51 protein-coding genes (1 of these 51 running past the window's edge) are annotated in these 57,671 nt (G+C 34.5%); 7 read left to right on the forward strand and 44 right to left on the reverse strand.

Features of this window, described 5'->3' with window-relative positions:
- Nucleotides 1-79: 79 nt before the first annotated feature.
- The 12 genes from coaE to citZ form a co-directional block, all read right to left on the reverse strand.
- A complete protein-coding gene (coaE, locus tag CD29_RS13985; RefSeq protein ID WP_036188243.1) occupies nt 80-673 on the reverse strand; it encodes a dephospho-CoA kinase in 594 nt (197 codons plus the stop codon).
- 14 nt (nt 674-687) lie between these two features.
- A complete protein-coding gene (gene mutM / locus CD29_RS13990; RefSeq protein ID WP_036188104.1) occupies nt 688-1,560 on the reverse strand; it encodes a bifunctional DNA-formamidopyrimidine glycosylase/DNA-(apurinic or apyrimidinic site) lyase in 873 nt (290 codons plus the stop codon).
- Between the two features lie 159 nt (nt 1,561-1,719).
- A complete protein-coding gene (gene polA, locus CD29_RS13995; protein ID WP_036188106.1) occupies nt 1,720-4,347 on the reverse strand; it encodes a DNA polymerase I in 2,628 nt (875 codons plus the stop codon).
- 130 nt (nt 4,348-4,477) lie between these two features.
- Complete coding sequence (locus tag CD29_RS14000) at nt 4,478-4,915, reverse strand: DNA polymerase I (protein WP_235801845.1); 438 nt, start codon at nt 4,913-4,915, stop codon at nt 4,478-4,480.
- Nucleotides 4,916-5,221: 306 nt separating this feature from the next.
- Entirely contained in the window at nt 5,222-6,256 is a 1,035-nt protein-coding gene (gene hflC / locus CD29_RS14005; protein WP_036188109.1) for a protease modulator HflC, read from the reverse strand.
- Complete coding sequence (gene hflK / locus CD29_RS14010; RefSeq protein ID WP_197061771.1) at nt 6,256-7,212, reverse strand: FtsH protease activity modulator HflK; 957 nt, start codon at nt 7,210-7,212, stop codon at nt 6,256-6,258. Before hflK ends, hflC begins: the two co-directional genes overlap by 1 nt.
- Before the next feature lie 686 nt (nt 7,213-7,898).
- On the reverse strand, nt 7,899-9,350 hold the full coding sequence (pnpS, locus tag CD29_RS14015; protein ID WP_036188112.1) for a two-component system histidine kinase PnpS: 1,452 nt from the start codon (nt 9,348-9,350) through the stop codon (nt 7,899-7,901).
- Nucleotides 9,347-10,060: a response regulator transcription factor gene (locus CD29_RS14020; RefSeq protein ID WP_036188114.1), complete on the reverse strand. Its 714-nt coding sequence runs from the start codon at nt 10,058-10,060 to the stop codon at nt 9,347-9,349. Before CD29_RS14020 ends, pnpS begins: the two co-directional genes overlap by 4 nt.
- A gap of 47 nt (nt 10,061-10,107) precedes the next feature.
- On the reverse strand, nt 10,108-10,545 hold the full coding sequence (locus tag CD29_RS14025; protein ID WP_036188116.1) for a MaoC/PaaZ C-terminal domain-containing protein: 438 nt from the start codon (nt 10,543-10,545) through the stop codon (nt 10,108-10,110).
- Nucleotides 10,546-10,702: 157 nt separating this feature from the next.
- Nucleotides 10,703-11,641 carry a malate dehydrogenase gene (mdh, locus tag CD29_RS14030; RefSeq protein WP_036188119.1) on the reverse strand — a complete coding sequence of 313 codons (939 nt, stop codon included), beginning with the start codon at nt 11,639-11,641 and terminating at the stop codon, nt 10,703-10,705.
- 128 nt (nt 11,642-11,769) lie between these two features.
- Nucleotides 11,770-13,035, reverse strand: a complete 1,266-nt coding sequence (gene icd, locus CD29_RS14035) for an NADP-dependent isocitrate dehydrogenase (RefSeq protein WP_036188122.1) — start codon at nt 13,033-13,035, stop codon at nt 11,770-11,772.
- An 85-nt stretch (nt 13,036-13,120) separates the two neighbouring features.
- A complete protein-coding gene (gene citZ / locus CD29_RS14040; RefSeq protein ID WP_036188125.1) occupies nt 13,121-14,236 on the reverse strand; it encodes a citrate synthase in 1,116 nt (371 codons plus the stop codon).
- Between the two features lie 255 nt (nt 14,237-14,491).
- Here citZ and CD29_RS14045 point away from each other — a divergent pair, with 255 nt between their 5' ends.
- Nucleotides 14,492-15,451: an AI-2E family transporter gene (locus CD29_RS14045; RefSeq protein WP_052124181.1), complete on the forward strand. Its 960-nt coding sequence runs from the start codon at nt 14,492-14,494 to the stop codon at nt 15,449-15,451.
- Here CD29_RS14045 and CD29_RS14050 read toward each other — a convergent pair.
- The 8 genes from CD29_RS14050 to CD29_RS14085 all read right to left on the reverse strand — a co-directional run bounded on the left by CD29_RS14050 (nt 15,441) and on the right by CD29_RS14085 (nt 26,152).
- Nucleotides 15,441-15,830, reverse strand: coding sequence for an FxsA family protein (locus CD29_RS14050; protein ID WP_036188128.1), 390 nt, complete (start codon nt 15,828-15,830; stop codon nt 15,441-15,443). The two genes, CD29_RS14045 and CD29_RS14050, sit on opposite strands and share 11 nt — an antisense overlap.
- Before the next feature lie 157 nt (nt 15,831-15,987).
- Nucleotides 15,988-17,748: a pyruvate kinase gene (gene pyk / locus CD29_RS14055; RefSeq protein WP_036188131.1), complete on the reverse strand. Its 1,761-nt coding sequence runs from the start codon at nt 17,746-17,748 to the stop codon at nt 15,988-15,990.
- A gap of 349 nt (nt 17,749-18,097) precedes the next feature.
- Nucleotides 18,098-19,057 carry a 6-phosphofructokinase gene (gene pfkA, locus CD29_RS14060; protein WP_036188133.1) on the reverse strand — a complete coding sequence of 320 codons (960 nt, stop codon included), beginning with the start codon at nt 19,055-19,057 and terminating at the stop codon, nt 18,098-18,100.
- 349 nt (nt 19,058-19,406) lie between these two features.
- Nucleotides 19,407-20,363, reverse strand: coding sequence for an acetyl-CoA carboxylase carboxyl transferase subunit alpha (gene accA, locus CD29_RS14065; protein ID WP_036188136.1), 957 nt, complete (start codon nt 20,361-20,363; stop codon nt 19,407-19,409).
- On the reverse strand, nt 20,356-21,231 hold the full coding sequence (accD, locus tag CD29_RS14070; RefSeq protein ID WP_036188139.1) for an acetyl-CoA carboxylase, carboxyltransferase subunit beta: 876 nt from the start codon (nt 21,229-21,231) through the stop codon (nt 20,356-20,358). Before accD ends, accA begins: the two co-directional genes overlap by 8 nt.
- Before the next feature lie 14 nt (nt 21,232-21,245).
- Entirely contained in the window at nt 21,246-21,911 is a 666-nt protein-coding gene (locus tag CD29_RS14075; RefSeq protein WP_036188140.1) for a FadR/GntR family transcriptional regulator, read from the reverse strand.
- A 184-nt stretch (nt 21,912-22,095) separates the two neighbouring features.
- Nucleotides 22,096-25,188 carry a DNA polymerase III subunit alpha gene (gene dnaE, locus CD29_RS14080; protein WP_036188141.1) on the reverse strand — a complete coding sequence of 1,031 codons (3,093 nt, stop codon included), beginning with the start codon at nt 25,186-25,188 and terminating at the stop codon, nt 22,096-22,098.
- A 19-nt stretch (nt 25,189-25,207) separates the two neighbouring features.
- Nucleotides 25,208-26,152: a DHH family phosphoesterase gene (locus CD29_RS14085; protein WP_036188143.1), complete on the reverse strand. Its 945-nt coding sequence runs from the start codon at nt 26,150-26,152 to the stop codon at nt 25,208-25,210.
- Nucleotides 26,153-26,318: 166 nt separating this feature from the next.
- Between CD29_RS14085 and CD29_RS14090 the strand changes: the two genes are divergently transcribed.
- Entirely contained in the window at nt 26,319-26,627 is a 309-nt protein-coding gene (locus CD29_RS14090) for a YtpI family protein (RefSeq protein ID WP_036188145.1), read from the forward strand.
- A 300-nt stretch (nt 26,628-26,927) separates the two neighbouring features.
- Here the strand turns inward: CD29_RS14090 and CD29_RS14095 are convergent, their stop codons facing one another.
- Together CD29_RS14095 and CD29_RS14100 are read right to left on the reverse strand one after the other, a co-directional pair.
- Nucleotides 26,928-28,235, reverse strand: coding sequence for a DRTGG domain-containing protein (locus tag CD29_RS14095; protein ID WP_036188247.1), 1,308 nt, complete (start codon nt 28,233-28,235; stop codon nt 26,928-26,930).
- Between the two features lie 161 nt (nt 28,236-28,396).
- Complete coding sequence (locus tag CD29_RS14100) at nt 28,397-29,080, reverse strand: metal-dependent hydrolase (RefSeq protein ID WP_036188146.1); 684 nt, start codon at nt 29,078-29,080, stop codon at nt 28,397-28,399.
- Between the two features lie 121 nt (nt 29,081-29,201).
- On the opposite strand from CD29_RS14100, the gene CD29_RS14105 reads away from it, so the two are divergent.
- The gene (locus tag CD29_RS14105) at nt 29,202-30,287 is read left to right on the forward strand and encodes a M24 family metallopeptidase (RefSeq protein ID WP_036188147.1); all 1,086 of its coding nucleotides are present in this window, start codon (nt 29,202-29,204) and stop codon (nt 30,285-30,287) included.
- A gap of 76 nt (nt 30,288-30,363) precedes the next feature.
- Here CD29_RS14105 and CD29_RS14110 read toward each other — a convergent pair whose 3' ends face one another.
- From CD29_RS14110 to ald, 6 genes are all read right to left on the reverse strand, one after another.
- Nucleotides 30,364-31,077 carry an ABC transporter ATP-binding protein gene (locus tag CD29_RS14110; protein ID WP_036188150.1) on the reverse strand — a complete coding sequence of 238 codons (714 nt, stop codon included), beginning with the start codon at nt 31,075-31,077 and terminating at the stop codon, nt 30,364-30,366.
- The gene (locus CD29_RS14115) at nt 31,070-31,843 is read right to left on the reverse strand and encodes an ABC transporter ATP-binding protein (RefSeq protein WP_036188151.1); all 774 of its coding nucleotides are present in this window, start codon (nt 31,841-31,843) and stop codon (nt 31,070-31,072) included. Before CD29_RS14115 ends, CD29_RS14110 begins: the two co-directional genes overlap by 8 nt.
- Nucleotides 31,843-32,793: a branched-chain amino acid ABC transporter permease gene (locus CD29_RS14120; RefSeq protein ID WP_036188152.1), complete on the reverse strand. Its 951-nt coding sequence runs from the start codon at nt 32,791-32,793 to the stop codon at nt 31,843-31,845. The genes CD29_RS14115 and CD29_RS14120 overlap by 1 nt, the downstream gene beginning before the upstream one ends.
- A gap of 4 nt (nt 32,794-32,797) precedes the next feature.
- Nucleotides 32,798-33,682, reverse strand: coding sequence for a branched-chain amino acid ABC transporter permease (locus CD29_RS14125; protein ID WP_036188154.1), 885 nt, complete (start codon nt 33,680-33,682; stop codon nt 32,798-32,800).
- Between the two features lie 95 nt (nt 33,683-33,777).
- Complete coding sequence (locus CD29_RS14130; protein WP_036188250.1) at nt 33,778-34,935, reverse strand: ABC transporter substrate-binding protein; 1,158 nt, start codon at nt 34,933-34,935, stop codon at nt 33,778-33,780.
- Between the two features lie 288 nt (nt 34,936-35,223).
- Nucleotides 35,224-36,360: an alanine dehydrogenase gene (gene ald / locus CD29_RS14135; protein WP_036188156.1), complete on the reverse strand. Its 1,137-nt coding sequence runs from the start codon at nt 36,358-36,360 to the stop codon at nt 35,224-35,226.
- A gap of 257 nt (nt 36,361-36,617) precedes the next feature.
- Here ald and CD29_RS14140 point away from each other — a divergent pair, with 257 nt between their 5' ends.
- Nucleotides 36,618-37,070, forward strand: a complete 453-nt coding sequence (locus tag CD29_RS14140; RefSeq protein WP_036188157.1) for a universal stress protein — start codon at nt 36,618-36,620, stop codon at nt 37,068-37,070.
- Between the two features lie 123 nt (nt 37,071-37,193).
- Here CD29_RS14140 and CD29_RS14145 read toward each other — a convergent pair whose 3' ends face one another.
- From CD29_RS14145 to ezrA, 9 genes are all read right to left on the reverse strand, one after another.
- Nucleotides 37,194-38,123 (reverse strand): class I SAM-dependent methyltransferase, encoded by a 930-nt coding sequence (locus tag CD29_RS14145; RefSeq protein WP_036188159.1) that lies wholly within the window; start codon nt 38,121-38,123, stop codon nt 37,194-37,196.
- 111 nt (nt 38,124-38,234) lie between these two features.
- Entirely contained in the window at nt 38,235-38,744 is a 510-nt protein-coding gene (tpx, locus tag CD29_RS14150; protein ID WP_036188161.1) for a thiol peroxidase, read from the reverse strand.
- Between the two features lie 81 nt (nt 38,745-38,825).
- Complete coding sequence (locus tag CD29_RS14155; protein ID WP_081976276.1) at nt 38,826-39,383, reverse strand: RDD family protein; 558 nt, start codon at nt 39,381-39,383, stop codon at nt 38,826-38,828.
- Between the two features lie 12 nt (nt 39,384-39,395).
- On the reverse strand, nt 39,396-40,400 hold the full coding sequence (gene sppA, locus CD29_RS14160; protein ID WP_036188163.1) for a signal peptide peptidase SppA: 1,005 nt from the start codon (nt 40,398-40,400) through the stop codon (nt 39,396-39,398).
- Nucleotides 40,401-40,540: 140 nt separating this feature from the next.
- Nucleotides 40,541-42,124 carry an acyl-CoA synthetase MbcS gene (gene mbcS / locus CD29_RS14165; protein WP_036188166.1) on the reverse strand — a complete coding sequence of 528 codons (1,584 nt, stop codon included), beginning with the start codon at nt 42,122-42,124 and terminating at the stop codon, nt 40,541-40,543.
- Between the two features lie 269 nt (nt 42,125-42,393).
- Nucleotides 42,394-42,606, reverse strand: coding sequence for an alpha/beta-type small acid-soluble spore protein (locus CD29_RS14170; protein WP_036188169.1), 213 nt, complete (start codon nt 42,604-42,606; stop codon nt 42,394-42,396).
- Between the two features lie 144 nt (nt 42,607-42,750).
- Nucleotides 42,751-43,959: a tRNA uracil 4-sulfurtransferase ThiI gene (thiI, locus tag CD29_RS14175; protein WP_036188172.1), complete on the reverse strand. Its 1,209-nt coding sequence runs from the start codon at nt 43,957-43,959 to the stop codon at nt 42,751-42,753.
- A 2-nt stretch (nt 43,960-43,961) separates the two neighbouring features.
- Nucleotides 43,962-45,104 (reverse strand): cysteine desulfurase family protein, encoded by a 1,143-nt coding sequence (locus CD29_RS14180; RefSeq protein WP_036188175.1) that lies wholly within the window; start codon nt 45,102-45,104, stop codon nt 43,962-43,964.
- 204 nt (nt 45,105-45,308) lie between these two features.
- Nucleotides 45,309-47,012, reverse strand: coding sequence for a septation ring formation regulator EzrA (gene ezrA, locus CD29_RS14185; RefSeq protein WP_036188178.1), 1,704 nt, complete (start codon nt 47,010-47,012; stop codon nt 45,309-45,311).
- A 137-nt stretch (nt 47,013-47,149) separates the two neighbouring features.
- Between ezrA and hisJ the strand changes: the two genes are divergently transcribed.
- Together hisJ and CD29_RS14195 are read left to right on the forward strand one after the other, a co-directional pair.
- A complete protein-coding gene (hisJ, locus tag CD29_RS14190) occupies nt 47,150-47,941 on the forward strand; it encodes a histidinol-phosphatase HisJ (RefSeq protein ID WP_036188181.1) in 792 nt (263 codons plus the stop codon).
- Between the two features lie 12 nt (nt 47,942-47,953).
- The gene (locus tag CD29_RS14195; protein ID WP_036188183.1) at nt 47,954-48,433 is read left to right on the forward strand and encodes a GAF domain-containing protein; all 480 of its coding nucleotides are present in this window, start codon (nt 47,954-47,956) and stop codon (nt 48,431-48,433) included.
- A 52-nt stretch (nt 48,434-48,485) separates the two neighbouring features.
- Here CD29_RS14195 and CD29_RS14200 read toward each other — a convergent pair whose 3' ends face one another.
- Nucleotides 48,486-50,360, reverse strand: coding sequence for a sensor domain-containing diguanylate cyclase (locus CD29_RS14200; protein ID WP_036188186.1), 1,875 nt, complete (start codon nt 50,358-50,360; stop codon nt 48,486-48,488).
- Nucleotides 50,361-50,792: 432 nt separating this feature from the next.
- On the opposite strand from CD29_RS14200, the gene rpsD reads away from it, so the two are divergent.
- A complete protein-coding gene (gene rpsD, locus CD29_RS14205; protein ID WP_036188189.1) occupies nt 50,793-51,395 on the forward strand; it encodes a 30S ribosomal protein S4 in 603 nt (200 codons plus the stop codon).
- A gap of 92 nt (nt 51,396-51,487) precedes the next feature.
- On the opposite strand, the gene CD29_RS14210 is transcribed toward rpsD, so the two are convergent.
- From CD29_RS14210 to CD29_RS14235, 6 genes are all read right to left on the reverse strand, one after another.
- On the reverse strand, nt 51,488-51,898 hold the full coding sequence (locus CD29_RS14210) for a YugN family protein (protein ID WP_036188193.1): 411 nt from the start codon (nt 51,896-51,898) through the stop codon (nt 51,488-51,490).
- A gap of 109 nt (nt 51,899-52,007) precedes the next feature.
- On the reverse strand, nt 52,008-53,036 hold the full coding sequence (gene splB, locus CD29_RS14215) for a spore photoproduct lyase (RefSeq protein ID WP_036188194.1): 1,029 nt from the start codon (nt 53,034-53,036) through the stop codon (nt 52,008-52,010).
- Nucleotides 53,037-53,048: 12 nt separating this feature from the next.
- Nucleotides 53,049-53,282 carry a transcriptional regulator SplA domain-containing protein gene (locus CD29_RS14220; protein ID WP_036188197.1) on the reverse strand — a complete coding sequence of 78 codons (234 nt, stop codon included), beginning with the start codon at nt 53,280-53,282 and terminating at the stop codon, nt 53,049-53,051.
- A 248-nt stretch (nt 53,283-53,530) separates the two neighbouring features.
- The gene (locus CD29_RS14225; RefSeq protein WP_036188200.1) at nt 53,531-54,853 is read right to left on the reverse strand and encodes a hemolysin family protein; all 1,323 of its coding nucleotides are present in this window, start codon (nt 54,851-54,853) and stop codon (nt 53,531-53,533) included.
- A 348-nt stretch (nt 54,854-55,201) separates the two neighbouring features.
- The gene (locus CD29_RS14230; RefSeq protein ID WP_036188204.1) at nt 55,202-56,521 is read right to left on the reverse strand and encodes a gluconate:H+ symporter; all 1,320 of its coding nucleotides are present in this window, start codon (nt 56,519-56,521) and stop codon (nt 55,202-55,204) included.
- Nucleotides 56,522-56,607: 86 nt separating this feature from the next.
- A protein-coding gene (locus tag CD29_RS14235) for a four-carbon acid sugar kinase family protein (RefSeq protein WP_036188208.1) crosses the window boundary here: on the reverse strand, nt 56,608-57,671 show its 3' portion. The gene runs 367 nt beyond the window's last position; the window shows 1,064 of its 1,431 coding nt (coding positions 368-1,431); the start codon falls outside the window, past its right edge; the stop codon is at nt 56,608-56,610.

The following is a 57,671-nucleotide window of genomic DNA, read 5'->3' on the forward strand; positions in this document are numbered from 1 at the left end:
TTTATCCTGTGCTGTTATTGCACATGGTGCAACTGCCCGTCGCACACAATAAAAGGTCGGCATGTGCCGACCTTCATTTTCAAATAACATCCCAACTCCGTAAGATAGTTTCCAATTGCTCACGCGTTTCTTCCACAGTTCCGTTATTATCAATCACAGCATCTGCCCCTTTTTCTTTTTCAGATAAAGGGAGTTGCGAGCTTATACGAGCAAGCGCTTCTTCTTCGCTTAACCCGTTTCTTTCCATCAACCGTTGTAACTGAGTTTCTTCAGAAACAGTTACTACTAAAATTTTCTCCACATAATGTTGAAGTTTGCTCTCAAACAATAATGGGATATCCATAATAACTGTTTTGGCACCATTGGCTAAGTGCTCATCACGTTGTCGTAACATTTCTGCCCGAATGGCTGGATGAATTATGTCATTTAAAACTTTTCTTTTAGACACATCATGGAAAATGATTGAACCAACTTTAGCCCGATCCATCTCGCCAGTTTCAGTAATCACTTCATTCCCAAAAGCTTCAGCAATTTTAGTTAAAGTCGGTGTTCCTGGTTCTACAACAATACGCGCAACTAAATCTGCATCTACAATTGGTAGTCCATATTCTTTTAACATATTTGCTACTGTACTTTTGCCACTAGCAATACTTCCTGTTAAACCAATAATCATTACAAACACACCTTCTAATGTTGACATTGTGGGCAATAAACGGAAGTACGTCCGCCAATTACAAGAGATTTTGTATTAGAACCACATACCCCGCATTGTTTTTTCCCATACATTTTCAAACGATGCTGCATACCTCCAGCTTCACCGTTAATATTTCGATAGTCCGAGATGGTTGATCCACCGTTTTCAATACTTTCACGCAAAATGTCACGGATTGTTTCAAATAACTGTACTTTTCGTTCTTTGCTTATTCGATTTACTTTCCGCGCAGGATGAATACCCATCTTAAACAAGGCTTCTGTTGCATAGATGTTGCCACATCCTGAAATAACTTGTCCATCCATGATGACTTCTTTGATTGGCTTTTGATGATATTTAGGTAATGAACATTTTTCTAGAAAATATTCACAGGCTGACGTTTCAAAAGGCTCAGGTGCCATTTCAAGTAATGGTGGATGATCTTCCAAGTTTGTCAATAATCGCATCTCACCAAATCGTCTAATATCCGAAAAGACTAGTAATTCACCCGTATCCAAAGTAAAAACCGCATGTACATGCCTACGGAACTTTTCTTCATGAATTTCCTCTAATTTCGCTACCACGAACCATGCACCTGTCATTCCTAAATGGTTCACAAATTTGAACAGTTGATGATTCTTTTCAACGTCAAAAAAGATATATTTCGATCTTCGAGTCACTTTTTTTATAAGCATGTCCTGCATAGCTTCTTCAAAATAAGATGGCTCTAAATTCTTCACAATACATTGCTTTCCAGCTGCACAGGATTCGTAGACTGTATTAGAAAATTCCACTTTCTTTATCGTCTTTCCTTCAACAGCTGGTGCCAATTCACGGACGACACCTTCTACTTCTGGTAATTCAGGCATCTTTTCACTTCCTTATCCCGGTGTAACGTCCGTAAAACTTCCACCTTTAAACATAAGTCATAACAATGTTGTTTTAATGGAAGTTAAAGGACGCTAACACCCCGATTGGCTTAACTAACAATCATTAGGAAAAGGACTCCCAATGATTGAAGTTTCACCCTATTTCGCATCGTACCAAGTATCACCGTATGAATATTCTACTTTCAATGGTACTAGTAACTCGATTGCATTTTCCATCACTTCAGGAACAATTCGTTCTAAAATTTCAATTTCATCTTTTGGTGCCTCAAAGATTAATTCATCGTGTACTTGCAGTAACATCGTCGTTTTAAGTCCTTCAGCTTTTAACCTTGCGTCCATGTCAATCATCGCTTTTTTAATAATATCTGCAGCACTACCCTGAATTGGCGTGTTCATCGCAGTACGTTCTGCGAAGCTTCGTAAGTTAAAGTTAGAACTTGTAATATCAGGTAAATAACGACGACGATTTAAAATCGTTGTAACAAACCCATTTAATTTTGCTTCTTGCACAATAGAATCCATATATTCTTTTACGCCCGGGAAGCTCGTTAAATATTTATCGATAAATTCGCCAGCTTCTTTACGGGTAATATCAAGGTTTTGTGATAGTCCGTAGTCACTAATACCGTACACAATTCCGAAGTTAACCGCTTTTGCAGTACGACGCATATTAGATGTTACTTCATCTGCTGAAACATGGAATACATCCATTGCAGTTCGAGTATGAATGTCCATACCTTGTTTAAATGCATCAATTAAGCTTTCATCTTTCGAAAAATGAGCAAGCACACGTAGTTCAATTTGCGAGTAGTCAGCTGCAAACAGCACCCATCCTTTTTGAGATGGTGTAAAGGCTTGTCTGATGCGACGTCCTTCTTCTAAACGGATTGGGATATTTTGCAGGTTCGGATCTGTTGAACTAAGTCTTCCAGTTGCAGTTAATGCTTGTTGGTATCTTGTATGCACCTTACTGTCATCTTTGTGCACTTCTTTCATTAACCCTTCAATATATGTTGACTGTAATTTTGCAAGGGTACGGTAATCTAAGATGCTCGCTACGATTTGATGTTTTGATTTTAATTTTTCTAGCACATCAGCTGCAGTCGAGTAACCTGTTTTTGTTTTCTTCACAGCTGGTAGCTCAAGTTTCTCAAATAATATAACACCTAATTGTTTTGGTGAATTGATGTTGAACTTTTCACCTGCAAGTTCATAGATTTCGTTTTCAAGTTGAGTTATTTTTTGTGTTAGTTCCTCTCCCATTTTTTCTAGTGTTGAAAAGTCAACTTTGATTCCTTCGCTTTCCATACTCCCTAAAATAGTAGCAAGAGGTAATTCTAAATCGTAATACAGGTTGAATTGTTCGTTTTCTTTTAATTTTTCTTCAACAATAGGTTGTAATGACCAAATTGCAAATGCTTTGCGACTTACGTGTTCAGCAAGCACTTTTTCTTCTGGTATTGACCATTTTGCACCTTTGCCGTAGATTGTTTCATTTGCTTGAACATCTGTGAAATTAAATTCTCTCGCCAGTGTTGCAACGTCATCACCTGAAATGGAAGGATTAACGATGTATGATGCTAATAGTAAGTCGAATTCAACTCCGCGCAATTTGATTCCTAGACGATTTAACATTGCTTGTGCCGCTTTACTGTCAGACATATATTTCTTCTTTGTTTCATCTTCTAACCAGTTTTTTACGGCTTCATTTTGCTCCATTGCTTCAAATGGTACATAGAAAGTGATCGCGCCATCTGTAAAGGCTAGACCAAATAGACGACAAGAATGGTAATGTTCATTTTCTAATTCTAGATGTACAGCCATCGTGTCTTTTAATAGATCTGTTGTTACGTTAGTTACGATATTAAAATCAAGTGCGGCTGTTTCCTTTTCTTCAACTTGGAAGTTACTTTTTTCAATAAGGGATTTGAAGGATAATTCCTGCCATACGTCCAAAACTTGTTGTTCATCTGGACCTGGGTATTCTATATCTGCAAGTGTAATTTCAATCGGCGCTTCAGTGAAGATTGTTGCAAGCTTTTTTGACATTTTTGCTTGGTCTTCGTTAGCAACAAGCTTTTCCTTCATTTTCGAAGCTTTCATACCCTCAATATTTTCGTATAGATTTTCAACTGTTCCATATTCTTTTAACAGCTTAATCGCAGTTTTTTCTCCCACACCAGGCACACCAGGAATATTATCTGAAGTATCACCCATAAGGCCTTTCATATCGATGATTTGTTCAGGTGTTAGACCATACTTTTCTTCAATATGAGCTGGTGTATATTGTTCAATGTCCGTCATACCTTTTCTTGTAATATAAACTGTAACTTTTTCTGTCGCCAGTTGTGTTAAGTCTTTATCTCCAGATACAATGATAACTTCCATATCCTCGTTTGAAGCTTGTGTTGCAATAGTTCCGATAATATCATCTGCTTCATACATCGGTAACTCATAGCGTTTAATTTGATAAGCGTCAATTAATTTTCTTAAGTATGGAAATTGCTCTGATAATTCAGGTGGCGTTTTTTGGCGACCACCTTTATATTCGCCAAACGACTCGTGTCTGAATGTTGTTTTCCCTGCATCGAATGCAACAAGCATTTTCGTAGGTTTTTCCTCTTCTAATATTTTCTGAAGCATCGTAGTAAATCCATAAACAGCATTTGTATGAATACCGCTATCATTTGTAAGTAGAGGTAATGCAAAAAACGCACGATAAGCTAAACTATTTCCGTCTAGTAATAGTAATTTTTCTTTCGCCATTAGTAATCTCCTTTATGTCACGTATGTACCTATTCATTTATATTTTAACTTTAACGTGAAAACATATTTAATTCTATTATAAAACACGTATCCATCTTATTCGATGAATACGTGTTTATTAGATCATTATTTATTTTACAGGATGGTGATTTCTTTGTTTGAGTAGTGAAGGATAAAAGATTTCTTCATAAATAACTGTTGCTAAAAAGGCATTCATAAATGAGAAGACAATATATAATGGCATTCCACCAAGATCAGGTACCATTAACGAACGGAAAAATACTTCAACTAAACCAATTTGAACAAAGAAAAAGATCATACCAACCCCAACTTCCCAAATTGGTCGTTTATCCTCTCTTTTTTCAAATCTCAATACTTTTTTAAAGCTAGTTCGGACATCTTCAGAGATCATTAGTGATCCTACTAAACTAATAATGAAAAATATGGGAATATGTAATAATTCAATTTTTACCCATGAGAAAGATGTTGAACTTAATAAAGCCGTGACAGAACATGCCATTATAATTGCAACTAAACCATTTTGTATAAATTTATTGGCTGTTTTCAACATAATCCCCTCTTATCTAATAATTATTTGATAACTATTAAATTATATAAGAGATTTATATTATTATACAGTAGTAAATTATGTAATTGTTTGGTGAGTTTCTAGATTGATGTACATCTTCTATAAGAGATTTATTTTCCATTCCGCGGAGATTTGTCTTTTATAGCCCTTCTATAAGACATTTTCATCCTGATTCTACGAGTTTTGTCTTTTAGAGTTAACACAACACCAAATTATACGTTCTACAAGTACAAATAAAAAAACTGGTAGCGAAAACTCTGTCGTTTTCTACTACCAGTCATAATATTATTCTAAATAGCCTGATAAAATTCGTGCATATGGTGAGTTTGATGGAATGATAATCATTGTATCTTCACCAATTGTTTGTTTATATGTTTCTAACGTACGGAAAAGCTCGTAGAATTCAGGGTCTTTTGAGAATGCTTGGTTATAAATTTTTGCTGCTTCTGCTTCCCCTTGAGCACGGATTAATGCCGCTTCTTTTTCAGCAGTGGAAACCATTTCTGTTACTGTTCTATCTGTATTTGCTTCAATACTTCTTTTTTGTGCATCCCCTTCAGATAAATATTTCTGAGCCATCGATTCACGCTCTGAAATCATACGAGTAAATACGGATTGTTCGTTTTCAGCTGGTAAATCAGTACGGCGAATACGAACGTCCACAACTTCAATACCATATTTGTCATTTGTTAATAGTAAATTTACTCTCTCGGTAACAGTTTTATTTAAATCACCACGGGATGATTTATCTTCATTAATAATTGATTCATAAGTTAATGTACCAAGCTCAGTACGTAAAGTGGAATATATAAATTCTTCCATCCTAGCTTCCGCATTCGCAATTGTTCTTGCATTAGAAATTAATAGTTTTGGATCTGTAACTTTCCATACAGCATAGTTATCAACAATAATTCGTTTTTTATCAGCCGTCATAATTTCTTCTTCTGTGGCCATGTCATAGATCATGACATTTTTAGGCAATGTTGTCACGGTTTGAATGAACGGGATTTTAAAATTTAAACCTGGTTCATTTTTATAACCAATTACTTCACCAAATTGACGAATGACCTTATACTCATTTTCTTTTACAACATATAAGTTAGAAATAATGATTAGAATGATTGCAAACACAGCTACTAAAGAACCAACGATTGCTCCAATTTTTTTCCCATTCACCGGTTTTTTATTCATGTCCACAACTTTTGCTTCTTTAGCTGGCTCCGTGTCATTAGGTTCCGAAGTTTTTTTCTTATTATTGTTATTCCCAAATAACGAATTTACAAATTTATCTAAGTCGTTCTCGAATTTGTCTTTACTCATTAGTTATTGCTCCCTTCTGTTACAGGTGGGTTTGTAGCAGAGTTTGGTACTAACGGTAAGTACTTCAATGTCTCACCATCATCATTCATAATATACAGTTTAGCATTTGGTAATACTTGCTCTAATGTTTCTAAAATTAAACGTGATCTAGTAATTTCTTTATTTTGGACATACTGTTCATAGAGACTGTTAAATACTGCCACGTCCCCTTCAGCTTGTTGAATACGCGCAATCTTATCACCTTCTGCCTTTGATTTAATTGCAGCGACTGTACCTTTTGCTTCACTTTCTTTTTCGTTTTTATATTTTTCAGCTTGGTTTTCTTTTGTGTTTTGTGTTTCACGCGCATCGGTTACCGCTGTAAATGCTTGGCGAACTTCAGCGTTTGGTACTTCAACGTCTTGTAATTGAACAGCTAAAATGTTAACTCCAATATCATAATTATTAACCAAAGTAGTTAACAGTTCTCTAGTGTCAATTTCAATTTGAGCTTTTCCATCTGTTAACGCCTCATCAATAGTAGAACTACCAATTACAGAACGGATAGCTGCTGAAGTTGCATTATGTAGAATAGATTTTGGATCATCAGAGTTAAATAAATATTTTTCTGGATCAGCGATTTTCCATTGCACAACTAAATCGGTTAAGACGATGTTTTCGTCTCCAGTAATCATTTTCGTTTCACTCTCATTTGAGATGATTTCTCCGTTTGCATCTTGTTTATAACCAAATGTTAAACTAAATGTTTCTCTCGATAATAACTCTACTTGTTGAATTGGCCAAGGCATTTTAAAATGTAGACCAGGTTCAGATACGGTATCATCTGCATGACCGAAAGTAATAACTACTGCTTGTTCAGACTCATCTACCATATACCATGATGTCAGTGCAGCAACGATTACTAAAATAGCAAATATACCTGAAAAAATTAATGTTAACGCTCTTTTCACGCTCAACAAAATTACCTCCTTTAAGTAAATCAAAATCATTCTGTAAATCGAACTAACTTATTTACGGATAAAAAGCCCAATAAGTTTCAAAAAAAATTAGAAAAACACAACTTACCCCCAAAATAGGGGAAGTTGATGTTTTTCTTATGCGGATTTCCTTTTGAATCCAATTATTATCCGCGTAGAAAAACACAACTTGCCCCCAAAATAGGGGAAGTTGATGTTTTTCTTATGCGGATTACCTTTTAAATTCAATTATTATCCGCGTAGAAAAACACAATTCGCCCCACAATAGGGCGTATTGATGTTTTTCTTATGCGGATTTCCTTCTGAATCCAATTATTATCCGCGTAGAAAAACACAATTCGCCTTCAAAATAGGGGAAGTTGATGTTTTTCTTATGCGGATTTCCTTTTGAATCCAATTATTATCCGCGTAGAAAAACACAATACGACCCAAAATAGGGCGTATTGATGTTTTTCTTATACGGGTTTCCTTTATTATATCAATCAAACCATCGTAATAAGTACAACACAATCCAAACAATAAAAAATAGTGAGCGATATTTCGCTCACCATTTTCAAAGCAAAGTACATTGCATTGCTATCTACTAAATCTGAAACAGGGGGGTTTCTAGTTATGAATATATCGTTCTAGTATTGAGAACATATAAACCTTTTGTAAACGAATTGTTAAATTCGCTTTTTTAGTGGAATCATAATCTTAATGCATGTACCTTTACCCACTTCACTCACAATATCAAGCTTCCCGTGGTGCGCTTCCACTAAATGCTTAACAATTGCCAAACCTAACCCTGTACCACCTGAGTTTCGACTTCTCGCTTTATCCACTCGATAAAATCTTTCGAAGATACGTGGCAATTCATTTTTATCAATACCAATTCCTTGGTCCTCTACTTCAACTATTCCGTATTCTTTGTTCTCTTTAATACGCAGTGTAATCGTTGTATCTTCTGGCGAATAGGTAATTGCATTAGCAATTAAATTCGTAAAGATTTGTATTAATCTATTCGAGTCCCCCATAACAACAACATCACGAACAATATCTACACTAAACTGCATATTTTTTTCATCTAATCGAGGACTTGTGACATCTACTGCCCGAATTAATACATCTTGTAAACTCGTTGGAACGTTACTTACTGTATAGCCATGTTGTTCAATTTTTGAAAGCTCAAGTAAATCATTGATAAGCATTTGAAGACGATTACTTTCTTGATGAATGATATCTAAAAACGAAAGCAACATTTTTTCATCTTTAAATGCACCATCTAGTAATGTCTCAGAGAAACCTTTTATGGATGTGATAGGTGTTCTGAGTTCGTGTGAAACATTCGCAACAAAGTCTTTTCGAATTTGTTCAAGACGAATTAGTTCAGTAATATCATGCATTACGATAACGACACCAAGCCAACGACCATGTTCTCCTACTACAGGAGCACCATATACTTGCTTATAAAGAATCTCATGATGTAACTCGATTTCAATCTGTTTTCGATAAGGTTCCTCTGTTAAAAATACGTGATCGATAAATTGCTCAATGTTTTTTGGTAAGCCTAACGTATTAAAGTTTTTTCCTCGAACTTCATCTAAAGATAAGTCGAATCCATGTAAAAACTGCCCATTTACGATTGAAACATTGCCTTCACGACCAATCATAATTAATGCACTACCCATGTTTTCGATTAGTGTTTTTAATCTTTCTTCTTCTACTTCTCTAGTCTTTTCAATTTCTTGTAAGGTACGTGCTAAATTATTTATAGAACTCCTTAATTCTAATATCGTAGAAGGACCCATTGCATAGGCTCTAGCTCGATAATTTCCTTTTGACAATTCTTTTGCTGTTTTCGTAATATTCTCGAGAGGGTCAATCATATTTCTCACTAAACGATATGCCCCAAAACTTATTAATAATAAAGCGATCGCCATTAATATAAATAGCACAAAAAAGTATTGTGAGTTTATATGTCGAAATGTCTCTGCATCATACGGTATTTTGTTTCGGTCAAAATAATTTTTTAAAAAGAATGGAAAAAGCTGACCTAAGATAATTCCAAGGACAGCAAAAATTGAACCCGTTATGATCATGAAAAATAAATAGAGTTGATTACTGAAGGATTTCATACATTTTTTGGCTCCTCAAATTTATATCCTATCCCACGTATCGTTTTAATAAATTTTGGTTTGCGACTATTTTCCTCTATTTTTTCTCGTAGATGACTAATATGTACATCGACAATTCGTGTGTCACCTGCAAAATCATAGTTCCATACTGCACTTAATAATTGGTCACGAGTGAGAACACGATTTTTGTTTTCTAGAAGATAAACAAGTAATTCAAATTCTTTTGGTGTAAACTCCAATGGTTGTTCATCTAAAAACGCCTCAAAACGTTCTGGATAGACAACTAAATTTCCGAAATTTAATGACTTATTATCAGATTCTTCTTGCTCTGTTTCTAAAGACGTAGTGAAACGTCTAAGAACGGCCTTCACACGAGCTGTCACTTCTCGAGGACTAAATGGTTTCGTCATGTAATCATCTGCACCAAGTTCTAATCCAAGTACTTTATCAAACTCATCATCTCTTGCAGTTAACATGATAATTGGGATGTTTTTCTTTTGGCTTCGTAATTCTTTACATACTTCCATTCCATCCATTGTTGGTAACATTAAATCAAGAAGCATTAGATCTGGAGATTTTGCAATTGCTAAATCGAAACCTTCTTTTCCATCATGAGCTAATAACACTTCATATCCTGCTTTTTCAAGATTGTACTTCAATAAAGTAGCTATTGATACTTCATCTTCAACTACTAAAATTACTTTTGACATTATGTTTCCTCCAAAAATTGATTTGAAACCCCCATTTCAAATCGAAACTACACGGGAGGCATAACCTTTATTATGCCTTCTAAAACTGATTGTTCTTCTTCATTTGTAGCATAGACATGTATATCAACTATATTTTGAGAAATATTGATATGTTGCACTTCTAGTACGATATTAATTGTTTCATAATGATAAACAGGTTCAGTATACATTAAGCTTTGCTCGATAATTCTAGAACCAGGGCCAGGTATATGTTTTGAAATCGCTGATGTGATAATCCCATTAAGCATAATTACTGGAACAATAGGTTTTTTATATGGCGTTTCGGCTGCATAATCATGTTGAATATACAGTGGATTACTGTCATTTGTTAAACCTAAATATAATAGCAGGTCCTTATCCTCAATTTTTTCGATAAGATGTAACCTTTCGCCAGTTGATAATTCATCAACCTTTTTTCCGAGTTTTATACCTTTTTGTATCAACAAAGAAGCAACTCCTTTATCCTCACTTTATTCAATAGTATCAATTTTTTCTGAAAATAACAATCAAAGAAAGGTTATGAAGGTTTTTCTTAGATGGTTTAAATTTTTAGAGAAGGATAAAAAGAGTAAGAATCTCAACTTGATTCTTACTCTTTTTTGTTTAAACTAATACACTCATAACATCTCGTACACTTTGGGCTGATACATTTAAAGCAGCTCGTTCTTCTTCAGTTAAATCGAGTTCGAATATTTTTTCGATTCCATTAGCACCGAGTATCGTAGGAACTCCCAAATAGATCCCATCATATCCATATTCACCTTCTAAATATGCAATTGAAGGTAAAATACGCTTTTGGTCTTTCATAATTGCCTCAGCCATTTCAACAAGCGCTGCTGCTGGTGCATAGTATGCAGAACCATTTCCAAGTAAGTTGACGATTTCTCCACCACCAACTCGAGTTCGTTCAACAATGGCTTGTAGTCGATCGGATGAAATCAGTTTTTCTAGGGGAATACCACCTGCATATGAATAGCGAACAAGTGGAACCATTGTATCTCCATGTCCGCCTAATACAAAACCTTTAATATCTTTAACAGAAACATTTAACTCTTCTGCAACAAATGCACAAAAACGTGCTGTGTCTAGGACACCAGATTGCCCTATAACTCTTGTTTTAGGGAAGCCAGTTTCTTTAAACACTGTATAAGTCATTGCATCAACTGGATTTGTTAATACAAGAATAATTGAATTTGGGGAATATTGTTTGATTTGAGCGGAAACTGATTTCATGACCTTTTGATTGATTTGTACTAAATCATCTCTGCTCATTCCTGGTTTTCTCGCGACACCTGCAGTAATAATAACAAGATCAGAGTCTTTTGTATCTTCATAGTTTGAGGTTCCTTTTACATATGAATCATACCCTTGTACAGGAGCGGCTTCCCACATATCTAACGCTTTACCCTTTGTTGGATTTTCAGCTTCGGGTATATCAACTAACACAACATCACCTAGTTCTTTTTGAGCCAATAGAAATGCCGCAGTCGCTCCAGTAAAACCAGCACCGATGACAGTAATTTTTTTACGTTTCATACTCACCTTTATACTCACTCCCTTAAATTTGCTTATTCAAAAAGGAAGCATAATGATATGCTTCCTTTTGGTTTTGTATTTAATTACAGTATAGACAATGGTTTTGACAAAAAATTCATGTAATAATGAAATAATTAAAGATTTTTAATTAATTCGTTAGCGAATTCAGAACATTTAACTTCAGTTGCACCATCCATTAAACGAGCGAAGTCGTAAGTAACAACTTTAGAAGAAATAGTTTGTTCTACAGATTTAGTAATTAAATCTGCAGCTTCTTGCCAGCCTAAGTGTTCAAGCATTAACACACCAGAAAGTAATACTGATGATGGGTTTACTTTATCTTGACCAGCATATTTTGGAGCAGTACCGTGAGTAGCTTCAAAGATAGCATGTCCAGTTACGTAGTTAATGTTAGCTCCAGGAGCGATACCGATACCACCAACTTGTGCAGCTAATGCGTCAGAAATATAGTCACCATTTAAGTTCATTGTAGCTACTACATCGAACTCAGTTGGACGAGTTAAAATTTGTTGTAAGAAGATATCAGCGATTGAATCTTTTACGATGATTTTGCCTTCTGCAACAGCTTTTGATTGTGCTTCGTTAGCAGCAGCTTCACCTTGTTCAGCTTTAATTGCATCGTATTGGTTCCAAGTGAATACTTTGTCTGCAAATTCTTTTTCAGCTAATTCATAACCCCAAGTTTTGAAGCCACCTTCTGTGAACTTCATGATGTTACCTTTGTGTACTAATGTAACAGTTGGTTTGTTATGTTTAATTGCGTATTCGATAGCTGCACGAACTAGACGTTCAGTACCTTCTTGAGATACTGGTTTAATCCCTAAACCAGAAGTTTCTGGGAAGCGAATTTTATTAACACCAAGTTCTGTTTGTAAGAAGTTTAATAATTTCTTTTGTTCGTCTGAACCAGCTTTGTATTCAATACCAGCATAAATATCTTCTGTATTTTCACGGAAGATAACCATATCAACATCTTCTGGACGTTTAACTGGTGAAGGAACACCGTCAAAGTGACGTACTGGACGTAAACATACATATAAATCTAATTGTTGACGTAGTGCTACGTTTAAAGAACGAATTCCGCCTCCGATTGGAGTTGTAAGAGGACCTTTAATAGCAATTAGATATTCGTTAATTTTATCTAAAGTTTCTTGTGGTAACCATTCACCAGTTTGGTTGAATGCTTTTTCACCAGCTAAAACTTCTAACCATTCGATTTTCTTTTCACCGTTGTAAGCTTTTTCAACCGCTGCATCGATCACACGAGATGCTGCTGCCCAAATATCTGGTCCAATTCCGTCACCTTCGATGAATGGAATAACTGGGTTGTTTGGTACGTTAAGTACTCCGTTTTCTACTTCAATTTTACCGTTAGTCATGAATGTTGCCTCCCTATAATCATAAGTCAAGGACTGTGCAGTTGTAATAAACACAGTCCTAGACAATTTTAGCATATTTTAATAATTAACGCTCTTCGATTGGAATATAATTTTGCATTCCAGGTCCAACGTAGTCAGCACGTGGACGGATTAAGCGGTTATTTGCATATTGTTCTAGAATATGTGCTAACCAACCTGATGTACGAGATACAGCGAAGATTGGTGTAAATAAGTCATGTTCGATATTTAGAGAATCATATACAGACGCTGAGAAGAAGTCAACGTTAGCAGGAAGATTCTTTTGACTAACGATCATATCATGAATTTTCACAGACATATCAAATAGTTCTGGTTTACCAGTTAATTTTGTTAATTTTTCGCTCATTACACGTAGGTGTTTTGCACGTGGATCACCTTTACGATATACGCGGTGACCAAAGCCCATAATTTTTTCTTTGTTGTTTAATTTTGTTTGAATGTATTCTTCAACGTTATCAATTGAACCGATTTCAGATAACATTTTCATTACTTGCTCGTTCGCACCACCGTGAAGTGGTCCTTTTAATGCGCCAATTGCAGAAGTAATACCAGAGTATACATCTGATAATGTAGCTACACATACGCGAGCAGTGAATGTAGATGCATTTAACTCATGGTCAGCATGTAATACTAACGCTTTATCAAATGCTTCGATTTCGATTGCTTCTGGATCTTTACCATGTAGCATATATAAGAAGTTTGCAGCATAACCTAATTCAGGTTTTGGTGCGATTGGTTCTAAACCTTTACGGATACGTGAAAACGCAGTAACAACTGTTGAAATTTTCGCTTGCAAACGGATTGCTTTACGATAATTTGCTTCTGGAGTCATTACATCAGCTTCTTCATCATATACACCTAATAATGAAACCGCAGTACGTAATGCAGCCATTGGGTGCACAGTGTTTAATGGATAAGCCTTGAATTGATCAATAATCGCTTGTGGAATTTCAGCATTCTCAGCTAATTGTTGTTTTAATTCAGCTAGCTCGTCTGCTTTTGGTAAACGTGTATGCCATAGTAAAAATACAACCTCTTCAAATGTAGCATTATCTGCTAAATCATCAATGTTGTAGCCTACATATGTAAGTGTGTCGTCGATGATTGAACTGATTTTTGACTCAGCCGCTACGATACCTTCTAAACCGCGTGTTGCTGTCATAAATAATCTCTCCCCTTATTTAGATTTTGTAAGTGCTTTCTTTTTTTAAAGATAGACACTCAAAAGTTAGTTCTGCTCAATGAACCTATAAGTAAATCGCTTACAAGATTATTATAATCAATTTTGACGTCTTTGTGAATGAAATTACTAGAATAAAAGTAAAAAATGTAAATAGAACAAGATTTGCGACCAAAAGAGAATTTTTGTTACAGATAGAGATAATACGTGTAAAAACAAGAGGTGAAACGATTGAACATGCAAAAATTTAGTGAATTTCCATTTAAAAAAATTACAAAATTTATTGTATTAACTGTATATTTATTAATTTTATGGTTTATTTTTCCGATTTCGATTGCTATTTTTTTCGCATATTTAATTTATCCAGTTGTTGAATTTTGTCATAAGCGATTAAAACTTCCATACGTTCTAAGTGCCATCTCTATATCAATATTAATATTTCTGTTAATTTATTCATTGCTTTATATTACTGTACAAAGTTTGATTAGTATTTATCCAGAAATACAGCAACATGTAGCAAAGATTCCAATAATAGATACGGCTAGTTTTAAGATATTTGAAACTATTTATGAACAATCAATGTCCTTAATAGACTCTTTAGTTCTATCAATGATCAATTCACTGCAATTAGTTTTTAGTTATATTTTAGAGTTTTTCATTTTTGTACTAGCATTCTTCTTTTCATTATTTGAATCACGGAAAGATAGAGCATGGTTCTTTATATATGTGCCTAAATCTTATCGTTTCGAGTGGAAACAATACTTTACAAGAGCAATCGATTTATTTGGCTATTTTTTATTTGTTGGTTTTCAATTGTTTATGATTACTTTCTTTTTATTAAGTTGTGGTTTTAGTCTATTAAAATTTGAACAACCAATTAGTAAAGCATTTATAATAGCGATGGCTGATTTTTTACCATTCTTTGGAATAGGGATATTCCTTGTCCCTGTAGCAATTTATTTTATTGTTATTGGACAAAGTACCTTAGGGATTGCAGTGCTAGTGCTGTTTTTATTTATAATGATAACAAGACAAATTACTGAATCAATGTTGTGGGCTAAAACCTTCCAACTACGAGCAATACATTCATTTTTCATTAGTGCAGCATCTATTTTGCTATTCGGAATATATGGTGTTTTACTAAGTCCATTCATAATTCTCATTGCACTTAAAATGAGACAAAAATCTACTTATTAAGAATTATGACACGCCCATTTTCCATTTTCTTTCGTAACCATTTGTATATTAACGGTTTATATAACGTGCGAGTGAAACTAAACACAAACGTAATACCAATTAAGTCAGTTAAAAACCCAGGTAAAGCTAACAATATTCCACCAACGAATATCATAAATGTGTCAACCATTACAGGTCCAGGGGGGTCACCGCGACGCATACTTTCTTGCATACTCTGAATAGAATTCATACCCTGTTTTTTTGAAACAATTATTCCCAAAATAGATGTAAGGATTATTAATAATAGAGTATTAAATACACCTAAAACATTACCCACTACAATAAATAAAGCTATTTCAATTAATACGATTGCTAAAAGGCTAATCATAATTTTTTTCATAGTATTCCCCCAACAATATATTATTAAAACTGTATATCAAATCTTAAATTCGTTCAATTTGAAAGTTCCGATTTTAAGAAATACTTTAGATATGAAAATAAAAAAGTAGACAAAACTTATTCGTTTTTGTCTACTTTTATTTTATATTAACTTGAAATTATAAAACACTCGCATGTCCTTTATATATAACGCCCGTTTCTGCATCCATCGTAATTTCTTGCCCATGTCTAATAATCGTAGTTGCATCTTTTACACCTACAATGACTGGGATTCCTAGACTTAAACCAACAACGGCAGCATGGCTAGTTAAACCGCCTTCCTCTGTAATAATGCCTACACAGTTCTCAATAGCTGGCATCATTTCTCGGTCAGTTCCAATTGTAACTAAAATGCATCCTTCTGTACCATAAGCCTGTGCTTCACTTGCGTTGTTCACTACAACTGCTTTTGCAATTACAGACGCTTTGCCGATTCCTTGCCCACGTGCAAGAAGATCACCAATTACGTGTACTTTCATTAAGTTTGTTGTACCTGCTTCACCAACTGGTACACCGGCAGTAATAACAACGACATCTCCGTGGTCAACGTATTTATATTTTAAAGATTCATCAACAGCTAGTTCTAAAATTTCATCTGTTGTATTTACTTTTGGGGTAACAATTGATGTTACGCCCCATACAAGCGTTAATTTTTGAGCAGTTGTTACTTCATTTGTTATTGCAATAATTGGCACGCCAGGACGATATTTTGCAATCATTTTTGCTGTTGTACCACTCGAAGTTGGCGCTAATACTGCTTTAACACCTAAATTAATGGAAGTATAAGAAACCGCTTGTGAAATTGCTTCTGTCATAGATGTTCCTTTTTCACGGCTACGCATAGATACTATCGCTCGATAATCCAAAGAATTTTCTGTATACTCAGCAATCTTATTCATCGTTTTCACTGAATCAATTGGATATTGACCAGCTGCAGTTTCTCCAGATAGCATGATAGCATCTGTCCCATCGATGATCGCGTTTGCTACATCACTTGCTTCAGCTCGAGTTGGACGTGGATTTCTTTGCATGGAATCTAACATTTGTGTAGCAGTAATTACTGGTTTCCCTACTTGATTACACTTTTTAATTAATGTTTTTTGTACTAATGGTACTTCCTCTGCAGGAATTTCAACACCTAAATCACCACGGGCAACCATTAAACCATCAGACACTTCGATAATTTCATCGATATTATCCACACCTTCTTGGTTTTCGATTTTAGGTATAATTTGGATATGACTCCCACCATTTTGTTCTAACAATTCACGGATTTCTAGTACATCTTTTGCAGTACGAACAAACGACGCTGCGATAAAGTCAACACCTTGTTCAATTCCAAATAAAATATCTTGTGCGTCTTTTTCAGTTATACCAGGTAATTTAACAGACACTCCTGGTACATTAACACCTTTTTTATTCTTTAATATACCTGCATTTTCAACGATTGTATGGATTAATCCCTTTTCTTTATCTTTTGCAAGCACACGTAGTTCGACTAACCCATCGTCTAGTAAAATCTTATCGTTTTGGTTTACATCATCGATCAACTGATCATAAGTGACGGAGAATACATTTTCGTCCCCTTCAACTTCTTCCATTGAAATATCAATTACTTGTCCACGAGAAAGGTGTACTTCTCCATTTTTCATGTTGTGTGTTCTAATTTCAGGACCTTTTGTATCAAGAAGAATCCCGATCGTTTTATTTAACTTCGCAGCAACATCACGGATTGTAGCAACTCTTACCGCATGTTCTTCATGCGTTCCGTGGGAAAAGTTTAATCGTGCTACATTCATACCTGCTAATATTAATTGTTCTAATGTCTCTGCTGACTCACTCGCCGGCCCTATTGTACATACTATTTTAGTTTTTCTCATTTATAAATCGCTCCGTTTTTCACTAAAATTTATCCCGGTGAACCGTCTGAAAGACTCCCACCCCAAGATTTTAATAAACAAAATAATTTATGGGAGTTAACGGACGCTAACACCCCGATTGGTTGCAGACTAGAAGCGCTACTTATCGCTAAAAACGCTACTTATCCCCGAAAACGCCACATCCTGTGGCATCGGTGATATGACCAACATCGTGTTGGCCTCTGTAGCATCAGCGATATGACCAACATCATGTTGGTCTCTGTGGCAACGTCTGCATGACCCACGTCCTGTGGGCCTCAACTAACCATCAGTGGGGGATGAGGCAATCCCCACTGATGGAAGTTTCACTTTATATTGATAATTCTTTAGATAATGTATATAAACTTAATTCAGCTTTATGTTTCAGCTTAAATGCTTCATCAAGGTCATAATCGATTACTTGGTGATTTTTTATACCAACAGCTCGTCCACTTGAGCCATTTAATAATATTTCCACAGCTCTTGCCCCTAATCGACCAGCTAACACGCGATCACGTGCAGACGGCGAGCCACCTCGTTGAATATGTCCTAATACAGACACCCTAGTGTGTATATCTGCCTTTTCTTTTAAAATTTTTGCAAGCTCAGATCCAGACATGACACCTTCAGCAACGATGATAATACTATGTTTTTTCCCCCTTGCTTCACCGCGTTTTATTCGCTCAATAATTTCATCAAGGTTAAACGGTTCTTCTGGGATTAAAACGGACTCCGCACCAGCTGCAAGACCAGCCCATAAAGCCAAATCTCCAGCATCTCTACCCATTACTTCAACAATAAATGAATTTTCGTGCGATGTGGCGGTGTCTCTAATTTTATCGATTGATTCAACAACAGTGTTTAAGGCTGTGTCAAATCCAATCGTATATTCTGTTCCTGGAATATCGTTATCAATTGTTCCAGGGATACCAACACAAGGAAAGCCTAACTTTGTTAATGCATTGGCACCACGGTAAGAACCATCGCCACCTATGACAACTAGTCCCTCTACACTTGCTTGTTTCATTTTTTCGATGCCTTGCAATTGATATTTTTCTTCTTTGAATTCTGGACAGCGCGATGAAAATAATTTAGTACCACCCCGTTGGATGATTCCTCCAACCGAACCTAATTCTAATAACTCCATATTCCCTTCTATAAAACCTTCAAAGCCACGGTAGATTCCCATTACTTCAACACCATGATACTTTGCTTTACGAACGACCGCCCGAATCGCTGCGTTCATCCCAGGAGCATCTCCACCACTCGTTAAGACTGCAATTTTTCTCAAGTGCCCCTACCTCCTAATTTTTCCTCATATAAAACACATTATCATAAAATGTAAATAATGTAATGATTCTGAGAAGTTAAAATTGTTACTTTTACAAAAAAAATATAAAATTTAAGCATTTTTTTCTTAAATGCTGCTCTTTTAAGCAAGTTTGATTAAATAATTCATTTCCAAGTTTCCACATACTTAAAAAATTATATTCTGTTTTATATGAAGGATTTAGATTAAAATAATTCAACCTGAGCAAATAAAGATGAGTCGTTATTACAACTGATGATTATAGAAAACCTAACACATTCTTTCCACTAAAAAAACGACAAAATCTTTTTACAGATTTTGCCGAGTAAAATTACTGTTCAATAAATTCACCAATGACTCTGAATTTATTATAACGATCTTCTATAAGTTCACTTGTTGATAGTAATCTTAGTTTTGTTAATTCGTCTAGTAAGCATTCTTTAATTGCTAAAGCTTGTGCAATTACATTTCTATGTGCTCCACCAGAAATTTCAGGAATAATTCCATCTATAATACCCATTTGTTTCAAATCTTGTGCTGTAATTTTCATTGCCTCAGCTGCTTGTTTCGCTAAACTAGCATCCTTCCATAGGATAGATGCTGCACCCTCTGGTGAAATAACAGAATATGTTGAGTTTTCAAGCATGAAGATACGATTTGCAACTCCAAGTGCAAGGGCTCCACCACTTCCACCTTCACCAATTACTATACTAATTACAGGCACTTTTAAACCAGCCATTTCAAATAAATTCTTTGCAATAGCTTCACTTTGCCCTCTTTGTTCTGCAGCTTTACCAGGATAAGCTCCCTTAGTGTCTATAAAGCAAAGAATAGGTCTACCAAACTTTTCAGCTTGTTTCATAAGTCTTAAAGCTTTACGATAGCCTTCAGGATGCGGCATACCAAAGTTTCTTCGGATATTTTCTTTTGTTGTTTTTCCTCTTTGATGTCCAATGATTGTAATTGGTGTATCCTCAAAGAAAGCTATGCCTCCAATAATTGCTTCGTCATCACCAAAATTGCGATCTCCATGAAATTCTATAAAGTCAGTAAAGATCTCTTTTATATAATCTAATGTCGTTGGTCGTTCAGGATGTCTAGCAACTTGAACACGATCCCAAGGCTCCATATTCGAATACACTTTAATTTCTAATTGTTTAAGTCTTGTTTCGAGGGTTTCAATTTCTTCACGCATATCTACATCTGCTTTACTAGCAATGTCTTTAAGTTCGTCAATTTTTTCACGTAGTTTTATAACGGGTTCTTCAAAAGCCATATTTTTAGCCATTTGAAACGCCTCCTTTACGATGAAGTTTTACAATAGTAGCAACCTTTTCCTTCATCTCTTTACGATGGAAAATTGCATCTAATTGTCCATGTGCAAGTAAAAACTCAGCAGTTTGGAAATCATCTGGCAATTTCTCACGTACGGTTTGCTCAATTACACGACGTCCAGCGAAGCCGATTAACGCTTTTGGTTCTGCAAGATTAATATCACCAAGTGATGCAAAACTAGCAGAAACTCCGCCTGTTGTAGGATGTGTCATAATAGAAATAAATAGTAAACCTTGGTCACTATGACGCTTTAAGGCAACACTTGTTTTTGCCATTTGCATTAGGGAGATTACCCCTTCTTGCATTCGTGCTCCACCACTGGCAGTGAATATGATAAATGGTGTTTTTAACTCAGTCGCTTTTTCGATTGCTCTTGTAATTTTCTCTCCAACTACAGAACCCATTGAACCCATACGGAAATGAGAGTCCATAATAGCAACAACTACTTGCTCACCATCTAGTAAACCGACGCCAGTAAGGACAGCTTCATTTAAACCTGTCTTTTTCACATCAACTTCAACTTTTTCCACATATGCTGGGAAATTCAATGGATTTGAAGTTTTTAAATGATCATCTAAAGATTCGAAAGTACCTTGATCTAAAAAGCAACCTACTCTTTCCCAAGCAGTTAATTTATAATGATGATCGCAATTTGGACAAACTTTAAAGTTATTATCTAGTTCTTTCGTTAAATATATTTTTTTACATTCAGGACATTTTGTCATTAAATCAGCGGGAAATTCCTTTTCTTTCTTGCGTTCGATGACTACCCCGCCTTTCGATTTCTTACGATTTAACGATATAAAGTTTCTTATCGCCATCATAATCCCCCTTATTAATTAGATTGATTCTCGTTAATTAAATTATTTTTTATAGTAAACATCCACTGTTCGTATGCTTCTAGCGCTTCTTTTTTAAAGCCTAATTGGATGGATTTTAAGAGTACTAGAAGTATTGGTTTTTCTTTCTTAGTGGTTATCTTTTTTAACGGTGTTGCACTATAGGCAGCAAGTTGCATCCATATTTTTAAAGATAGACGATTACCAGAAGCAATAATTAACTCTCTTAAAATATGGTCTCTTACTACTTCACTTTCAACCTCAATTTTATAAAATAAACTTTCCCAAACAGGCAAGGCAGTTAAATTTTTATCTGAACAAATGACCCTAATTGCTTCTTTTTCATGCATTCTTCTAGTAGTGTGTACTTCATCTACTGATGGACTTACCCTTAAAATAAAAGAAGATAAAATCTCTACTAATTGAATATTTTGACCTGAGGAGAGAAAAGTTCCTCCACCCTGTCTTGTTTCAATTAGTCCAAGTAATTCTAAACTCCTTAATGCTTCTCTAACAGAAGACCTACCAACAGCAAGTCTTTCTGATAGCACTCTTTCAGAAGGCAATTTATCTCCAGGCTTAATATGTTCTTTATCGATTAATTCTTTTAATTGTTTTACAATCTCTAAAAATACTTTTTTGTTCTCCTGTTTAGTTTCCATAAACACCTCACTAAGGGCCATTGTACAAGTTTATATACGATTTAAGATTAGCTTTTATTACAAATGTAATAATAAAGCGTAAAGTGGTCTGACCACTTTTAGTTATAAGAATACAGAATACTTTTTTGTTTGTAAAGAAAAAACTGTACAAAATGTACAGTTTTTTCTAGAAAATTAGTTATTCTTAATTTAAATTGCTTTTAACGAGTAATTTAACAATCACTTGAGGCTTGTCATTTCGGTACTCTAAAACACCCTCTACATAGACAATCGATTCTTCTTTAATCCATCCGATTACCTCGTTATATTCTTTCGGAAACATTGTTAACGATATACTTCCAAATTCATCTGATAATTGGACAAATGCCATAAGCTCGCCTTTTTTCGTCCTAATTTGACGCACAAGGTCGATCATACCAACCAATTTTACAAAAGTAGATGGTCGTAAATTTCTTAAAGTTTTTGTATTTTGATTTAAATCCTTTAGTTTGTTCCGTTCGATTGTTACAGGATGCAATGACAAATAAAATCCAAGTACTTCTTTTTCAAATTGAAGTTGTAATTTTTGAGGAATTGGATCTACCTCTATATATTTTGGTTTGCCAAAAATGGTAGGGTTAGAAGAAAACAAATCATCTTCTTCTGTAGGTCGTACAATTTTCGCATGTTTAATAGCTGCATCTATCGTTGCTAATAAGCTTGCTCGATCCTTCCCAAAATCATCTAGTGCTCCTGCTTTAATTAATGGTTCTATTTCCTTACGAGTAAAAAATGATGCACTTAATGTTGTAGCCATATCAAAGATGTCTTCGAAGGGTCTTCCAAGGTTCGCCCTGACCTCAAGTAACTTTTTAAAAAAGTTTTGGGAGATACCTCTAATTACCGAAAGACTAAATCTTATTTTCCCATTCTCTACAGCAAAATGACGATAGCTTTTTTGTATTGAAGGTCTTTCAATTTCAATCCCTTTATTTTTGGCTTCAAGTATATATTGAAAAAGCTTATCGGGATTACCTATAGAATTTGTCATTAATGCTGCATAAAATTGAGCTGGAAAATTGGCTTTTAAAAAAGCCATTTGATATGAAATAATACTATAGGCTACTGCGTGGCTTTTCGCAAAACCATAATTTGCAAATCTTACAATTAACTCGTATACTTCCTCTGCAACTTGTTTAGAAAATCCTTTTCGGATTGACCCTGCAACAAAGGATTCCTTCTGTTCATTCAATATATCTAGATTTTTTTTACTTACTGCTCTACGTAATAAATCCGCTTGACCAAAAGTGAATCCAGCCATTACATTTGCAATTTGCATAATCTGTTCTTGGTAAACTATAATCCCATAAGTTTCTTTTAAAATCGGCTCAAGTACCTGATGAGGCATAATAACAGGCTCCTTATTCGCCTTTCTGCGAGAATATGTTGATATAAACTCCATCGGTCCAGGACGATATAATGCGTTAACTGCCACAATATCTAAAAGTTGTGTAGGCTTAATTTCTCTTAATGCATTTTGCATACCTTCTGATTCTAACTGGAAGATTCCTGATGTATCGCCTTGCTGCAGCAATTCATAGGTCTTTTGGTCATTCAAGGGGATTTGGTGTAAATCGATTTCTATATGTTTTGAATAATATATTGATTTTCTAATTTGCTCGATAATTGTTAGATTGCGTAGACCAAGAAAGTCCATTTTTAATAGACCTTGCTTTTCAACCTCTTGCATCGGCCATTGAGTTAAATAGACTTCATCATGACCTTTTTCTATAGGTATCAATTCAACTAAAGGAACTGGACTTAATATGACACCTGCAGCATGAGTAGAAGCGTTTCTTGGGAGACCTTCTAATTTTAATGCAACTTCAAACCATCTTTTACGAATAGATTCTCCCTCAATCCAAATTCTAAGCTTTTCAGAATGAGCGTATGCTTCCTTTAGAGTAATACCTAGTTTGTTTGGGATTAGCCTTGAAATCATTTCAAGAGTTTCACTTTCAAAATTAAACATTCTAGCTACATCTCGAGCTACTGCTTTTGCAGATAACGTGCCAAAAGTAATGATTTGCGCAACATGCTTGGCGCCGTACTTTTTTACCACATACTCAATTACTTCATGTCTTCGTGTATCTATAAAATCTATATCAATATCAGGTAATGATATTCTTTCTGGGTTTAAAAATCGTTCAAATAGTAATCCATATTTAATAGGATCCACTTGTGTTATTTGAAGAACATAGGCTACTAATGAGCTGGCTGAAGAACCTCGTCCAGGCCCTGTTAAAATTTTCGATGAATGAGCAAATTTCATAAAATCAGATACGATTAAAAAGTAGTCAGCATAGCCCATTGAATTAATAATACTTAACTCAAACTTAAGTCGATCCAAGTAATTTTCATTAGGTACGTTTGTTTGTAATCGTTCTTTCAAACCTTCTATAGACATTTCATACAACACATCTTCTGCCGATACTCCCTCAGGTAATGGAAATTTTGGCATATAGATATGTTCATTCGTAATATCAACCTGACAACTTAGTAATAGGTTTTCGCTCATGCTAAGCCAATCAGGATGATCATAAAACCATTTTTCCCAGTCTTCTGCGGTTGGTACAAACTGGTCCTCTTTGCGATTTGATTCGATTTTTTCACTTAACTTCACACCTGATTTAATAGCTTGTGCTACTTCATATGAAAAATGGTCATCATTCTTCATAAAGAGACATTCGTGGATTGCTATGATTTTACAACCAAAATGCATACTCAATTGAATTGCCTTTTCTTCATGTGGTGATTTATAGCCACCTGCACGAGATATCCCTAAAAATAGATGTGTAGTAAAAGCTTCTCTCAATTGTTTTATATACTCAGCAGAATTATCCTGCAACCAAATTTCTTTGTGCTCAAGCATTGGTAGGACTATAACTAATCCTTTAGAATACCCAAGCAACCATCGATATGGTAATGTTTCATCTTCTCTTATTGATATGCTACTACTAATCTTCAGTAAATTTTTATAGCCTAAATTTGTGTGAGCATAGATAATAGCGGGATATAATTGGTCACCCTGGAATTGAATTTGAACTTTTAAACCAACAACCGGGTGTATGTCGGCTTTTTTAACTTCTTGCCAAAAAGGCAAAAGCCCGTACAATTTCGTATTTACGATTGCACATGCTTTTGCCTTCTGTTGGCGTAAAAATGGGATGAGCTCATCAATACGAATCGTACTGTTTAACATATCTGCACTTGTTCGTATTTGTGGATAACTTGTCAAACTCACTCCACTCCTCACATTATTTAAATTTTCGACAGATTTCCTTTAATTCTGCTACGACTCTGTCAGCTTCTTCCCAAGAGTATACGGTTGCGCCTGAGGCTAATGGATGACCACCACCGTTATATTTTTTCGCTAATTCATTAATAATCGGTCCCTTTGAGCGTAAACGTACTCGAATTTGATCTTCTTCTTCAACAAAAATTACCCATGCACAAATTCCTTTGATGTCGCCATAGGAGCCAACAAGTAAAGAAGTATCCGATGGTGTCGCATCAAATTGTTGTAATATTTCTTTTGTTAGCTTTATATATACAGCACCATTTTCATCAATCGTATAATTTTGATATAAATACCCTTGTAGCTTTAATAGTTTATGGTCTTTTTCATACATTCCATCAAATAACTCATTACGGTCAAATTGGTATCGTATTAAATGACCTGCAATTTCAAATGTTCTTTCAGTAGCACTTGGAAATAAAAAACGTCCCGTATCGCCTACAATTCCAGCAAATAGTAAGCGAGCTGCTTCATCAGATAACTCCCATTTCTTATAATTACGACCTTGCTCAAATAGCTCATAAATCATTTCACTAACTGAACTTGCATTCGTATTTACCCATAGTAAATCACCATATTGATCATCATTTGGATGATGATCAATTTTAATTAAAAAATCACCTTGTGTATAACGTTCATCATCAATTCTCTCAGTATTAGCGGTGTCAGTGATAATGACTAAGGCACCTGTAAATACTTCATCATCGATTGTGTCTGGTTTTGCTAAAAATGAAAGTGATTCATCATGTTCACCCACTGCATAAACTTTTTTATCTGGGTAATTTGTAGAGATAATTGTTTTAAGGCCAATTTGCGACCCATATGCATCTGGATCAGGTCTTACATGACGATGAATAATAATTGTCTCATATTTTTCAATAGTATCGATGATTTCTCGTATCACACTAGTTCCTCCCGGAGAATTAAAGTTTTATGAAATGTTCATAGCAATTTCCTTTAAAAATCGTTACAATAGTGACAGCTTGTCTTTTGGCGTATACTGGATTAAAGAGATTTGCATAAAAAGACATCGAGTTGTCGCATTTTTGGTTTTTAAGGAGGTCGCTAAATTGAATTTTAACTATCTATTTCTCGCAATTATTGTAATTGCTTTTGCGGTTTATTTTTACTTTAAAACAAGGCAATTTAGAGCCACTTTGCCTATTAGAAAAAAGTGGTATAAAGCAAAAGCGGGCATTGCATTAGGAATCTTTATCATTGCATTTGGTGTAAATGCTGTAATTATTCACCAATCAATGGTAAGTTACATAATTTGCGCACTTTTTGTTATCGTAGGAATAATGCTTGTTTATAGTAATTATCCACGTATGCGCCATGAAGGTAAATATGTTCAAGAAGAATTCGAATTAAATCGTTAATCTTGAAGGACCAGGCTGGGACATAAGTGGAAAGGTACAATCCATCATTCAATTTGGATTGTACTTTTTTGATATAGTGACGTTCGTTTCCGATGCATGCTTCGCTTTCCGCAGGGAAGCCATGAGCCTCCGTGAGCTAAAGCTCTCCGGGGTCTCATGACTGCTTCTACGTCCTGCAGGAGTCTTCGCATGCCTCTCCAACGAACGACTTTCTAATATAGTGTTTGCAGATTTTTATTATACGCAATACTGACTTTTGGTTGAAAGTTATCTTTTGTCCCAGCCTCTTTTTTATTTTCCTTATCTCTCTAATAGTTGGAACATCATCATAGCTTTTCCAACTAAAGTATGTTCATTAAACACATCAAAATCCATTTTTACAAACTTACGACTCATGTCTAAAATATGCGGTACAATCGTTAGTACAGTTTCCATTTGAATCGGTTTAATAAAATAAATTGTCATATTTTCAGCTACAGCATCTCCACGTTTTTTTCTTTTTAAAGCGAGTGAACCCACTTCCGAAAGCAATGTTGTGAAAGCGCCATATGAAATTGAACCAAATTGATTTGTCATTTGTGGTGTAACTATAAATTCAACCATTATATCTTCTTCACTTATCAGTTTTATCTCTTTTTTCACAAGATCGTCGATAGTTTCTCCGTGGTGAGGTTGACGTTGAGCGTGTTGTAATGCTTTTAATACGTCTTGTCGACTAATTACCCCTTGTAGCTCACCATCTTCATCAACAATTGGTAACAAATCTATTCCTTCCCAAATCATTCGGTGTCCCGCAGATGCTACACTTGTTTTCATAGATGTAGAGATTGGATGCTTCGTCATTACTTTATCAATAGGTTCTGTTGGTTCTCTTCCAATGACATCTCTTACTGTTATCATACCAACAAGTTTTTTATGGTTTCCAATGACAGGGAATGCACCATGAGTCGTTTTCTCATTTAATAATTTGAAATCTGCTATTGTTTGATGATTATGTAACATAGCCGTTTCTTCAATAGGTACATAAATATCTTCAATAAGCAAAATATCCTTTTTAATCAACTGGTCATAAATTGCACGATTAATTAAAGTTGCAACTGTAAAAGTATCATAGCTAGAAGAAATGATAGGAAGTTCCAATTCATCAGCAAGACGCTTATTTTCATCGGTTGTATCAAAACCACCTGTTATTAATACTGCTGCGCCTTCTTTTAATGCATTTTCGTGGGCTTTAAAACGGTTACCAACTATTAATAAGCTTCCCGCTTCTGTATATCGCATCATATCTTCGAGTTGCATTGCTCCGATGACAAATTTCGTTAATGTTTTATGTAATCCGTTCATTCCACCTAGTACTTGTCCATCGACAATGTTGACAATTTCCGCAAATGTTAAGCGCTCAATATTCTCTTTTTTCTTTTTTTCTATACGAATTGTTCCAACACGTTCAATTGAACTTACTAAACTTCTATTTTCAGCCTCTTTTATAGCACGATATGCGGTACCCTCACTGACTCCCATATCCTTTGCAATTTGCCTAACAGAAATCTTATCACCTACAGGTAACGACTCAATATATTGTAGTATTTTCTCATGTTTTGTCGACATGCAATCACCTAATTTCCAAATTAGTTCACTATTTATAAGTGTACCATATTTTGCGTATGTATTGATAAAAGTGGATTCTATATTACTAATGTACCAAAATAAAGTAAAAAGAGAAAGTAACATCAAAGTTTCTGATACCTTAATGTTACTTTCTCACCCCATTATTCTATTTCAACTACATTTCCAGGAGATAGCACTTGTACTTTCGAGTCTTTTACTAATCTTGCAAAATGATGTGGATCTTGTTCAATCACTGGGAACGTATTGTAATGAATTGGTACAACTATTTTTGGATTCAACAAAGTTACTGCATAAGCAGCATCCTCTGGACCCATCGTGAAGTTATCTCCAATTGGAAGAAACGCTACATCGATTGCGTGTCGATCTCCGATTAATTTCATATCTCCAAACAATGCAGTATCACCAGCATGATAAATTGTTAAATTTTCTGCAGTAAACAAGATACCGCCTGGATTTCCTGCATTAATAATTTCCCCATTTTCTGTCTCATAAACTGAGCCATGAAATGCTAGTGTATATTTTACTGTTCCAAAAGGAAATTCATAGGCTCCCCCAATTCCCATATTGTGAACAGTAACCCCTTCTTTTGCTAAATAATTTGCCAATTCGTTTGGTGCAACTACAAGGGAATTATTTGCTTTAGCCAATTCAACTGTGTCACCAACATGGTCGTTATGTCCATGTGTTAACAGAATTACATTTGGCTTTTCTTCTTCAACCTTTAAATCTGTAAGTCCATTCCCTCGAATAAAAGGGTCAATAAGTATTACTTGACCATTTGTTTTAATTTTTACAACTGAATGACCATGATATGAAATTTCCATTAAATATCCTCCTTACAGTTACTTACTCATTAATTTCTCTTTTAAAACAATTTTCCCTTCTATTTTGTTATAATATATTAGATTTTACAAATTAAACATTCCGTTATTGGAGGCTTACACTTTGACAAAAATAAATCAAATTCAAACGTATTTAAAAGAAAACAATTTAGACATCGCTTTTATTACTACGCCCGACAATGTATTTTACTTTTCACAATTCAAAAGTAATCCACATGAACGCTTACTTGGAGTTATGATTTTTCAAGAAGCTACATCTATTTTAGTTTGTCCAAAGATGGAAGTTCCTGACGCTATCAATTCAGGATGGTCTTATGATGTAATTGGTCATCTTGATACGGATCAACCGTTTGAACTTATTAAAGAGAAAGTTCAATTGAACAATATTTCTGTTAGTAACATAGCGATAGAAAAAAGCCATTTAACTGTTGAGAGATTAGAATCTTTACAACAAGTCTTCCCACAGGCAAATTTTGTTCGATTAGATGAGAAAATCAATGAAATGCGCGTTATAAAAGATGACTCAGAGATTGAAAAAATGCGATATGCAGCTCAATTAGCAGATTATGCAATAGAAGTTGGATGTAAAGAAATTGCTGAAGGCAAAACGGAAATGGAAATTTTAACTGTTATTGAAAATGCAATTAAAGAAAAAGGTTGTAAAATGTCCTTTGACACAATGGTATTGTCTGGACCAAAATCAGCTTCACCTCATGGAAAACCAGGGGGTCGTAAAATCCAAAAAGGCGATTTTATATTATTTGACTTAGGTGTAGAATATGAGGGCTATTGTTCAGATATTACTAGAACTGTCGCTTTTGGAAGTGTAACAGATGCTCAAAAAGAAATTTATCAACTCGTTAGAAGTGCAAATGAAAAGGCAATTGAAGCAGTGAAACCAGGAGTTCGTGCAATGGATATCGATAAAATTGCACGCGATATTATTACTGATGGAGGTTTCGGTGAAGATTTCACTCATCGACTTGGCCACGGACTTGGTATTTCAGTACATGAATATCCTTCCGTAACTGGTACAAATGAAATGCAGCTAAAATCAGGTATGGTTTTTACAATTGAACCAGGTATTTATAACAATATTGCTGGAGTACGTATTGAAGATGATGTCGTGGTCACAGAAAATGGTGTTGAAGTATTAACAAAATATCCAAAAGAATTAATTATTTTATAAAGTACATCCAAAAGTTTATACGGTTAAAAATAAAAGGTGACGAGAACTTAATTTCTCGTCACCTACTTTTGATACATTAAGATGTAGATTTTCTCCCTAAGTACGCCTCAACTACTCGAGGATCTTCTAATAAACTATCTGCGCTACCCTCAATAATAATTTTACCTGTTTCCATGACATAACCGTAATCTGCAATTTTCAATGCTTGTTTTGCATTTTGCTCAACTAAAAGAACTGTTGTACCAGCCTCTTTAATTTCTTTAATAATTTTGAAGATATCAGCAACAATCAATGGGGCTAATCCCATAGAAGGTTCATCTAATAAAATTAATTTTGGTTTCGATAGTAGCGCTCTTGCTATAGCTAACATCTGCTGTTGACCACCAGAAAGAGTTCCGGCCATTTGTGTTTGTCTTTCTTTTAATATCGGGAAACGTTTCATTACGTCTTCAATATCTTCTTTTACCTCTTTATCTTTTCGCTGATAAGCGCCCATTTCAAGATTTTCTAGTACTGTCATCGAGGATAAAATCGCACGACCTTCAGGAACTAAAGATATACCTTTACGTAACAATTGGTCTGGACGTAAACCTGTTATATTTTCACCCATAAATTCAATGGATCCATTTTTAGGTTTTAAAAGACCAGCGATTGTCTTCATTGTTGTTGATTTTCCAGCACCATTTGCACCTAATAAAGTAATGATTTTCCCTTCATGTACTTCTAAATCAATCCCTTTAAGAGCTTGAATCTGACCATAAAATGTTTCAACGTTCGTAAGTTTAAGCATCTACTTCATCCTCCTCTTTTCCAAGATAGGCTTCAATAACTGCTTCATTATTTTGAATTTCTTCTGGAGTACCCTCTGCTAGTTTTTCACCAAAGTTTAGTACAGTAATTCGATCACATAATTTCATAACGAGTGGCATGTCGTGTTCAATAATCAATACTGTGATACCTCTTGATTGCACCGTTTTTATTAAATCATATAAACTATCAGTCTCTTTTTCATTCATACCTGCTGCAGGTTCGTCTAATAATAGAAGACTTGGATTACTTGCTAATGCACGTGCAATTTCAAGTCTTCGTTGCTGTCCATATGCAAGATTTTCTGCAATCGTATCTTTATGTTCTAGAAGACCTACTAATTCAAGCAATTCTTCGGATCTTTCAATTAGTAATTGTTCTTCTTTACGTTGTGCTTTTGTACGAAATACGCTACTAAAAACTCCAGAGTGTGATTGGCTATGTCCTCCAACCATTACATTATGTAAAGTAGACATTTGAGAAAATAATCGAATGTTTTGATACGTACGGCAAATCCCTTTTTCTGTGATTTTATACGGTTTGATTCCCGTAATATTTTCGCCCTGGAATATGATTTCACCAGAAGTTGGTTCGTAAATATTCGTAATCATATTAAACATCGTTGTTTTCCCAGCACCATTTGGGCCAATTAAACCAAAGATTTCACCTTTATTAATCGAAAATGATACATCCTTTAAAGCAGAGATACCGCCAAAGTTTTTCGTAATATTCTTCACTTCAATAACCATTAACGTATCCCTCCTTTTGAACGTTTAAATTTAATTTTCTTAAGTAAGTTTGCATCAAGAATTCCTTGTGGACGTACTGCCATTAAAACAACTAATAGGATTCCGTAAATAATATATCGGAATTCACTAACAAATCGCAAAACTTCAGGCATTAACGTTAAGAAAAATGCACCAAATACAGATCCAATAATTACTTCACTACCGCCAAATACAGTGAATATTAACACTTCAACAGCACGGTGATATGAAAAATCAGCAGGAGAAATATACCCAATAACATGAGCAAATAATGCACCAGCTAATCCAGCAAAGAACGCACCTTGTGTGAATGATATAACTTTATAATAAGTAATGTTAATCCCCATTGACTCTGCTGCTTTTTCATCAAGATTTATAGATGATAATGCTCGTCCAACTCGTGAATTTTGTTGACGAACAACAAACCATAAAATGACGATCACTAGTACTAATAGCACTAAGAAAATAGATAGAAACACAAACTGATTGTTTTTAATACCAATCATTGCTGGTTCAAATCCTACCCCCCGCGCAAACTCTAGAATTTCCCTACCTAACTGTGGAATACCTGTTAAACCAACTGACCCTCTAGTTAAAGAGTCCCAGTTAACGAAGATAACACGAATTACTTCCCCAAGACCTAAAGTAGCAATCGCCAAATAGACACCTGAAAGTCTTAATGAAGGAATACCAACAATTACACCTAGAGCACTTGCAGCTAATGCACCTGCGATAATACCAATAACGATTGGAAGGTCGAAATGAATTGTTAGTAACGCAGATGTATATGCTCCGACTCCCATAAATCCAGCGCTTCCTAGAGATAATTGACCAGATGACAGTGGAACGTAAACACTTATTGCCAACATAATATTAATTAAAATAAACGATCCTATTTGTAAATAATAGGTATTTAAAATTTCTCCTAACAAGTGATCACCTTCTTTCTTGGGATACCTTTGAACCAAAGATACCCTGTGGACGTAATAATAGGATGACAATAATCATGATAAATGCGATTGCATCTCGGTAGCCTGAATCTCCATAAGCTACTAGCATCGTCTCAGATAAACCTAATATTAGGCCACCAACCATAGCACCCTTCACATTACCCATACCACCTAAAATGATAATTGCTAGACCCTTTAACCCCATTGATAATCCCATTTGTGGACTAACAGAGTTAAATGCCATTCCAACTAAAATACCTGCGATACCACCAATTGCTGATGCAACGACAACAGTTAATATAATAATTTTCTTTGTATCTACTCCTAGGATACTAGCTGTTTCTAAGTTATCTGCAGTTGCTCTTAATGCCTTACCTGCTTTTGTTTTAGAAAGCCAAATTGTTAAACCAATCATTAATAGAATGGAAATGATGAAAATTACAATTTGAACTAGATAAATCGTAATCGATCCAATCGTAATACTTATTTGAGAAAATGAAGTGTTAAATGGTTTATTACCAGCACCAAAAATATGATGTGATAGATTTTCTAATAATATGGATACACCAATCGTACTAATTAATGGTGCTAAATGTGATACACCCTTTTTTCCTCGTAATGGCCTTAAAGTAAAACGTTCTAATAAGTAGCCTAAAATACTTGTAACGACAATCGCTGCAATAAACGCAAGCCACAATGGCCAACCAAGTATTCCAGTTGCTGTTACTCCTACAAAAGCACCAACCATAAAGATTTCACCATGTGCCATATTAATAATTCCTAGCACACCAAATACAAGGGTAAAACCGAGTGCTATTATTGCATAAATACTACCTAACGTTATGCCGTTAATTATTTGTTCTAATAGCAATTTAAATCATCCTTTAATTAATTTGATTACCCTAGCAAACACTTTTAATGTAGATTGGTTCTCGCAATAACTTACGAGAACCAATTGGTTTTAGATTATTCAAATTCAATAAATTTACCGTCTTTAATTTCAAGAACAGTAACATCCATAATTACATCTCCAACTTCATCGAATGAGAATTTCCCTAAAATACCTTCAAGATCTTTTGTTGCAGCTAAAGCTTCTTTAAACGCTTCTTTATCTGCACTTCCTGCTCTCTTTAATGCATCTGCATAAATAAATAGTGCATCATATGCTTGTGCTGCAAATTGGTCAGGTTTTTTACCGAATTCTGCTTCATAATCTTCATTGAATTTTGTAATCTTTGGATCTGTTGAATCACCAAAATATGGAGTCGCAACAATTAGACCATTTGCAGCATCACCAGCAATTGCAATCGCTTGTGGAGAGTTAAAACCATTTCCACCTACAAACGGAATATTGATACCCATTTTACGAGCTTGGTCCATAATAACAGCACCTTCGTTATATAATGCAGATGCTAATATTAAATCTGGATTTGTGTTTTTAATTTTTGTCAGTTGTGCATTATAATCACTTTGACCTTCTTGATATGTTTCAATAGTCGTAATTTCAAGTCCCATTTCTTTCGCTGTTCTTTCCATTACATCAAAGCCGCCTTTTGTTAAGGCATCGTCATTTCCATAAATCATAGCAACTTTTTTCGCACCTGTTCTTTCAACAGCTTTTTTAATAGCCGCAGGAATTGCTAATGATTCTGGAACAGCGTTTCTGAATACATAATCACCAATTTCAGGAATACCATCAACAGTTGTTGAAGTACCCATGATTGGAATACCGTTTAAATCAACTTCTGGTGCTACAGCAAAAAATTCTGTACTTAATGTCGGTCCAATAATTGCAGTAATTGAATCATCACTCATAATTTTTTGTGCTGCGTTAAGTGCTTGATCTGCTTTTCCTGCAGAATCTTCAATAACTAATTCAATATTTACTTCACCAAGTGCATTAATATCTTTTTGTGCTAACTTTAAACCATTTGTAATAGCTTCACCATAAGCAGCTCCAGCTCCAGTTAAATATGCAATAACACCGAATTTAGCGCTTATTACCCCATCTTCACTTTTATTTGAATTTGAATCTGTTGTTGTATTACCGCCACCACATGCAGCTAGTAACAATAGCATAATAATTGATAAAATTGAGAATAGCTTTTTATTTAATCCTCTCATCATCAATACCCTCCTTAAGTAGTTTTTGTTTTTCGTTTATATAAAACAATATAACTATTTAAGTACATTTAGACGAGAAAGTAAATGGTATTTTTATAATTTTTAATATTTTCTGATAAGTCCTAATTTATTCCATAGCTATTCAAGTATAGAAATAACGCTATTGGAAGCGTTTTTTTTCTCTTAGAAAATCTTTTTTTCTATTTTTGAACAACTAGTGAATCCATAAAAAAAAAGCTATTTAAAGAGATTTTATTATCTCTTAAATAGCTTTTTACTTACTTATAATTATTTACTTACTAGTGAATCTCCTTTTAAAAGAGATTCTACAGGGACATATTCGCGACCTTGGTCAACAGCTACTGCTTGGTAAACCACACGACCTTCTAATGTGTTAATACCTTTTCTCAATGCTTCATTGTCAAGGCATGCTTGTTTATATCCTTTGTTTGCAATTTGTAATGCATAAGGAACTGTATTGTTAGTTAGTGCAATTGTTGAAGTACGCGGAACTGCACCTGGCATATTGGCTACAGCATAATGAACTACACCGTGTTTAATATACGTTGGATCATCATGTGTTGTTACTTTATCAGTAGTTTCGAATATTCCACCTTGGTCAATTGCGATGTCAATAATAACCGAACCAGGTTTCATCGATTTCACCATTTCTTCTGTTACTAATTTAGGAGCTCTAGCACCAGGAATTAATACAGAACCAATGACTAAATCAGATTCTTTTACTGATTCAGCGATATTAAATGGATTTGAAATTAACGTTTGAATAGATGAACCAAAGATATCTTCTAATTGGCGTAAGCGTTCTGGACTTACATCTAAAATTGTGACACTTGCCCCCATTCCTACTGCAATACGAGCAGCGTTAGTTCCTGCTACACCACCGCCGACAATTGTCACTTTACCTCTTTGTACCCCAGATACTCCACCTAAAAGAATCCCTTTTCCACCATATAATTTTTCTAAGTATTGTGCACCGATTTGCACAGACATTTTACCAGCAACTTCACTCATTGGTGTTAGTAATGGTAATGAACGATTCGGTAATTGCACTGTTTCATATGCAATTCCTACCACTTTTTTCTCTAACAACGCTTGAGTCAATTCAAACTCAGGCGCTAGATGTAAATATGTGAATAATATTAAACCTTCATGAAAATATTCATATTCACTTGCAACTGGCTCTTTTACTTTCATTACCATTTCTTGTGCCCAAGCTTCTTTTGCAGTGTCAACGATAACTGCTCCAGCAGCACGATAGTCTTGATCTGTAAATGATGAACCTAATCCTGCACCTGTTTCAATGAATACTTCATGACCTGCAGTTGTTAGAGTTACTACTCCAGCAGGTGTCATTGCCACACGATTTTCATTATTTTTAATCTCTTTTGGTACCCCTATTTTCATTCCCCATACCTCTTTCTATATCTTTATTCAGACAATTCCATCTTATCAATCTTTTGCATTTTTGGAAACACAGTTTTCTAAATTTTGATAGAAATGATAGGTATATTGTGATAGAAATATTATATAAAAGAAACTAATTACAAAATATTGTATTTTTTGAGAATAATTTATGACTATTTCATTTATATTTCTTTTTTCAGTTTTCTTTAATATCCCTTTTGTTATAATTAAAATATATAAAAAAGGAGGAGTATTGTATGACTCAATACAAAAGTATCGTAGTAGCAGTAGATGGTTCTAAGGAAGCAGAATATGCATTTAAAAAAGCGGTCGAAGTAGCAAAACGTAATGATGAATCAAAACTTAACTTAGTAAACGTGATTGACACACGTTCATTTGCTGCTATTGAAGCATATGATCGTTCAATTGCTGAACGCGCTCAAGGTTTTTCAGAAGAATTATTAAATGGATATAAAAAACAAGCTGAAGATGCTGGCGTTAAAAATGTAAATGTGATAATTGAGTATGGTTCTCCAAAAGCAATCATTACAAAAGAACTTTCAAAAGTTGTTGAAGCTGACTTAATCGTTTGTGGTGCTACTGGTCTTAATGCTGTTGAACGTTTCTTAATCGGATCTGTTTCAGAAGCTATCGTTCGCTCTGCAAAATGTGATGTATTAGTAGTTCGTACTCCTGACACTGAAGAATAATATTAACTACTCTAGGCGTGGGCAACAGTGTTCAAGCCAAAAGAAAACCCAAACTATTTACGAATTAAATTGTAAAAGCTTGGGTTTTTTTATTTATTTCATTTTAACATTATTGTAGTTGTATTATTTATTGTCCTTCCAAATTCGGACCTTTTCAAAAAATGCAGCTAACGCTTGTTTATTTGACATACTTGGGACTTTTGCTAAAAGTACTTCACGAGGAGCTCGGTGTACTTTACTTTGTTTTTGGAGTATTAAAATACTTTTTTCTAATGTCTTATTTGCAAATAATCCATCTGGCAATTGAATAACAGCTTGAATCCAAGCATTCTTTTTCAAATATTTATGTAATTCTTTCGATTGCTCTGACTCAAAAAGATTCACTGGGACTAAGAAAAATAAGAAAGCTCCCTCTTTGGAATAATTAATCGATTGTTCGATAAATAAATGGTGAGCATAGCTCATTCCCTCGAGTGCACACAATTCATAATCTACTGCTACATCTTCGTTTGGATAGTAACCAACTGGCAAGTCACTAACTACTACATCCACAGGGTCGACCAACATTTTTTGTAATGCATCCTGATGGTAAAGCATTAATGGTTGTTGCGTTAGTTCAGCAGTATCCGCAGCAAGACGAATCAACATTTCATCAACTTCAATACCAGTAGAGAATGTTTTACCGTCCAACATGTTCATTACAGTTAATAATAAGTTTCCTGTACCTACTGCAGGATCCAGTATAGAAACAGGGCCATCTTTTAGCTTTTCTTCCATAAACTGTTCCACAAAATATCCAACTAACAATCCTAGGGTATCAGGTGTCATTTGGTGATTCGGTTGAGAGGACTTTCTCATTCCTTTTAAAATCGCTAATTGAATCGCTTTTCGAATGTCTTCTTTTGAAGCGTCTTTGAAAGTCCAATCGATTTTTTCATCTAACACATCTTCAAGGGTAAGTAGCACCCCTTCTAAATATGTAGATTCATTTTTTTGTTCGTATTGCTCTGATTTTTCATTGATAAAAGAAAAGATTTGTTCTAATTTTTCCATAGCTTACTCCTTTGAAGTGAACAACCCACTCGTAAAATTCTAGTCGAGTGGGTTACTTTAAGAATACCAGACAAAAGCTACAATTACTTTAACTTTGAATGTTATGACAAATTATTCCGCTAGTGCAGCTTTTACAGCATCAATAGCTGCTTCATAATTAGGATGACTTGTACCTTCTGGAACGTATTCAACATATGTTACTTGACCTTCACGGTTGATAACGAATACAGCACGAGCAAGTAAACGATTTTCTTTCATATACACACCATATGCTTCACCAAAAGACAATTCTCTGTAGTCTGAAACAGTGTGCACCCCATCAATTCCTGCAGCTGCGCACCAACGTCTTTGTGCAAATGGTAAATCGACAGAAACTGTATAAAATGCAACATCTCCATCGATACTCGCTACTTCTTCGTTAAAACGACGAGTTTCCGCATCACATACACCAGTATCTAATGAAGGAACAGATGCGATCAATCTAACTTTTCCTTCTGAATCTTTTAATGTAACTGGTGACATATCATTTGCTAATACTGTAAAGTCTGGTGCTTGATCACCAACTTTTACTTCATTTCCTACTAATGTGACAGGTTTGTTAATAAATGTTACTTGTACCATTTTGTTCGCCTCCCTTTCTGTAATCATCTTACTAGAAGATATTTCACCATTGCAAATAAGACAGCTTACTAATGGTAAAAATCAGCCAACACTTTGAGTAGTCAAGGTGACTTTTTGATTCATTTCATTTTTCTTTTTAACAAAGACATTTTCCTGTATTACAACTGTATCTGCAAAGTAGTCTGCCAAACTGTTGTTCTTTGGCATAAAAATCACTAATACATATAAAATCCAAATTGTGTTATTGATAAATCTTCCGATTAGCTCCCGAAATACAACTGTACCCCAATCTAAATTTTCTCCATTTACCTTTTGTACTTTTAATCCGAAAATCATTTTTCCTAATGTTTGTCCAAGATACTTTGTCATCAGTATAAAATAGCCATAATAAAAGATAGCTGAAATAATTGTAATTGGTGCAAAGTAACGAACATCTGATAAACTCCAATTAAAAACTTTGAAGATTGGATAAACGACGATACCGATAATGGCTGATACAATTCCTTGGTCTATTATAAAAGCAAAGAAACGCATCCAAAAGCCTACAGTTTTTTCTTCATATTCTTCCGATGGAGTATCCAGTATATTTTGTTGAACTTCATGGGAGAGGTTTATTCCACTATTGTCTTCAATTGTCATACATAACCCTCCTTAAAATTCTCCATATAAATACATTAATCTTGGTGAATTAGATGAATTCATAATTTTTGTAAGCATTTGTTGCTCAGCTGAAGGTCCAAATAGAGAATTGACTTTCATGCCTATGAAAGAACGTAATCCGCCTGTTTCAGCACTATATTCAAGGAGTGTTGCATTTTGTAATCCATAATCGTTACGTAAACTTGCAATGACATCTTCTAAACCACCTAATTCGTCTACTAATCCAGCTCTAACCGCTTGAGAGCCACCTAATATTCGTCCATCAGCTACTGCTTTAACATCTGCTTCACTCATACCACGACCTTCTTCAACTACGTCTACAAATACTTCGTAGGAATCATTGATCATTTCTTGCATCATTGCTTTTTCTTCTTCAGTGGTTGGTCTTGTTCCACTAAACATGTCTTTATGCTCGCCTGACTTAATTGTTTCAAATTCAACGCCAAAGTTTTCTGCTAGCTTAGAAAAATTGTAGCCTGACATTATGACACCTATAGAACCTGTTATCGTTTCTCTATGGGCATAGATTTTATCTGCTGGTGCTGCGATATAATAACCACCTGATGCTGCCATAGATCCCATAGAGACATAAATAGGAATATTTCTTTCTTTCTTAATCTGAACTAATTTCTTATGAATTTCTGCTGACTCTATGGCTCCTCCGCCTGGTGAGTTTACTGATATTACTACTGCTTGTACAGTTGGATCTTGTAAAATCTTATCCAACTGTTTTAAAAACAATTGATGATCATACTCTACTTGAGACCATACTGTTCCAGATCCAACATCTTGAATAACACCATTTACGGTAAGTAATGCAATCTTTTCTGTAATACTTCCACTTTCAAGCACATTTTCTTTTAACGGTAAATCAGTCCCCTCAGTAACACTTGAGACTAAGTCAGAACTAAAAAATCCTATAACAGCATTTAGTCCGACTGAGAAGATAAATAAAAATGTTGCAATAATAATTGCAATCCACCTTTTCGTATTCATTTACAGCTTTCCCTCCTTATTACTTTTTACGAATTTGGATTGTAAATGTTTCAGAAATTTTCAAACAAGCTTGAAAAAAGGCTGTTCAGATAATTGAATTCATCTGAACAGCCATACTAATACTATTTCCCAAGAAATTATTATTTTTCTAATAAATTAAATTCTTTTTGTCTAAGTTCTATACGGCGAATTTTTCCCGATGCAGTTTTAGGCAATTCGTCGATGAATTCAATTGCTCTCGGATATTTATACGGAGCCGTAATTGTTTTAACATGGTCTTGTAGTTCCGTGATAATTGTCGGACTATCTTTTAATTGTGGCTCACGTAAAACAACATATGCTTTTACAATATTACCACGAATTTCATCTGGACTTGCAACTACCGCACACTCTTTTACTGCAGGATGTTTTACAAGTGCATCTTCTACTTCAAAAGGTCCAATCGTGTAACCAGAAGAAACGATGATATCATCACCACGACCTTCAAACCAGAAATATCCGTCTTCATCTTTATATGCACGGTCACCAGTTAAGAACCACTCACCACGATATTGGATTTTTGTTCTTTCTGGATCTTTTAAATACCCTTTAAACAATGCAGGTGTAGAAGAATGTACAGCAATGTCACCTACTTCACCTGGTTTTGTAGGCTCACCTAAGTCATCGATCACTTCTACCAAATTACCAGGAGTTGGTTTACCCATTGACCCTGGTTTAGGTGTCATGTCAATTAAAGTACCAACTAATAGTGTATTTTCAGTTTGGCCATAACCATCACGAACCTGAAGTGAAAATACTTCTAAGAACTTATTAATTACTTCACTATTTAATGGTTCACCAGCTGAAACAGCACTACGTACACTTGATAGGTCATATTTTTCTAATCCATCAACTTTTGCCATTAAACGATATTCTGTTGGCGTACAACATAATACGTTAATTTTTTGATTTTGTAGCAATTGTAAGTAATTTTGAGGATCAAAGCGACCAATATGAACGAATGCAGTTGCACCGCTACCTAGTACAGCTAAGAATGGGCTCCAAATCCACTTTTGCCAACCCGGTGCTGCAGTTGCCCATACTATATCATCCTCTTGTACACCTAACCATTGTGAAGCAGTTGTGCGTAAGTGTGCATAACCCCAGCCATGTGAGTGTACTACACCTTTTGGATTACCAGTTGTTCCACTTGTATAAGAAAGGAATGCAATGTCTGAATCCTTTGTTAGGTTTCCTTCGAATACATCTGAAGCTTGTTCAATTTCTTCTTGCATTGAAATCCACGGACCTTGTGAATTACCAAATACTAATTGTTGTAAACCACTTATATGTTTTACATCATCAAATTGGGATAATTCGTTTTCAAAAGCGATAACAGCTTTTGCTCCAGAGTGTTCAATTCTATAGTCAATATCCTTTGCTCTTAACATTTCAGAACTTGGAATGATTGTAACACCAGCTTTTAGTGCCCCAATATATGTTATGTAAGCTTCTACTGAGCGTGGAACCATTACTAATGCAACATCACCTTTTTGCAAACCACGAGCTGTCAAAACATTTGCCACTTTATTAGCTTTCTTTATTAACTCTTTATACGTAATTTTTTCTATATCTCCATTTTCATGGTGAACCATTAAAGCTAATTTTCCTTCTTTACTTGCAAATCGTTCGATTTCATCTACAATGTTATAGTTTTCTGGAGCCAATAAATCTTCTCTTTTCATCCATACTTCCCCCATTCTAATTTATCTTTTGCAATTTTATATATGATGTTTTTCTAATAAATAGACATTAAACAATAAAGTTTAAACAATAGATGTTTTGTTTTTTTATAAATCACAAAAATTATAACCTAATTATATACCAAGGTTTTAGGAGTAGGTACTATTTTTTTGTGAACTTTTTTATAACAAAAGTTTTCCATGGATAAAATTCTTCTTTAAACAAAAAAATAAGAGCTAGTAGCTTTCGCTACTAGCTCTTACCAGGTCAATTATTGACCTTGAGTACCACGTAATTGTGATTCAGCCATTTGCACTAGGCGTTTAGTGATTTCTCCTCCAACTGATCCGTTAGCACGAGCTGACGCATCTGGTCCGAGTTGAACACCAAACTCTTGTGCGATTTCATACTTCATTTGGTCTAATGCTTGGTTAGCTCCAGGCACTAATAATTTGTTGCTGTTACCGTTGTTGCTTGATGCCATGTCTCTCACCTCCTTGTGCATTTAGATTGTGCCGAAATCATTTTTTAATACACAAAAAGTGAGAGGAAATATGTTCTTCTATTTCTAATTGACTGGTTGAATCATATAACTATTATTTCACCATATGTTAAATGGCATTAAGCTTTAAAGAAGATCTTCAAACTTATCTTCTTTTGGCTTCGTCATTGGGAAAATATATAGTTCACGATTACGAACCGCTCTATCAATCAGTTCATCAAAATCAGTAAAGCTTTCGTAATAATTCACTTTATCGACTTTTGGTTTTGTTTTAGGACTTGCTGGAGTAAAAATTGTACAGCAATCTTCAAATGGTTGAATAGATGTTTCGTACGTTCCGATTTTTTCAGCAATATCAATAATTTCTAATTTATCATAACCGATTAACGGTCTTAAAATTGGTGTTGACGTAACATCATTAATCGCAGTTAAACTTTCTAACGTTTGACTTGCAACTTGTCCTAAACTTTCTCCAGTTACAATACCTAATGCATTAATTTCTTCGCGAACTTTGTCAGCAATTTTCATCATCATTCTTCTAGTTATAGTCATTAGCGTATTCTCAGGAACTCGGTCTCTAATAAGTACTTGAATCTCAGTAAATGGAATGACGTGTAAACGTATTTTATAACCAAATTTTGATAACTCATTGGCAAGTACTTTTACTTTTTCTAATGAATTTTGACTAGTGTATGGTGGGCTGAAAAAGTGAATTGCTTCTAATCGAAGTCCTCTTTTCATCATCATATAACCAGCCACTGGACTATCAATTCCACCTGACAACATTAATAGCGATTTACCGTTTGAGCCAACCGGCATACCACCAGCACCATATATTACTTGTGCCATCATATAAATCGCATCCTTACGAACTTCGATACGTAATTCTACATCTGGTTTACGTACTTGTACGCTAAGATTCTGGAAGTGACTTAAAACTGCTCCTCCAATTTCACGTTGAATTTCGTGAGTTTCAAATGGAAATGACTTATCTGATCGTTTTACTTCTACTTTAAATGTAATTTCTTTATTTTTAAAGTCGTCCATAATTTCTCGCGCAAGTGTTTTCATCGCATCTAAATTTTTATCACAAACAGCAACCGGACTAAAGGATTGGATACCAAATACTTTTGGCAATCTTTCCATTAGAATTGTCATTTGCTCGTTATTTTCAATTTGTATATGCATACGATCTCGCTCAGTTTGAATATTTAAAGGAGAAATGTCCTTAAATGTATTACGAATATTATCACGAAGACGATTAATGAATTCTTTCTTATTTCTACCCTTAGTCGATAATTCTCCGTATCTTATTAAAACTTCTTTCCATCTCATAATTAGTTAACTCCTTTTAAGTCCTTCATAACTTTTTTAAATGATTCTTTGAATTGGTTTATTTCTTCATCTGTGTTAAAGGCACCAAAACTTAATCGAATCACTCCATTTTTAAATTTAGGGTTTATATTTAATGCAGTTACTACATGACTTGTCTTCATTTGTTTTGAGGAACAAGCACTTGAAGTAGATACAATAATTCCGAGTTCTTGAAGTGCATTAATTAAAATTTCGCCTTTTAAATCCTTCACACTAAAAGATAAAATATGGTTTGCACCAGAATCCGTTGATAATAAATGAATATATTCACCAAAACTAGTTAAGAATTTCATTAGATCGCATTTCCACTTTTTATATTTGCTTTGTGTAGAAGGTAAATTTTCAATTGCAATCCGCGCCGCTTTTGCAAAAGCAACTGCTTGTGGAACAGCAACTGTACCACTTCTTAACCCAAATTCTTGTCCACCACCAAGAATAAGAGGAACAATGTTCATTTTTCGACGAAAGACAATAACACCAGAACCTTTTAAAGCATGAATTTTATGTCCAGAAACAGTAATGATATCCGGACCATGATCACCGTTAAAAATAATTGGTAATTTACCAAAACTTTGTACAGCATCTACATGGAATATTGCACGGCTATTTGCATGAATTATTTTTGCAGCTTCCTCTATTGGTTGGATTGCACCTATTTCGTTATTTACATGCATAATACTTACAAACACTGTATCTTTTCTAATTTTTTGTTTTAATTCCTCTAGTGAAATTACACCGGCTTCATCAACATGCAAATAATCAATTTCAAATCCTTCCTTCTCTAAGGATTTGACAGCTTCTAAAGTAGATGCATGTTCGATTTCAGATGTAATAATATGCTTTCCTATATGAGTATTTGCTTTAGAAACACCAAATATCGCAAAGTTATTCGATTCCGTACCACCAGCTGTAAAAATGACACTTTTTTCATCCGTATTAAATATTTGTGCAACTTGGCTTCTGGCACGATCTAATAATCCATTCGCTTCCATACCTGCAGCATGTATGGACGCTGGATTTGCATAATATTGCTCATTTACTTTTACAAATGTATCTATTATATCAGGATGCGGCTTTGTTGTCGCACTGTTGTCAAAATATATCATTATATACCAACCTTTTTAATAGTTTTTCCGGGGAATAAGCAGTTTCTATTTTATACTAGGAGTTTCTTACATGCTAATGCCATTTTCTGGTGATTACCTGATATGTAGAAAAAAATGATGGGTACGAACAAGAAATGGCTGTCTAGAATTGAATATCTAGACAGCCCCTATTAGAGCATATAGTAAGTTTCTTAGCTTTATAGATTAAGCTTTAGAGTATAGTTCATTTTGAACAAGTTCTTCTATTCGCTTAATAGCGCCTGGTTCTGCTTGTTCAACAGCAGCAACTGCATCCTCTAGCGCTTTCATGTAACGGAATTGGTGGAAGGCTTCTTCAGCATCCAATAATTTTTCATGAACATCTCTGTTTGACGCCCTATACCTGTTCCCATATTGTATGATTCTTTCGATTAGCATTACGTTTTCAATCATTTCTTTTGCACGTTCATTTACTTCTTCAATACATTGATTTGCATTTTGTAAATTAGAATGTACAACCTTCATATTTAAAGGTACTTCTTGAAGACTTTGCATAACTAAGAATATTTTTTCTTCTGCTTCTTCTAATCGAGCTTCCATTTCTTCTGGAATACCTGGTATATTTGCTTTTTGCAAGTAACGGTCTGTTGTTTGCAATAGTTTTTTCAGAGAGTCTAACTGCTGACGAGCCTTATTTTCATCAATCCGTAAGTTTTTTAGACGATTGGATAATTCTTCTTGTTGGTCTTTTATTTGTTCAATTTCTTCATTGATCTCAATTAATTCTTGTTGCAAACTTGTATATGCAGATTGTTCCTCATTAACTCTAGAAGCCAATATTTCATAACGTTTTTGAATCATTTCTAGCTGCTTCAATCCAACCTTTGGAATTTCAGCTTCTTCTTCAGAAATTCGGTAGGTAGTTTGAACATAAACCGCTTCTTCACTTACTTCTTTTGTTACCCTAATTACATCATTTAATGTTGAATACATATTTTCATAGTTTTTATCGACAAAGTTTTTAGCAATTACTTCTTTTTCAAGAAGATCGTAAAAACTATCGATTTCATCATTAATTTTTTCAATACGTGAAACGACAGTGGCAATATTTAATGCCCTAACTTCTTCGTTCAAATGCTCTAATTCATTTTCTAAATTATCAAGCGCATCATTGAGCTCTAAATGATTTAAATAGTAGGATTGCTCCTCCATTTCTTTCTGACCATTTCTTAAATCATGTATGGCATTAGGGATTTTCGTATGTATCTCCGTAATAACACTAGGAATTTCATTTATGAAATAATCTAATGCTTCCGCATCTGCATTTAATGACAACACAATTTCTCTTGCTTGAAGATAATTACCTTCCTGTGTTAACATTTCATACTCATTAAATCTCTCAGGAATTTCTTCAAGTATTGTTTCTAGACTTGCTAATGCATGTCCAAAAGAATATGGGTGTGCAAGCAATGTTTTGCGTGCGGAGCGATAATAATCTTTTAGTTGTTCTATTTCAATACGATTTTTTTCTTCACTGCCAACTAATTCTTCTAATTCTGTAATGATTTGATCTTTTGTTTTCAAGCATTTTTTCAAGTATTCTTCTAGTTCTTTTTCAACTTTAGATGCCTTTTTGAAATTGAATCGATCGATATAATCCTCGGCATCAAATAACATTGAATCCATTTTAATAATGTGAACATCGATTACTTCTGTCCATTGGTCGCGCCAATTTTCAAAAAGTTTTTCCGTTTCTCCGTTCATATTCAACGTTTTTACTTTCGTTAGTTCCTCAAAAATTGGATAATGCTGAACTTGTAACTTTTCTTTTTCTAATCGCTGTATAACGACATTATGTTTACGTCTCATCATGAGACCTGCAATTAATAATGCTATTAGTACGATGACAATAATGATGATATAATCCATCGTAAGCCCCCTATTCCAAATCACACAAATCGGCTAGTTCGTAACTATAATATACCATGTTTTGTTTCATTTGTTGAATAAATTAAAGGAATTTAATTAAGGTTTAACTTATCTTTTGCAAAAGGAGGAATTTTCAGGTGAAAAGAGACGGTCATATTCATACACCATTTTGTCCCCATGGTACAACTGATTCTTTAGTGCAATACGTTGAAAAAGCCATTGAATCAGGTTTTTCAGAAATTACTTTTACGGAACATGCACCTTTACCTACAAATTTTTTAGATCCTACCCCTGATAAGGACAGCGGAATGGACCCAAAGCTACTTAAATCTTATATTGAAAATGTCACCGAAATAAAATCTACATTCGCTAGTAAAATTAAAATTAATATTGGATTAGAAATCGACTATATTCCAGGTTACGAAACTGAAACTATAGCATTTTTAAATATTGTCGGACCATTATTAGATGATGCAATTCTATCAGTGCACTTCCTTAAATGGGAAAATGAATACTGTTGTATCGATTACTCTAAGGAAGTATTTTTAGATTTTGCTAAAAAAGTAGGAAGTGTCGATGCAGTATATGATTTATACTATGAAACTGTAAGAAAATCAATTGAGGTTAATCTTGGAAAATACAAACCAAGACGAATTGGACATCCAACACTTATCCATAAATTCCAACTTGCACACGGTGTAAAAATCGATGATACGAATAACATTAAAGAAATTTTACTCCTTATGAAAGAAAAAGGATATGAACTGGATTTAAATAGTGCTGGGTTAAGTAAAGTAGATTGCCAAGAACCTTATCCACCATTACCTATGATAGAATATGCAAGGTCAATTGAACTACCAATGGTGTTCGGTTCTGATGCACATAGTGTAAAAGATTTACATCAACATTATGAACTTATTATGAAATAAAGGAGAAAGTATATGTTTACTAAACTTAGCTATCAAGGTTCATTACTAGAACAATACGAGCAAGTAGCAAAACAACTTAACGCATTACTAGACGGTGAAAAAGATGTTATTGCAAATTTAAGTAATGCTTCTGCATTATTAAACCAATTTTTAGATGAAATTAATTGGGTTGGCTTTTATTTAATGAAAGATGGTGAACTTGTTTTAGGTCCATTCCAAGGTTTACCTGCGTGTGTGCGCATCGCTGTAGGAAAAGGTGTTTGTGGAACTGCCGTATCGAAAAAAGAAACAATTGTTGTAGAAGATGTTCATAAATTCCCTGGTCACATCGCTTGTGATGCTGCTTCAAATTCTGAAATTGTTATACCTATTATTAAGAATGAAGAAGTAATTGGAGTACTAGATATCGATAGTCCCATTAAAAATCGTTTCTCTGATGAAGATCGAGTTGGACTAGAAAAGGTAATGGAAGTATTAATTAAACATTTGTAATTAGTAAATGGCTGTTTTAAAAGTTACACTTTCAAAACAGCCATTCTATTTTTTATAGCGATTTTTCTAATTCTTCATCATATACATAAACTTGGTTTTTACCGTTATTTTTTGAATAATACAATGCAGTATCTGCTTGTAAAAAGATTGTTTGAAAATCAGGACGGTTATCCATATGCCAAACAATAAGTCCAGCTGAAGTTGTTACGGTTGGATTTGTCACCTTTGGTATTGATTCTACTATGTTTTTAGCCAAACGAACGGATTCATCATCTAGAATGTTCGGTACATAAACCGCCATTTCTTCTCCACCCCACCGAGCGCAAACTCCTCTTGTACCTACAATCGTATGTAATAATTGGCCGATTTGTATTAATACTTCATCACCTACGTGATGTCCATAAGAATCATTCACCCGTTTAAAGTTATCAATATCGATTAGTAAAAACATACCAGAGTCATCTGTTTTTAATGATTTTTCTACAAAATTATCTAAATAACTTCTTGCATATAACTTTGTTAAATGATCGTGGTCAACCATTTTTTGTAGTTGACTTCGAAGCATTGAGTTTGCAATTGCTAATGATGAATGATGAATAAGAGATTGCATTAACTTATAGCTATCGAATGAGAAAAAGTAAGCTTCACTATGTAATACAATACTAAATCCATAAATTCTTTGTTCAACAATCATAGGTATCGCCATTAAAGATTTATATGGTACATCTTTTGTTATTAATCGGTTAAAATCAGCGATAAACAAGGAATCGTGCGTTTTACTGAAATGATTCGAAACATAATCGATGTATTTTGATCCTTCAGTCGTTTTAAAGAAATCAGTACTTGCATCGGTTAATTTCACTGTACTATTTTCAAGGAAAACAAAACATAGCTCCATTGGATGAAATGACTTGATTAACTGTTTTTGTAATAGCTTCAACATTTCATTCATGTCTAAATTCATATTTAGCCGATGAGATGTTTCATTTATTAACTGTAAATCACTAATTAAACGATGCGATTGATGATATAATTTTGCATTTTCAAGCGCATTACCAGAAGCATGTGCAAGCATACGTATAAAGTTTTTTTGGGTTTCAGAAAAAACATAAGATATCGGCGCTCTTACTTGTAAAATACCGTATATAGCCTGTCTTCCTTTAATAGGCGCATTTAGCAAATGATAATTTAATTCTTCAACTATTTCTGTTGTAATATTACCAGATACAAACGCTTCTATCGTTGAAGGTCTTTCTGTTAAATAATCGAATTGTTTAATTGGAATACTTGTTTGTCGATCTTGATCATTTGACAGTATTAATTCCACATGGAATGCTGGAAAGTTTTCTTGAATTGTATTTAAAACATTTTCTAAAATAAGATTTATATCCATCGTTGAATGGAACAAATCAGTCATATTGTATAATTTACGGTATTGGTTTTCGTTTAACCTTACCTCATTTGTTTTTCTTAACATTTGTACTATATTAGCCAAGTACATTAATGTATCTTCAAAAAAATCTGATTCAACAAATTCTTTCCATTTCTCACTTTCTTTGATCAAGAGCACACTAAAATTTCTGTTCTGTCCCTTCAAAAGGATCATGTGAGTCATATCTTTAAATTCTTCTTTTTCACTGATAAAGTGAGGTACCTCTACAAGAATTTGTTTTTTAAATAAATTTTCAAATAAAACAGTAGGTATTCCTCTATATTGTAAATCTAAAGACACATGTTCATCGGGACAAATAAGATTTGTTCCTTCGTTTAGAAGAAAATAACTATATTCAATATCAAGGTGACTTTTCAAAGAGTTTCTTAATAGTTCAAATTGACTATGATTGATAGAAAGTTCATCTACAGATTCCACACATATTGCAAGTAAATCTGACTTAAAATGAATAATAGATTGCTGATGCACTTTCATAAAAACCACCTTTTCTCATAGTAAGTGGGACAAAATTATTATAACAATTAACTAAAGTTAAATTATACACTTATTGAGTCTAATTGACTATAAAATTTTGACAATTCGTTTCCATAATTAATTATTATTGTACAACTTTTACTAAACCCAAGTGAATATAGTTCATATAATTGTTGTATTATTTAATTTAGAAGTTATATTATTTCTTGACTCAAACCTATAATGATTATACAATGTTCTTTGTGTAAAATGAATGCAGCAGTTGTATAAGCTAGTTTGTATTTTATTCCTCTAAAATCTTTAGACGGTGTATTGTGTAACCCTGTACGGCTGCAAGGGCGAAGATACATGAAAATAAAATGCCCATTAGTATCGGGTACAACTGGTTTTCTTTGAACACAAAAAAACCAAATTTAAAGGAGGAGACACTCTATGTCTCGTTATACAGGTCCATCTTGGAAACTTTCTCGTCGCCTTGGTATTTCATTAAGCGGCACAGGTAAAGAATTAGAAAAACGCCCTTATGCACCAGGTCAACACGGTCCAAACCAACGTAAAAAATTATCTGAATATGGTTTACAATTACAAGAAAAACAAAAACTTCGCCACATGTATGGTATGAGCGAACGTCAATTCAAAAACCTTTTCGATAAAGCTGTAAAAATGAAAGGTGTAGCTGGTGAAAACTTCATGATCCTTCTTGAAACTCGCCTTGACAACCTTGTTTACCGTTTAGGTTTAGCTCGTACTCGTCGTGCAGCTCGTCAATTAGTTAACCATGGTCACGTTTTAGTTGATGGTAAACGTGTAGACATCCCTTCATTCAGCGTAAAACCAGGTCAAACGATTTCTCTACGTGAAAAATCTCAAAACCTAGCTGTTATTTCTGAAGCAATCGAAGTAAACAACTTCGTTCCAGAATACTTAACATTCGACGCTGACACAAAAGTAGGTACTTTTGTACGTCTTCCAGAGCGTTCTGAATTATCTGCTGAAATTAACGAAGCATTCATCGTTGAGTTCTACTCTCGTTAATTAAATTGCTTCCTTAGAAGCATTCAAAAAACCCTAGAAATGTTGATTATACATCAACCTTCTAGGGTTTATTTATTTTTTGTGTAGTTCTATCAATTTAGGTAGTTTAAAACCCTGCCAACGACTTCTTCGCCTGCATGAACCCATCTATTTTTATTAATAATAGGAGCATCCTTATCCAAAGGTTCTTGGAACTGACTAAATCCAGTGGCATCAAGTAAAGAATTCTCATCAAAATCTAGACCACAATGGACTACATGTTTGATGACATAAGGAGTTTGAAATTTTATTTCTGCACTGTATGAATCAAGCTCTCCACTAGTGACTACGAAAGGTAATCTTAAATAGATTGTGTCACAATCTTTTTTTACTAGAATGGAATCAAAGAACCCTCTGTCATATTCCCAATAACCTCCAAGACAAAATCCCTCTTTTTTAAGTTTGTCTCGTAAAAATCCAAATGTCGCCTGTTTTCCATCTAAATCTGTTTGTAATGTTAGCATCGGAAATTTCGCCTCCAATAATTTCTCTTTATAGGATAGACAAAATATTATCTACAAATACATAATTTATCTTTTCGAATATTTTAAGATTTTCATAAATGCACGGGTTTTAAGTGAAGTACTCTAACTTAGCGTCCGGGAAAAATTTCTCCATATATGAATATAGGTGTTCTTTAATATCTTCTTCTTCATCCTTTTGGTAAATATATTTTCCTATCCCATATTTACCCCATTTATATCTTCTTTTTTCTTCGTCTAATTCAAGTTTTGTCATAGGGTAATTTTTTTCAATGACTCTTTTGGCTGGCTTTGTAAAACGATGTTGAATAAATTCAAATGTGAGATCTTTTTTCGCTTCTGATGGTAATTCAGCTGCCAGTCGCTCAAACATCTGATAATACCCATCTTCCCACCCTTCATGGAGATAAATAGGTGCAACAATAAAACCTAACGGGTATCCTGCTCTAGCAACCTTTCCTGCTGCTTCAATCCTTTTCTCTAATGGTGAGGTACCAGGCTCAAAGTTTTTAATGATATAGTTTGCGTTGACGCTAAATCGGAATCGTGTCTTCCCGTTATGCTCTGCATCAAGTAAGTGATCCACATGGTGAAATTTTGTAACAAACCTTAACTTACCAAGTTCAGACTTTCCAAAATGTTCTATTGCACGTTTTAATGTGTGTGTTAAATGGTCAATACCCACAATATCTGAAGTACAGGATGCCTCAAATCTTGTAATCTCAGGCGCCCGTTCTTCCATATATTTGTCTGCTGCCTCCAGAATTTCTTCAACATTTACATAAGTACGTATATACGGCTTACTGCCCATAGTTGTCTGTAAGTAACAATAATGGCAGTGTCCCATACATCCAGTTGCAAAAGGAATAGCATACTCTGCTGAAGGCTTTGAAGTATCAAATTTCAAAGTTTTTCTTATTCCTACTACTAGAGTTGACTTAGCCACACGATATTTTTGAAAATCATTGTCACCAGGGAGATTACGAATTTGATTGTGCGAGGTCGTTTCTCTAATTTCAATATCCATTTTCTTAAATTTTTCTAATAGCTCTTGTCCTAAAGGATAGTCAAGAGCTTTAGGTTCAAAAAATACGAGCCTAGGAGTAAATGGTTTATTCATGTATTTGCCCTCTTAGTTATTTCCATAATAGTATTTATACGCTTCATTTGCTTCTTCTTCTGTTGCATACATTGCAAGTTCATTTGTTATTGGGTAGTAATTTTCATACAAAAAAACTGCTAATTCATCAGAACTTTCAGGGTTATTTACGACAGCAGCTGCTTGTATATTTGCTACATCTTGAGTATGTGGGTTTCTATAGAAAACATAGACAATATCTCCAGCCTGATAGGATTGATTTTCCATAACTTCACCTTTTCTTAAATTTAGTTGATATTAAAATTTTGTCTAAATATATAAATATTATGATTTCTATATTATGGAAAATTTAATTCCTTGTTGGGGATTTGAGCGGGTTTGGGGTGGAATTGAGCGCCTTTTCGTTAGATACGAGCGACTTTTATGCAGAAACGATCAACTTTAGGGGAGATTTGAGCGACTTCCACGGAAGGAGAGTATTTCTTGCCATAAAAAAAGAAATAGGCCGAATCGACCTATTCCTCTGTCTCATTATTAGTTTCTTCTAATTTTTCTACTTTTACATAATTAATTTGGTGATCTTCTTTTTCATAAATTGAAAATGCGTAACCTTCGTAGTGGATAATACTTGCATTTTCTAAATCCATGTCCTGGTTATAATACCAACCACCAATTGTATCGATATCATCATTATTAAAGTCAATTTTAAGTAAATCCTCAATATCATCTAGTAATACACTACTATCGAAGATGTAGATTCCTTCGTCCATAATTCTTACATCTGCGATTTCATCATCATCGAATTCATCATGAATATCTCCAACAATTTCTTCGACAATATCTTCCATAGTTACAAGCCCTGCAGTACCGCCATACTCATCTATAAGAATGGCAATTGGTGTACGTTCTTTTTGCATTCGGACGAGCAAGTCATTTATTGGTATTGAATCAATTACTTTAATGACAGGGTTAATAAATTGCTCTAGATTGAAAGTATCTGGTTTAATGCGATTGTTCATGCCTTGTGTTAGGAAATCTTTAATATTGAGAAAGCCTATTATGTTGTCTCGATCTCCCTCAAATATAGGATAGCGAGTATATCTTTCTTCGGAAACAATAGTTAATAATTCTTCGAAAGAAACATCATTATAGAAACCTACGATTCTCGTTCTAGGAACCATTATTTCCCTAGCAATTCTTTCATCAAATTCAAACACATTATTTACGTAATTTAACTCGTTTTGATTGATTTCTCCACTTTTATAACTCTCTGTAAGTAACAAACGTAATTCTTCTTCTGTATGGGAAAGCTCACTTTCACTAGCGGGCTTCATACCAAAAATTCCTATTAAAACCCTTGCTGAACCATTTAGGAACCAGATGAAAGGGAAAAGAATCTTATAAAATACCATTATTGGTTTTGCAAACATTAATGTTACTTGTTCCGCTTTTTGAATCGCAACAGATTTCGGTGCTAATTCACCAACTACTACGTGGAAAAAGGTTGCCAGTGCAAATGCCCCTGCAATTGTAAAATAATGAACATAGTCTGGGCCAATACCAATTGAATTAAATAAAGGATGCAAGAAGATTTCGAAGGTTGATTCACCAACCATACCAATACCTAATGCTGTTACTGTTATCCCTAATTGACAGGCTGATAAGTACTCATCAAGGTGAGATGTTACATGTTTTGCTGCTTTCGCACCTTTATGCCCTTCTTCCACGAGTTGATCTATACGAGAAGAACGAACTTTAACAATGGCAAACTCTGTTGCTACAAAGAATGCGGTCAAAATAATTAATATTACAAAAATGGTTAAGTTTAAAGCGGTCAACTATTTGTCTTACTTAATGATAAGTAAGACTCCACCTCCTGAATAATAAGTTTTTATTTATAATTTTCGGAATTTTACAAAATCTTAGTGTGTGGTCCCCATCAGAAACACCCCAATTCATTACAATCTAGTAAATAGAATATCGTGAAATCCATGCCAAATCAAACATTCTTGTTTATAAGTCAAAAAATCTCCACTAATAAACATTATAACATTGGATTTTTACTAAAAATTGAAACCAATTTTAGCTCCAATCGTATAGAACCTACCGGATAAGGAATGGAATTAAAAAAGACACAAGTTAAAAAGGTTTTCCCTTTTTACCGTGTCTTTTAGTTAAGCAAAAATTCAGATAAACATATCAAGAACTAATATTCCAATTAATCCAATAATGGAAACAATTGACGTTAGTACTGTCCAAGTTTTAAATGTTTTCCCCATAGACATGTTAAAGTATTCTTTAACAATCCAGAAACCCGCATCGTTAACGTGTGAAAACCCTACACTTCCTGCACCTGCAGCTAAAGTCATTAGTTCAGGACTAGCACCTGTTACAGCAACAATTGGTAATGCAATACCGGCAGCTGTCATACCAGCAACTGTGGCAGATCCTAGTGCAACACGTAATACAGCTCCAATTACCCAAACTAACAAAATTGGTGATAATGTTGTTCCTTCCATAAGGCCAGCAATATATTCATCAATACCGCTATCGAGCAAAACTTGTTTGAACGCACCACCACCAGCGATTATTAATAATATTAGCGCGATACCTGCAGTTGCTTCTGCAAATGAGTTCATAATCTCTTTCATATTTTTACCGCGACTAATCCCAAAAGTAAACATAGCAACGATTACCGAAATTAATAAAGCCGTACTGGACGTTCCAATAAAATCAGTAAATGGACGTATTGGAGAATTAGGAGTTGCAAGTTCTACAACTGATTTAAGTGCAATTAATATTACCGGTAAAATGGCAGTGAAAATACTAGCACCAAAGCCTGGCAGTTCATGTTCTTCAAATTGTTTTGTAGTAAAGAGGCCTTTCGGAATTTCTACTTCCAAATCTTCTTTTTTAAACAATTTTGTAAATAATGGTCCAGCAATAATAATGGCAGGAATCGCAATAATAACACCCCAAATTACTACTTGACCTATATTTGCTCCAAAAATTTCTGCAATTGCTGTTGGACCTGGATGAGGTGGAACAAATCCGTGCATAGTAATCAATGCTGTAATTACAGGAATTCCTATATATAAAATTGGTACACCTGCAGCAACAGCTATCGTAAATACTAATGGTACTAAAATAACAACCCCTGTTTCAAAGAATAAAGCAATCCCTACAATAGAAGCTGTTATAACGGATGCTAATTGAACACGTTTTTTCCCAAAAACTTTTAACATAGTATTGGCTATTCGATAAGCACCACCGGAGTCAGTCATTAATTTCCCTAACACTGCCCCAAAAATAATAACCATCGTTAAACTACCTAATGATGAACCTAACCCACTCTGAACAGAAGCCATTGCATCTGCGGGTGACATTCCTTCTAAAACCCCAACTAATAATGATGCAATAATTAACGAGATAAAAGCGTTTAATTTTAATACCATCATTAATATTAATAAAAGTATAACTCCTATAACAATCGATATTATTGGCATATTTTTCCTCTCTCTAACTTAAGTTTTGCTGCATTTAGCAACTCCTTTGAATTCTTTTATTTCATTTCAGTAGCGATTCTCAATTCTTAGCCTTCTAATAACTCTGCTACTTCTTTTAAGGTTGTTTTTGTTCCAACATTGCCTGGGAAGATGACGTATGCCATACCAGGAAACTTTGAATCTTGACCTGTATACCATACCGGAATTCCAGGTTTAATTTGTCCTGCTACAATGGCATGTTTTACACCTAAGCCATTTGTACCTATGTCACTTGAAGTAATTCCACCTTTAGCAATCATATAACTTGGACGTACTGTTAGACGCCTCACAATACTTGTTACAGCAGAGGAAATTTTAACAGAAAGCAATAGTTCTTCCTCCTGTTTATTTTCACCAAGGTCTAATCGTTCACGTCTTGTATAAACCGTTACTGTTTGTCCTTTAGCAATTAACTCATTTGTTTCATTTATAATGCGTTCCACTTCTTCATTAAATGCTTCTTCATCTAAAACTAAATGTACATCAAATTCGATAAAATGGATGAATTCACATTTTTTAAGTTCTTCAAATTGTTCTGTTGTCTTTTTTACGTGAGAGCCAATCATAATGAGTCCACCATTATTGGTAGCTTCTTTCACTAATTCCGCACGAGTTAATAACGGACGATTTTCTACCCCACCTATTACCTTTGTGAATGCGGCTGCTGAACGGAACATGAACATTTTCCCATTTCGCATCGCGCGAACTAAGGCGATTACAAATACTTTTACATCTAAATAATCCACTGCATTGACAATCACTTTGTTAAAGTCTTTAACTGACATTAATTGCTCAACTAAACCATCGATGTTTAAAGTTCGAATATCAGCAAGAGATAAATAAGTTGCATCTTTTGCTTTATATTTTCCATTTGATTTTTCTTCTGCCCAGTCACCAATGTTGGAAGATTTATATCCAAATGTGCGGTCTTTTGCAAATTCCGTTTCACCCGCAGGTACTAATTCTTCATCGTATTGTACATAATGAGTATTATTGATTGTGTAACGTCCACCCTCTTGGAAAAACGGGATAATTATTTCCCCATCAAAATACTTTTCAGTTAACTTTTCAATAGTATCCTTCAATACTTCTGTTTCCAATGGATAATGGC

The sequence above is a fragment of the Ureibacillus manganicus DSM 26584 genome (assembly GCF_000772945.1).
Classification (GTDB): Bacteria; Bacillota; Bacilli; order Bacillales_A; family Planococcaceae; genus Ureibacillus; species Ureibacillus manganicus.

Coding starts and splice junctions, on each gene's coding strand:
- coaE (WP_036188243.1), bottom strand. CDS start 673: ATGATTATTGGTTTAACAGGAAGTATTGCTAGTGGCAAAAGTACAGTA.
- mutM (WP_036188104.1), bottom strand. CDS start 1,560: ATGCCTGAATTACCAGAAGTAGAAGGTGTCGTCCGTGAATTGGCACCA.
- polA (WP_036188106.1), bottom strand. CDS start 4,347: ATGGCGAAAGAAAAATTACTATTACTAGACGGAAATAGTTTAGCTTAT.
- hflC (WP_036188109.1), bottom strand. CDS start 6,256: ATGAGTAAAGACAAATTCGAGAACGACTTAGATAAATTTGTAAATTCG.
- pnpS (WP_036188112.1), bottom strand. CDS start 9,350: ATGAAATCCTTCAGTAATCAACTCTATTTATTTTTCATGATCATAACG.
- CD29_RS14020 (WP_036188114.1), bottom strand. CDS start 10,060: ATGTCAAAAGTAATTTTAGTAGTTGAAGATGAAGTATCAATAGCTACT.
- icd (WP_036188122.1), bottom strand. CDS start 13,035: ATGACTAACGGTAAAATTGAAGTAGAAAACGGAGTACTTAACGTACCA.
- citZ (WP_036188125.1), bottom strand. CDS start 14,236: ATGACAGCAACACGCGGTTTAGAAGGTATCGTAGCGGCTGAGTCAAAA.
- CD29_RS14045 (WP_052124181.1), top strand. CDS start 14,492: ATGCAAAAATTTAGTGAATTTCCATTTAAAAAAATTACAAAATTTATT.
- CD29_RS14050 (WP_036188128.1), bottom strand. CDS start 15,830: ATGAAAAAAATTATGATTAGCCTTTTAGCAATCGTATTAATTGAAATA.
- pyk (WP_036188131.1), bottom strand. CDS start 17,748: ATGAGAAAAACTAAAATAGTATGTACAATAGGGCCGGCGAGTGAGTCA.
- accA (WP_036188136.1), bottom strand. CDS start 20,363: ATGGCTAAAAATATGGCTTTTGAAGAACCCGTTATAAAACTACGTGAA.
- accD (WP_036188139.1), bottom strand. CDS start 21,231: ATGGCGATAAGAAACTTTATATCGTTAAATCGTAAGAAATCGAAAGGC.
- CD29_RS14075 (WP_036188140.1), bottom strand. CDS start 21,911: ATGGAAACTAAACAGGAGAACAAAAAAGTATTTTTAGAGATTGTAAAA.
- CD29_RS14095 (WP_036188247.1), bottom strand. CDS start 28,235: ATGTCGACAAAACATGAGAAAATACTACAATATATTGAGTCGTTACCT.
- CD29_RS14100 (WP_036188146.1), bottom strand. CDS start 29,080: ATGGAAATTTCATATCATGGTCATTCAGTTGTAAAAATTAAAACAAAT.
- CD29_RS14110 (WP_036188150.1), bottom strand. CDS start 31,077: ATGCTTAAACTTACGAACGTTGAAACATTTTATGGTCAGATTCAAGCT.
- CD29_RS14115 (WP_036188151.1), bottom strand. CDS start 31,843: ATGGTTATTGAAGTGAAGAATATTACGAAAAACTTTGGCGGTATCTCT.
- CD29_RS14130 (WP_036188250.1), bottom strand. CDS start 34,935: ATGAGAGGATTAAATAAAAAGCTATTCTCAATTTTATCAATTATTATG.
- ald (WP_036188156.1), bottom strand. CDS start 36,360: ATGAAAATAGGGGTACCAAAAGAGATTAAAAATAATGAAAATCGTGTG.
- CD29_RS14140 (WP_036188157.1), top strand. CDS start 36,618: ATGACTCAATACAAAAGTATCGTAGTAGCAGTAGATGGTTCTAAGGAA.
- CD29_RS14145 (WP_036188159.1), bottom strand. CDS start 38,123: ATGGAAAAATTAGAACAAATCTTTTCTTTTATCAATGAAAAATCAGAG.
- tpx (WP_036188161.1), bottom strand. CDS start 38,744: ATGGTACAAGTAACATTTATTAACAAACCTGTCACATTAGTAGGAAAT.
- CD29_RS14155 (WP_081976276.1), bottom strand. CDS start 39,383: ATGACAATTGAAGACAATAGTGGAATAAACCTCTCCCATGAAGTTCAA.
- sppA (WP_036188163.1), bottom strand. CDS start 40,400: ATGAATACGAAAAGGTGGATTGCAATTATTATTGCAACATTTTTATTT.
- mbcS (WP_036188166.1), bottom strand. CDS start 42,124: ATGAAAAGAGAAGATTTATTGGCTCCAGAAAACTATAACATTGTAGAT.
- CD29_RS14170 (WP_036188169.1), bottom strand. CDS start 42,606: ATGGCATCAAGCAACAACGGTAACAGCAACAAATTATTAGTGCCTGGA.
- thiI (WP_036188172.1), bottom strand. CDS start 43,959: ATGAGATGGAAAGAAGTTTTAATAAGATACGGAGAATTATCGACTAAG.
- CD29_RS14180 (WP_036188175.1), bottom strand. CDS start 45,104: ATGATATATTTTGACAACAGTGCGACAACAAAGCCGCATCCTGATATA.
- ezrA (WP_036188178.1), bottom strand. CDS start 47,012: ATGGATTATATCATCATTATTGTCATCGTACTAATAGCATTATTAATT.
- CD29_RS14195 (WP_036188183.1), top strand. CDS start 47,954: ATGTTTACTAAACTTAGCTATCAAGGTTCATTACTAGAACAATACGAG.
- CD29_RS14200 (WP_036188186.1), bottom strand. CDS start 50,360: ATGAAAGTGCATCAGCAATCTATTATTCATTTTAAGTCAGATTTACTT.
- rpsD (WP_036188189.1), top strand. CDS start 50,793: ATGTCTCGTTATACAGGTCCATCTTGGAAACTTTCTCGTCGCCTTGGT.
- CD29_RS14210 (WP_036188193.1), bottom strand. CDS start 51,898: ATGCTAACATTACAAACAGATTTAGATGGAAAACAGGCGACATTTGGA.
- splB (WP_036188194.1), bottom strand. CDS start 53,036: ATGAATAAACCATTTACTCCTAGGCTCGTATTTTTTGAACCTAAAGCT.
- CD29_RS14220 (WP_036188197.1), bottom strand. CDS start 53,282: ATGGAAAATCAATCCTATCAGGCTGGAGATATTGTCTATGTTTTCTAT.
- CD29_RS14230 (WP_036188204.1), bottom strand. CDS start 56,521: ATGCCAATAATATCGATTGTTATAGGAGTTATACTTTTATTAATATTA.